The following is a 57,671-nucleotide window of genomic DNA, read 5'->3' on the forward strand; positions in this document are numbered from 1 at the left end:
TTCCCTCAGAACCGATCTTGCCATGAAAAGGGCAGACCGCCGAGGGTTTATGTGATCATCCGGGATGGAACACCTAGCCGGGGGAAATCACCGCGGACAGATGCTTTTGCACAGGTGACAGGCGGCTGGATTCGCGCTACCCCTGTTCCCCGGGGGAGACCCGCCAAAGGAGGATCACACATGGCAGAACATCAACACGGCAGCATGGATATCACCGTGCAGGAAAAGACCTTTGCCGGGTTCATCAATTTCGTGATCAAGACGGTCGGCGTGATCTTCGTGATCGTGGTTCTGCTGGCGCTCTGGGGCGCCTGACGGGCCATTACCGCTTGTCCTGATCTGCCCGATGTGGAACCCCTGATCGCAAGGATCCCCAGGACGGAGCAGTGACGGATGATCTTTCGAGCCGTGGGCCTTTCGGTCCTCGTGGCGCTTGCACTTGCCGGGTGTACGACCCCCGGCAACCAGCGCCCCAATGCCACGCCCGAGCAGATAGCGGCTGTCGCCTATCGCCATGATGGGCCGGCTGCGATCACGCTTTATACCATGATCAACAACAACACCGACGAGGGGGCGCATTCCTCGATCATGATCAACGCGCCCTCGCAGCGGGTCATCTTCGACCCGGCGGGCTCGGTGCGGGCCGACTACATCACCGAAGCCGACGATGTGCTGTACGGCATCACCCCCACCTTCGAGAGCTTCTATGAGCGTGCCCATGCCCGCGCCACTTATCGTGTGCGGATTCAACGCGTGGAGGTGCCCCCCGAGGTCGCCGAACAGGCGCTGCGGCTGGCGATATCCAACGGCTCGGTGATGCAGTCGTACTGCGCAAAATCGACCTCGTCGATCCTTGCGCAATTGCCGGGCTTCGAAAGCATCAGCACGACGTGGTTCCCCAAGAAACTGGCAAGGCAATTCGGGCAACTTCCGGGGGTGAGCACCCGTGAGCTGCACGAAGATGATGTCGATGACAAGTCGCTGGCCATCGCGCTGTTTCGCGAGCACCTGCAAAAGACCGGCCAGCCAGAGCCGGATGTCATCCAGTGATTACAGCCAGGCGCCGAGGATAAGAACCGCGGCGCCGGCCAGCATCGCCGCCAGCACGTTGCGCAGCAGCGTGGCGATGGCCAGCGTGACGGCAGCAGCGGCAAGGCGCAGCGGGTCGGTCTCGCCATCGGTGGCCACCGGCCAGACCACCAGCGGCATCACCAGCGCCGGCAGTACCGACACGGCGGTATAGCGCAGGTGGCGCATGACGGCGGGGGGCAGGGCACGGTCTCCGATCAGGCCAAGAAACACGAAGCGCAGGGCAAAGCTGCCGATGCCGAGCCCGGCGATGATGATCCAGATCTGTGCGTGGTCGATCATGCCCTTGCTCCCGCGCGGCGTTCCACTTCGGCCCCGGCGGCCATGCCGAGCCCGGCGGCGACCAGCAGCCCGAGGTTCCACGGCAGGAAGGCAAAGATCAGCGATCCTATCGTGGCCACCAGCGCCGCGGTGCGATGCGCGCCGGTGTTCAACGCCGGGCCGATCATCGCGATAAAGGCGATGGGCATGGCGAAATCCAGCCCGGTATTGGTGGGGATCGCGGTGCCCAGCAGCGCCCCAACCAGCGTGAACACATACCACAGCGGCGCAAGCGGCGTGATCGCCCCAAGGAAAAAGGCGAACTTCTCGGCGGTGGTCATCGCCTTGTTGCGCTCGTATTCGATGATCGAGATGGCGTAATTCTGGTCGATGGTCAGATAGGCGGCCACGGCGCGTTTCCACAGCGGCATCTTGCCCAGATGCGGCGTCAGCGAGGCCGAATACATCGCCATCCGCAGGTTGACCGCCAGCGCCGAGGCCAGCACCACCAGCGTTGGCGCGTCATCGCGCAGAAGCTGGATCGCGGTGAACTGCGCCGCGCCGGCGATCACCGCCACCGAAAAGCTGAGCGCCTCGATCACGCTCAGCCCCGCATCGACCGAGATCACCCCGAACAGCGTCGAAAACGGCACGATCACAAGGATAAAGGGCAGCCCGCCGCGCACGCCCTTCCAGTAGCTTGACTTGACGTCGCCGGGGGTCATCCTTGGTCTCCGAAACTCGTGCTCTGCGTGCAGCCCTAGCCAAGCGCGCGGCAAGATGCAAACCCTGCCTGCCTTGGACGCTGGCCGCGTCTTGATGGACGATTGGCTGGGCGGAACGACAGCGGCTCGCGGATTTCGGGCGGCTGTCTTCAGGCAACCGGATGTTGGCACAGGTCGTCTTGGACGCGGCGCTTCAGTCTAGAACATGTCGGCCGGAAGCACCGGCACAGAGCGGGCGAACTTGCGTCCGCTCGCCATTGGATAGGGCAGGGCAAAACCCTCGCGGTCCTGCGGGTCCTTGGCGGCATTGCTCAGCGCCGCCTGACGCCATGTGCGCGCCTGCGTGGTGCTGGCCCCGGCAATCGTCGGGCCAAGCCATTTTTCCGCCAGCCGCTCGCGGATCTCTTTGGCGGCATCCGGGCGGCGGAACATCACCGAAGCCTCGGTGTCCCAGCGCATCGAGCGCCCGTTGAGATTGGCCGAGCCGACCATCCCGACCCGGTCATCGACCACGCAGACCTTGGAGTGAATGTAGATCGGCCCCGATTTCAGCACATCCGCCTCGCCGTCCTTGGCGGGCACCGGCTGCGCGGGCGAGATCATTGCCAGCCGGTCGCCAAAGGCATGCGCCAGCCGGTTCGCCGCCTCGGTCTGAAGCGCGTGGGCGGCGCGGGCATCCCAGCCGACATCGCTGTCAAACAGCACCCGGTCCGCCGCAGGGGGCAGCACAATGATCAGCTGAAGCTCGGGCGCGCGTTTTGCGGCGCGCACCATGGCATCAACCAGCGGTCGATGACGCAGGAACTGCGTTTCGATATAGACGAAGTGCCGCGCCTCGCCCATCAGCTGGATCATCGCCCGTTCGTGTTCGGTGGCGATGGGCTTGGGGGCCAGTTGCACCGGGCCGCGGCGCGGCTCGGAGACGGTGCGCAGCAGGCGCAGATCGGCGGGAGGCTGGGGGCGCTGGCTGATGTCCATGCGGTCGGCCTCGCCCAGCATGGCGGGGGTGCCGCAGTCCAGCGCGCGGTTCCATGTTTCGCAAAAATGCAGCCGCAGGGCGGCGGCATAATCGGCATCGTCGACCTGCATCGACACGTCGTGCCATGTCTCGTCCGGGGGCTGATCGTGGCTGAAATCGTCCCAGCGCCGATCATTCACGTCGAGTCCGCCGATGATGCAGCGCGTGCCATCGGCGACGGCGAATTTCTGATGCAGCGTCACCGGGCGCAGCAGGACCGGCCCCTTGATCAGCGTGCGCTGGATCGGGGTCAGCTCGGCCGGGTCCTTGCTGTTCAGATCCTTTAGCTTTTCTCCGATCCGGGTGCGCATGATCCAGCGCCAGACCGGCCCGGCAAGCTGGCCATGCGGCGCACAGAGGATCTGCACATCGCCCTTGACCGACTGCGCAAACCCGGTGGCCGAGCGCCATGCCAGACGGTGCAGCGGTTCGGCAAAGACCGGGTCGAAATCTGCAAGGATCAGCCGAATCCTGACCCCCTTGCGCGCCACCTCGGTCAGCAGGTCGGCCCATGTGGTCATGCCCTGATCAAGGTGTGCAAGGCAATGCAGCTTGGTCCTTGGATCGAGAATGCGGAACGACATCACCAGCTCCCGCGTCGCGCTCATGGCGAGGCGTTCGAGCGCGGGAAAGCCTTCGGAGGCGGTGATGAGGGAGGTCAGGGTCATGCGGGCTCTCAGCTTCTTTTGCGGCGCAGGGCAGACCGGAAATCGGACAGCCTGAAGGCGCCGATCACATGACCGGCGAGGGCGTAGGCGGCCATGCCTGTGACAACAAGAAGGATCAGAGCAATGTAACGCCAGTAGTTCATGGATAGCATACTGCCGAGACCGAAATAGGTTCCCCAAAGAACGCCCGTCATGATCAGGGAGGCGATCAGGATACGCGGCCAGCGCTTGCGGAAACGGGCGTCAAAGCGGGCGGTGTCGCCAAGGCGGCGGCCACCGACGAACAGCATCACCAGCATGACCCATGCCGCCGCGGTGGTGGCGATGGCGGGCGACAGCCAGCCCGCCACCGGCACGAGACCCACGGCCAGAATCGCGTTCACCGCCATCGACCACAGCGCGTAATAGAACGGCGTGCGGGTGTTCTCACGGGCAAAGAACTGCGGTTGCAGCACCTTTTGCAAGACAAAGGCGGGCAGGCCCAACCCGTAGATCGCCACCGCCAGCGCGATGGCCTCGGCGTCGGCATGGGTGGTGCGACCGCGTTCGAACAGCACCGAAACGATGGGCAGCGGCACGATGACCAGCGCCGCTGCGGCAGGCAGGGTCAGCGCCAGAGCCATTTCCCCGGCGCGGGAAAACGCGTGCTGCGCGCCGTCGTTGTCCTGCGCCTTGAGCCGGCGCGACAGGTCCGGCAGCAGCACGATGCCCACGGCGATGCCCACCACGCCCAGCGGCAGCTGGTACAGCCGGTCGGCGGCGTAAAGCCAGCTGACAGCCTGCCCGAATTGCGAGGCAACCTGCTGCCCGACCAGTAGGTTGATCTGCATGACCCCCCCGGCCAGCGCGGCAGGAATGGCAACGCGCAGCAGCCGCTTCATGTCGGGGGTCCAGCGCGGCCGACCGGGGCGCACCTTGACCCCGGAACGCTCTGCCGCCACCCAGACCAGCGCCAGCTGCGCCACGCCCGCCAGCGGGATGGTCCAGATCAGCCACCAGATGACCTCGTCGCCCAGCAGGTAGCCCGCGAGCATCGCGGTGATCACCAGCACGTTCAGCAGCGTCGGCGCGGCGGCGGCGGCGGCGAAATGCCCGGTGGCGTTCAGCGCCCCGGAAAACAGCGCCGCGAGCGAGATGAACAGGATATACGGAAACACCACCCGCCCGAAACCAACCGTCAGATCGAACCGGGCATCCTGCGCAAAACCGCCCGCCGTGGCCCAGACCAGCGCCGGCATGAACACCAGCGCCAGCGCGGTGATCACCAAAAGCACCGTTGCCAGCCCGTTCAGCGCGTCGCGGGCAAAGACCAGCGGGTTTTCCTCGCCTTCGTATTTTTTGGAAAAGATCGGCACGAAAGCGGCGTTGAACGCGCCTTCGGCAAAGAAGCGGCGGAACATGTTGGGCAGGCGGAAGGCGGCGACAAAGGCGTCCATCACCGGCCCCGGCCCGATCAGCGCGAGGATCACCGTGTCGCGCACCAGCCCGAGCACGCGGCTGGCCAGCGTCCAGAACCCGACGGTCAGGACGCCCGAGATCAGGCGAATTGGTTTCATGGATGTGTTGCCCCTCTTGGCTGGTTTCGGCAGTGCTAGCCGAAGGCGGGGGCGGATGGGAAGCGGCATCCACAACGAATGCCGCCGCCGTGAGCGCCGCCGGGTCGTGCCCCGGCGGCAAACGCGTCACAGATCCAGCACGACCTTGCCGCGCGGGTTGGAACAGCAGGCGAGGATGTAGCCTTCCTCGATCTCGTCTTCGGTGATGCCGCCGTTGTGAACCATGTGCACCTCGCCCGACAGTTTCATCGTCTTGCAGGTGCCGCAGACGCCGAAGGTGCAGCCCGAGGGGATTGCGATTCCCGCGCTGCGGGCAGCGGCAAGAACGGTCTCGGTCTCGGGCACCGAGATCGTTTTCTCGGACATGTCGAAGACGATCTCGGCCTGCACGTTTTCCTCGGGCAGATCGTCTTCGGGAATCGGCGCTTCGACCAGTTCCGGCCCCGGTGTGCCCGGTGCCTGAAAGCTTTCCTGATGATAGCGGTCCATGTCGTAGCCAAGCCCGGCCAGCGCCTCGCGCACCGAGGTCATGAAGCCCTCAGGCCCGCAGCAGAACACTTCGCGTTCAAGGTAGTCAGGCGCCATCAGGCCCAGCATCAGCTGGTTGAACTGGCCCTGAAAGCCGGTCCACGGGCGGAACTTGTCCTTTTCCTGCACCACCCATTTCAGCTCGATCCCCTCGGAGCGCGAGGCGATATGTTCCAGCCGCTCGCGGAAGATGATCTCGGAGGGTTTGCGGGCACAGTTGACGAAGACGATGTCGCAGCTGCGGCCCTTGTCGTAGATCTCGGTGGTCATCGACATCATCGGGGTGATGCCGCTGCCCGCCGAGATAAACAGGTACTTTTCCGCCGGGTGCTCGTGGGCGGTGAAGCGGCCCGCCGGGCCAAGCGCCTTGAGCGTCATGCCCGGCTTGAGGTTGTCCATCACCCAGCGCGTGCCGATGCTGTCGGGCTGCGCCTTCATGGTCAGGGTCAGCGACAGCGGGCGCGAGGGCGACGAGCTGATTGTCCATGTCCGGTACAGCGGCCCGCCGGGCACGGGCAGTTCCAGCGTCAGGAACTGCCCGGCCTTGAAGTCAAATGGCCGACCTGAGGGCGCCTGAAAGCACACGGTGATGACGTTCGGCGTTTCGGGAAGGATCGAGACACATTCAAGTGGCTCGTCGTCGGTCCACGGATCGGTCTTGTTCAGCATGTCTTACTCCGCAGCCAGCGCGCCGGGCACGTGGGCTTTGCGCATCCGGTCAAGATACCAGCCAACGAATTGCAGCACGCCGTCTTCGTGGGTGGGCGAATAGGGGCCCGGCACGAAGGCGGGCGAGTTGATGCCCTGCTGGTTGTCCTCGACGACGCGGCGGTCTTCGTCGTTGGTGTGCTCCCACACCACCGTCAGGTCTTCGAGATTGTAATCTACGCCCTCGACCGCATCCTTGTGGACCAGCCATGTGGTCTGCACTTCGGTTTCCTGCGGGCCGATGGGGGTGACGCGGAAGGTGATCGAATGATCCGACAGGAAATGGTTCCACGTGGTCGGATAATGGAACATCAGCAGCGTGCCCGCATCCTTGAACGGGATCTTGCCAAGCGGCTTCTGTACGGCGATCTTGCCGGTCAGCGTGTAGCTTTCCGCGCCGTCGAGCAGCGGCATGCGCGCCACCCGGAACTGGCCGTCTTCATCCATCTTGAATCGCGACGGGGCGCCCGCGGCTTCGAGGCGGTTGAAGTGGGTCTCGACCTTTTCGGGGAAGGTACCATCGGCGGACACGCCGGTGATCGACGGGTCCTCGGGGTAGGTGCGGCACAGGTCGGGGTGGTTGCCGGCGCAGTGATAGCACTCGCGGTTGTTTTCCCAGACCAGCTTCCAGTTGCCCTTTTCGATGATGGTCGACTGGTGGGCGACCTTGGCATCGCTCAGGTCGTGCACGCCAAGATAGGGCGACACGGTGGCGGCAAAGGCGTCGAAATCCGGTGCGTCCTCGGCAAGGCAGATAAAGACAAGGCCCGAGGCGATCTCGCAATGCACCGGCTTCAGGCCGTGCTGCGTGGCGTCGAAATCCGGGCCCATGTCGCGCGCCCAGATCAGCTTGCCGTCAAGGTCATAGGTCCATTGGTGATACGGGCAGGTCAGTTTCGCCACACGCCCCTTGCTCGCCGAACAGATGATCGAGCCGCGATGGCGACAGCTGTTGTGAAAGGCGCTGATCTTGCCCTTGGCATCGCGCACGACGATCACGTCGTAAACGCCGATCTTCAGCCGCTGATAGGCGCCGGTCTTTTCCAGCATGCAGGCCGGAAAGGCATAAAGCCATTCGCGGTACCAGATGGTTTCCAGATCGGTCTCGTAGATCGCGGGGTCGGTGTAGAACGGCTGCTCAAGCGCATGGCCGGGCCGGTGAGCGAGCAGAAGCTCGGGAAGCGAAGCGGTGGGACGTGCCATGGCGGATGCTCCGGGCAGGGGGACGATATCTTTCGCTTTAGCCCATTGTACGCGCTGCTTGGCAATTGGCAAAATATTCATCTCGGGTTAGCCTGACTAATGTCTAAATAGCGGATGATCCGTTTTCGACATGGCCGAGACAAAAGCGACATTTCCATGCGTAAGCCCTATGATCTCCCGTCGCTTGGCGACCTCGCCTGCTTTGAATCGGCTGCCCGGAATTTAAGCTTCAAGCAGGCGGCGGGCGAACTTAACGTGACTCCGGCTGCGGTCAGTCACCGGATCAAGGCGCTGGAACACGACCTTGGGCAGGCGCTGTTCAATCGCCAGTATCGCGGAGTCGAACTGACCGAGGCGGGCGCCCTGCTGTTCGTCGCATTGCAACGCGGTTTCGAGACGATTTCCGACACGGTGGTGCGCATCCGCGGGCGGCACACGCGGGCCGGGGTGTCGATCGCTGCGACCACCGCGATGAGTGGGCTGTGGCTGACGCCGCGGCTTGCGACCTTCTGGAAGGCGCATCCGCAGGTCGCGATATCGCAGGTGATCCAGGACGAAGGCATGGCGCAGGGCGTCGATCTGTCGATCCATTACGGCGATCCTGCACGCGAAACCGACGAAACGCGCGTGCTGCTGCGCGACCGTATCATTGCGCTTGGCTCTCCGGAATTTGCCCACACGCAGGGAATCACCTCGCTTGATGATCTGCGGGCGGCACCGCTGATCCACACCCAGTCGGGCACGAATCCTTATACCGAATGGCCGGAATGGTTTGCCGCGATGGGCGCCGAGCCCCCGGTTGGGCCGGGCTTTTTCCTCAATAACTATCTGATTTCGTTGAATGCGGCCGAGGATCACATCGGCGCGGTGCTGGGCTGGGAAGGGCTGCTGGGCAGCTATCTGGACCGGGGGCGGCTGGTGCAGCTGCTGCCCGAAGCGATGGAGTCGCCGCTGCCGTTTTACCTGCGCATCCATGGCGGCGCGTCGGCCAATGCGCGGCTGTTTGCGGACTGGCTTGCAGAATCTGAATGAGTGTCCCCGCAGGCTGTCAGGTTTTGTCACCCATGGCGGTTAAAACAGGCTTGCGTCCTGTCGAATCGTCTTTGTGAATGTATTTTAGAACGAGTGCCGCGGCTCGGCAGGGCGCACTTTTGAAGGCATGAAAAAACCGGCGAGGGGGTGTCGCCGGTTTTTTGTCTGTTGGTGGTGGCCTCAGCTGCGCGGCTTGAGGTTCTCGGGGTCATAGAGCGGCGCATAGCCGATGCCCGCGACTTCGACGGGGAAGGGCTCGTCGAAATAGGTCACCTGAAGCTTGCGCCCGATTTCGCAATATTCCTGCGGCAGATAGGCCAGCATGATGTTCTTGCCGACGCTCGGCCCGTAGGCCTGGCTTGAGGTGAAAGACCGGCGGCCTTCGCTATCGACCAGCACCTTACCTGTATCGGGGTCCATCACCGGCATGGTGTTGACCGGATAACGCGCAACGCCGTTGGAATCGACATTGTCGGTCATCACCAGCGTGCACAGCATCGCGGGCTGCTTGTCGCGGGCGCGATATTCGAGGTGCTTTGCCTTGCCGCGGAAGTCAGCTTCCTTGACCTTGGGGCGGGCCAGATCGGCTTCGTAGAGGTTGTACTGGGTATGCAGGTCAGCGTTCTGAAGCCGCAGCGATTTTTCCAGTCGGCGCGAGTTGGCATAGGTTTCCACGCCCATCGCCATGACGCCGGTTTCGCGCAGCGCATCCCAGACGGCGAGGCCGTCGTCGTAGGGCATGTGCAGCTCCCAGCCCTGCTCGCCGACATAGGAAATCCGAAAGGCGGTGACGGTCTTGCCGGCGATCTCGATCGGCTTGATGGCGGCAAAGGGGAAGTTCTCAATATCCAGCCCGGCGGGATCGGCCACCACTTTTTTCAGCATGTCGCGGGCGTTGGGCCCCCAGATGCCGATGGTGGTGAACTTTTCGGTCACATCGGTGATGGTCACGTCAAGGCCGCGATCCTGCGCGGTGCGCTTCATGTACATCAGATCGCGCGGGCCGGCATCGGCGCCGTTCACCATGCGGATGCGATCCCCCATGCGGAACACGGTGAAATCCGCCCGCACCATGCCGTCATCGTCGAGCATGTGGGTATAGATGCCCTTGCCGATCATGTTGTCGCCGCCGATTTTCGCGGCGCAGAGCCATTCCATCAGGGCGACGTGATCGGGGCCTTCGATGTCGGTCATGTGGAAATGCGACAGGTTGATGATGGCGCAGTCGTTGCTCATCTCAAGCTGTTCGGCGTTGGAGACGCGCCAGAAATGGCGGTTGTCCCATTCGTTTTCGCGCACCGGCACCTGATCGGCGTATTTTTCCAGCAGGTGATCGTTGGCCGCATAGCCATGCGCCCGCTCCCAGCCGCCCAGCTCCATGAAATGGCCGCCAAGTTCGACTTCGCGCTCGTAGAAGGGCGAGCGGCGGATGCCACGGGCATTGCCGAAGGGCTCGCGCGGGTGGACCGGCGGGTTGTAGATTTTCTTTGCGGTCTCTTCGCAGCGGCCCCAGATGAATTCTTCGGTCAGCTGGAAATCCTGAAAGCGGGCGTAATCGATGCCGTGGTGGTCGATATGGGTGCGCCCGTCGGTCATCCAGTCGACCAGCAGCTTGGCCATGCCCGGCGCGTCCTTGACCCAGATCGCCACGGCGTACCACAGGCCGCGCAGCTTGCGGCTTTCGCCCATCGACGGGCCGCCATCGGTGGTGGTCTGCAGCAGGCCGTTGAACGAATGGCTTTCGTTGAAGCCAAGCTCGGCAAGGATCGGGGTAAGTTCCATCGCCTTTTCAAGCGGTTCGATCACGTCTTCCAGAACGAGATCGCGCATCGACGGCCCAAGCCGCGCCTGACCCTTTTCGAGAATGTCGCGCGGGTGCACCAGACGCGGCTCTTTCTCGTAGTAATAGCCCCATTCCATCTGGCCACCCTCGGTGGTGGCAGGATCGCCGGTGTCGCGCATATAGGCCGAATTGCCCTGATCGCGCAGCAGCGGGCGACCGATTTCCAGACCGGTTCCGGCAAATTCATCATAGGGGCCGAAGAAGGTCAGCGGGTGATCGACGGGCATCACCGGAAGATCTTCGCCTACCATGTCGGCTATCAGGCGGCCCCAGAGACCGGCGCAGACGATGACATGATCGGCCATGATGCTGCCGCGATGGGTCTTTACGCCGACCACGCGGCCGTTTTCCTGCAGCAGCTCCAGCGCCGGGGTGTTGGCAAAGGCGCGCAGCTTGCCGGCCTTTTCGCCGGCATCCACCAGTTTGCCCGCAACGGTCTGCGAGCGCGGCACCACGAGGCCGGCGTCCGGGTCCCACATGGCGCCCTGGATCTGGTCTTCTTCCAGCAGCGGGAATTTCTCTTTGGCCTCGGCGGCAGAGATCATCTTGACGCGGGTGCCGAAGGCGCGCCCGGAATCGCAGCGGCGGCGCAGTTCCTGCATGCGCTCGTCATCGCCGGTGCGGGCGACTTCTAGCCCGCCGATGCGGCTGTAATGGCCCAGCTTCTCGTAGAAATCGACGGAATACATCGATGTCCACGTGCTCAGCTGATCATGGGCGGTGACGTAGCAGAAATCCGACGCGTGGCCGGTCGAGCCGATGTCGGTCGGGATGGCCGACTTGTCGATGCCGACGATGTCGTCCCAGCCGCGTTCGATGAGATGATGCGCAACCGAGGCGCCGACGATGCCGCCAAGGCCGACAATAACGACGCGGGCGCGGTCCGGGAATGCTGACATGGGCGTGGTCCGTTCAAGCAAAAGATCTGGGAGTCCACCGTGTTCCCCGCCGCATCGCGCCCTGCAATGCCTGCTCTGGCATCGGTTGCATCGAAAACGACAGGCACCCGGCTGTTCTGGTCTTGATGTTTGCCCCAAACCCTGTGCTGAAAAGAGGACAATTGCGGCAGGGCTGCAATAGGGTTACGACAGGCCCTCAGGTTTCTCCGACAAAGGCTACAGGCATGGAGACGCGGCACGCTTCGCCCCGCACCGGAAGGATGAATGCGCCCGATATGGCACGGCTTCGGGTGGGCTTCATTCTGGCGCGCCGCTTCACGCTTTGCGCCTTTGCCAATTTCGTCGATGTGCTGCGGCTGGCGGCGGATGAGGGCGACCGCTCGCGCCCGATCCTGTGCAACTGGTCGGTGCTGTCCGATACCATGGACCCGGTGACATCGTCCTGCGGCGTGCCGGTGCAGCCCAAGGAGAGGCTCGGCGATCCGTCGCGCTTCGATTACATCGTGGTGGTCGGCGGGCTGATGGACGAGATGCCCAGCCTCGGCCCGGTGATGACGAAATTCCTGCATGATGCCGATGCTCGGGGCGTGGCGCTGATCGGGGTCTGTTCGGGGGCATTCCTGCTGCAACAGGCCGGGCTGATGGAGGGCTACCGCTGCTGCGTCAGCTGGTTCCACAATGCTGATTTTCTTGCGCAATTTGATGGGCTAGAGCCGGTGACCGACCAGATATTCGTGGTCGATCGCGACCGGCTGACCTGTTCGGGCGGGGCGTCTTCGGCGCATCTGGCGGCGTGGCTGGTCGACAAGCATGTCGGCCGGGCGGCAGCATCCAAAAGCCTGCGCATCATGATCATCGACGATGCCTATGCCGCCGAAAAACCCCAGCCGGGCGTGACGCTGGATTTCCGCACCCGCGATCCCATCGTGTTGCGCGCGCTGCTGGTGATGCAGCAACATCTCGACACGCCGCCCACGGTGGCCGAGATCGCCCGCCGCGCCGGTCTGTCCAAGCGCCGGCTCGAACGGCATTTCCGCGCCGAGCTGGATCTGTCGCCGCAGGCCGCCTTTCTGGAAATCCGGCTCAGTCAGGCGCATCACCTCGTGACCCATACCGACAAGTCGGTGCTTCAGGTGGCGATGGATTGCGGATTTTGCGATTCGTCGCACCTGTCCCGCGCCTTCCGCAAACGCTTTGGCCTGACGCCGCTTGCGCTGCGCCGCGGCGAGGCTTTGGACGCCTGACGCAATTATCCCATAGAACTGACGCGGATCTTCACGCCGCGGCGGGGGCCTGTCGTTACGCAACTGACATCTTCTCCCAGCCGGGGTGCTGTCATGACGCGCTTTTCCGCCTTCTCCCTTTTCAAGAACGCCCTGTCGGGCCACAAGCACTGGCCCGCGCAATGGCCTGAAAGCCAGCCGAAGGCCGAATACGATGTGATCATCGTCGGCGCCGGTGGGCATGGGCTTGGCGCGGCCTATTACCTTGCAACCCAGCATGGCATCACCAATATCGCGGTGATCGACAAGGGCTGGCTGGGCGGCGGCAACACCGGGCGCAACACCACGATCATCCGCTCGAACTACCTCTATGATGAAAGCGCGCGGCTGTTCGACCATTCGGTCGATCTTTGGCAGGGGCTCAGCCAAGAGCTGAACTACAACGTCATGTATTCCAACCGGGGCTGTCTGATGCTGGCCCACACGGTGCATGACGTGCAAAGCTTCAAGCGGCACATCCATGCCAACCGGCTGAACGGCGTCGACAACCGCTGGCTCAGCCCCGAGGAATGCAAGGAATACTGCCCGCCGATCAACATCGCCAAGGATGCGCGCTATCCGGTGATGGGCGGCGCGCTGCAGGAACGCGCGGGCACGGCGCGCCACGATGCGGTGGCCTGGGGCTATGCGCGGGGCGCGGCGGCGCGGGGCGTCGACATCATCCAGAACTGCGCGGTGCAGGCGATCCGGCGCGGGCCAGACGGCGCGGTGATCGGGGTCGACACCGACAAGGGCTTCATCAAGGCCAAGAAGATCGGCGTTTCGGCATCGGGGCATAACAGCATGGTCATGGCGACGGCGGGCGTGCGCCTGCCGCTGGAATCCATGCCGCTACAGGCGCTGGTATCCGAGCCGGTCAAGCCGATCTTTCCCTGCGTGGTGATGTCGAACGCGGTTCATGCCTATTGCAGCCAGTCCGACAAGGGCGAGCTGGTGATCGGCTCTGGCACCGACCAGTATGTCAGCTATTCGCAGCGCGGCGGCCTGCCGCTGATCGAGCACACCATCGCGGCAATTTCCGAGGTGTTCCCGATCTTCAACCGGATGCGGATGTTGCGCAAATGGGGCGGGATCACCGACAACACACCGGACCGCTCGCCGATCATCGGCAAGACTCCGGTGCCCAACCTCTATGTCAACTGCGGCTGGGGCACCGGCGGGTTCAAGGCTACGCCCGGCTCGGCGCATGTCTTTGCGCACACCATCGCCAAGGACGAGCCGCACCCGATCAACGCCCCCTTCACGCTCGACCGGTTCCGCACCGGGCGTCTCATCGACGAAGCCGCCGCGGCAGCGGTCGCGCACTGAGGTCTCAAACATGCTTCTGATCCATTGCCCCTACTGCAACGAAACCCTGCCCGAACTGGAATTCGCCTACGCTGGCGAGGCGCATATTGCCCGCCCGCAAACCCCATCCGAAGTCAGCGACGAAGATTGGGCGGAATTCCTGTTCATGCGCGCCAACGTCAAGGGCCTGCATTATGAACGCTGGCGGCACCTGCACGGCTGCGGGCGGTTCTTCAACGCGGTGCGCGACACCGTGTCCGACAAGTTCGTGACAACCTATCCGGCAGGCGCCCCGCGCCCGGCGCTGGACAGCCTTCTTGAAACCTCGGCGGAGGGCGGCAAATGAGCCACTATCGCGTTCCCGGCAAGGGCCGGGTCGATCTTTCGCGCCCGGTCAGCTTCACCTTCGAAGGCAAGACCTACAGCGGCGGGCGTGGCGATACCGTCGCCTCGGCGCTGCTGGCGCATGGCGTGCACCTGATGGGGCGCAGCTTCAAATATCACCGCCCGCGCGGCGCCGTGGCCGCTGGCAGCGAAGAGCCCAACGCCCTGATCGGCACCCGCCGCGGGCCGGGCCGGTTCGAGCCGAACACCCGTGCCACGGTGCAGGAGATCTATGAAGGCCTTCAAACCAACGCGCAGAACAAGTACCCGAGCCTGAAATTCGACATCGGCGCGGTGAACGATGCCGCCTACATGCTGTTTTCGGCGGGCTTCTATTACAAGACCTTCATGTGGCCGCGCAGCTTCTGGGACAAGGTCTATGAGCCGTTCATCCGCGCCGCCGCTGGCCTTGGCGTCAGCCCGACCGAGGAAGACCCCGATCTTTATGCCTCGCGCAACCTGCATGTCGATGTGCTGGTGGTGGGGGCGGGCCCGTCTGGCATCGCAGCAGCCAAGGCCGCCTGCGCCGAGGGGCTCAGCGTTGTGCTGGTCGATGAGAACGCCGAAATCGGCGGCACGCTGCTGTCCGAACCGCAGGCGGTGATCGACGGCGCGCCCGCATGGGACTGGATCGCCACCGAACTGGCGGCGCTGAAGGCGGCTGGCGTCAAGGTCATGACTCGCACCACGGCGATTGCCTATTACCATCAGAACATGATCGGCCTGTGCGAAAAGCTGACCGACCATCTGGCGCAACTGCCCGATGACACCCCGCGCGAGCGGCTTTGGCGGGTGCGCGCCGGGCAGGTGGTTCTGGCGCAGGGCGCGCTGGAAAAGCCGCTGGTGTTCCATGGCAACGACCGTCCCGGCGTGATGCTGGCTGGCGCGGCGCAGACCTATCTCAACCGCTACGGTGTGCTTGTTGGCAAGCGCCCCGTGGTGATCACCAGCCATGACAGCGCGTGGTTTGCGGCCTTCGATCTGGCCGATGCCGGGGCCAAGGTGCAAGCCATCGTCGATCTGCGCGAAGGCGTCCCGGAAACCCTGCTGGCGCAGGCGCGGGCGCGCGGCATCCCGGTCAAGCTGTCGCATACCGCGACGGCAACCAAGGGCCGCCTGCGGGTAAAATCGCTGCGGGTGAACCCGGTTGTCGGCGGCAGTGTCGAAGCCGGAGAGGAGATCTCCTGCGATGCGGTGCTGATGTCGGGTGGCTGGACGCCGTCGCTGCACCTGTTCTCGCACACCAAGGGCAAGCTGGCGTGGGACGAAGACCGTACCACCTTCCTGCCCGACGAAACGCCCGAAGATTGCGTCATCGCGGGCGCAAGCCGCGGGCTTTGGGGCATCGAGGCGGCGCTGAACGACGGCGCTGAAAAGGGCCGCGCTGCGGCGGCAGCGCTGGGCAAGGCCGGGGTGGCAAACGTCTATGGCGTTGCGCAGGACCGCACCGGCACCGGCATCTCGATGAAGGAACTGCCGACCGATCTGTCCGCCGGCAAGGCCAAGGCCTTTGTCGATTTCCAGAACGACGTCACCGCCAAGGATCTGCGGCTTGCGGTGCGCGAAGGCATGCGGTCGATCGAGCACGTCAAGCGCTACACCACCAACGGCATGGCGACCGATCAGGGCAAGATGTCCAACATCAACGGTCTCAACATTGCGTCCGACGCGCTGGGCCGCAAGCAGCCGCAGGTTGGCCTGACCACCTTCCGCCCGCCCTACACGCCAACCACCTTCGGCGCATTTGCGGGCTATCATCGCGGCCATCATTTCGAGGTCACCCGCAAGACCCAGATCGATGCTTGGGCGCAAGAGCACGGCGCGGTGTTCGAACCGGTCGCGCAGTGGCGCCGGGCGTGGTATTTCCCGCAACCCGGCGAAAGCATGGATGATGCGGTGCGCCGTGAATGCGCCGCCACCCGCGCCTCGGTCGGCATCTTCGATGCCTCGACGCTGGGCAAGATCGAGGTTGTCGGCCCCGATGCGGTGGAATTCATGAATCGCATGTACACCAACCCATGGACCAAGCTGGGCGTCGGGCGCTGCCGCTATGGCCTGCTGTGCGGCGACGATGGCTTCATCCGCGACGATGGTGTCATCGGGCGTATGGGGCAGGACAAGTTCCACGTCACCACCACCACCGGCGGTGCGGCGCGGGTGCTGAACATGATGGAGGATTACCTTCAGACCGAATGGCCCGACCTCAATGTCTGGCTGACCTCGACCACCGAGGAATGGTCGACCATCGCGCTCAACGGTCCGATGGCGGCAAAGCTGCTGCAGCCGCTGACCGATGTGACCCTGACCGAAGAAGCGTTCCCGCATATGTCCTGCGTGGAATGCACTGTTGCGGGGATGCCGGCGCGGCTGTTCCGCGTCAGCTTTACCGGCGAGATCGGGTTCGAGGTCAACGTGCCCGCACCGATGGGCCGCAAGCTGTGGGAAACGCTGTGGCAGGCCGGGCAGCCCTATGGCATCACCCCCTATGGCACGGAAACCATGCACGTTCTGCGGGCAGAAAAGGGCTATATCATCGTCGGTCAGGACACCGACGGCACGGTCACGCCCTATGATGCGGGCATGGGCTGGGCCGTGGGCAAATCCAAGCCCGATTTTGTCGGCAAGCGCGGCCTTGCGCGGCCCGATCTGGTGGCAGAGGGACGCAAGCAACTGGTCGGCCTGCTGACCGAGGATGGCTCCAAGCTGGAAGAGGGCGCGCAGATCGTCTTTGACGCGGCCCAGCCGGTTCCGATGACCATGGTGGGGCATGTGACCTCGTCTTACGACGTGGGCACCACCGGCCAGCCGATCGCGCTGGCGCTGGTGGCGGGCGGGCACGGGCGCATGGGGCAAACCGTCTATATCCCGATGCCGGACCGCACCATCGCCGCCAAGATCACCTCGACCGTCTTTGCCGACCCGGAAAACAGCCGCCTGAAGATCCCCGCCGATCAAGGAGTTGCCGCATGAATGCCCTGACATCCCAATCCGACTTTCTGGCCGAGACCGCCGCTGTGCGGATCGCGATGGCCGCGCCGCGCAGCCGCTTTTCGCTGCGCCTGCGGGACAATCTTGCGCCGTTCGAGGCGGCGCTGGGCCTGTCGCTGGGCGGCGCGCTGGGCAGTCGCGCCAGCGCCGGGGAGCGCGAGACGCTGCGCCTTGGCCCTGATGAGTGGATGCTGCACACGTCGTTGGCGGATGCGGGGGCGGTCGAGGCCGCGCTGTCTGCGCTATATGCCGCGCAGCCGCACAGTCTGGTGAATGTCTCGGCGCGCGAGGTCAGCTTCGTGATCGACGGGCCGCGCGCCGCCGAGTTGCTGACCCTTGGCTGCCCGCGCGATATTGCCAAGATCGCGCCCGGATCGGGCCGACGCACGGTGTTCGACGGGGTGACGGTGATCCTGTGGCGCGATGCACCGGACGCGTTCCGCATCGATTGCTGGAACAGCTTCGCACCGCATATCCTCGACCTGCTCAAGACCGGCGCGCGAGAGCTCGCCGCCGAAGCGCCCTGAAAGGCACGCATATGTCCCGTATCCTTCTGACCGTCTCCTGCCCGGTGCGACCGGGCATCGTGGCCGCGATCTCGGCATTCCTCACCGAGCAGGGCTGCAACATTCACGACAGCTCGCAGTTCTCGGATATCGAGAACGACCGTTTCTTCATGCGGCTCAGCTTTGCCTCTGAGCAGGGCGCAACACGCGAGGGGCTTGCGACCAGTTTTGCGCCACTGGCCGAGCGGCTGGAGGCAGAGTTTGCTTTCCACGATCCGTCGCAAAAGATGAAGGTGGTGATCATGGTGTCGCGGTTCGGGCATTGCCTGAACGATCTGCTGTACCGCTGGCGCATCGGGGCGCTGCCCATCGACATCGTGGCGGTGGTGAGCAATCACATGGATTATCAGAAGGTCGTGGTGAACCATGACATTCCGTTCCATTGCATCAAGGTGACGCCACAGAACAAGCCCGAGGCCGAGGCCGAGATCATGCGGGTCGTGCGCGATGCCGGGGCCGAGCTGATCGTGCTGGCGCGCTATATGCAGATCCTGTCGGATGAGATGTGCCGCGAGATGTCGGGGCGGATCATCAACATTCACCACTCGTTCCTGCCGTCTTTCAAAGGGGCCAACCCTTACAAGCAGGCGTTCGAGCGGGGGGTAAAGCTGATCGGGGCGACGTCGCATTATGTGACCGCGGATCTGGATGAAGGGCCGATCATCGAGCAGGACACGGTGCGGGTGACCCACGCGCAATCGCCGGGGGATTATGTCTCGCTTGGGCGCGATGTGGAATCGGCGGTGCTGAGCCGGGCGATCCATGCGCATATCCATCGGCGGGTGTTTCTGAACGGTGACAAAACGGTGGTGTTCCCGGCGTCTCCGGGAGAATACGCATCGGAACGGATGGGCTGACGCTGCGCCTCGGGGGAGAGGGCAGAGGGGGGCCAGCCCCCCGCGCGACGCGCTCCCCCCGGAGTTTATCGGGCAAGATGAAGATGGGGCGCGGCACCTTGCGGGCAGGTGTCGGGATTCCAGGCCCGCAGATCTGCCTATGTCCGGGCGAGCCGAGGTCTTTGGTGCGCGCGCTGAGGCTGCGACGCAGAGAGTTGGTATTGAAGGCGCTGGTCGGACAGTTGTCTTGCGGCGAGCATAGCCGGGCAGCGTAACCGTGGTGCTGCGCGCGGGGGGCCGTGATTGGGCGATAGGCGTGGGTTCCTCCGCATCGGCAGCTTCGGGCAGGGCGATGGTCTTGGTGCCGGTTATCCGGGAGGACGACTTGCGCAGGTCGGTCGCCGTCAGCTGGCGGCGTTACATGGTAAATCCCGCCATCGCTGTTCGGCCTTGCCGAGTTATGCGTATTCGCCTTTGGCAGCGCATTCATCGGCGGCGCCAGCGAGTTGATTGCTGCGATCGGCGGCACCGGCAATGACATCTTCCTTGTTAGCCTCGATGTGGTGTCGGCTGTCACGCTGTCCGACGAAAACGCGCGGCCCCCGCCGGGCATTTCCTTCCGCGATCTGCTCGAAGGCCAGCAGGTGCTTGATTTCACCGACAGGCTTGAAGGCAGAGACACGCCAGAATGCCATGATGCGGCTGGCGCGGTGGTAGAACTGCGCATCTTTGAGACTGCGGCGTGCGGTCTGGGCTTTTCCCCCGGCCGCAGGGGGACCGAGAGCGGCCTCGCTTCAGCCCTCGATGCCGGGATGTTCGAACTGACCTCCGACGACGGGCTGCTGCTGGCCTATGAGGTGACTCTGTCTGCACGCGTAACCATGCCCGATCTGGCCGAAGATCGGCAGGCGCTGATCGACGCCAGCGGCTGTCGCAATGCGACACGCCCGAGGAGCTCGAGCGGACAGCCAGTCCGGTGAGCTTGCCCAGATCCGCAGCATCAGCGCCGATGTTGCGCGCTTGATACGGATCCGCACGCTGGCGCTGTCGATCGGCATGGGGCGGGTGGTCTACGGCGTTGAAACGCAAGACGAGGCAGGCAGTATCCGCGACCATTTTCTGGCCTTGGCGGGCGCAGCAGTTGATGGCGGTATTCTCTGTCTGACCTCGGGCGTAGACCTGCTGAATCACGGTGAGGTAGCATTGCCGGGCGGGCCGGATGCGTTTTGCGGGTGCTGGCGATTAGCGTTTTCGTCACCGGGCAGGGTGATCTTTGCGCGCTGGCCGCGCTCGAGAACGCGGCCAGTCTCAACAGCACGAAGTCGACGACCGACGTCCTGTACGGCCACAGTGTGTCGATGATCTGGGCCGGATAGGCGCAGGGAGGGACCGGCAAGCTGGAGGTGGTGCTTCAGGGTCGCAACGGCGACAAACTGGCCGAGCATCTGGCTGCGGCGGACGGACAGATGGGCGATGCATTTGCTATCGCCGACCACCAGAGCGCCCATAGCTCGGCCAGCAAGCTCGATGATGGCCGCGGCGCGATCAGCTTAATCGCGCAAGGTGGCGAAGTGCTGACCCCAGCCCGGGAACTCGACCTTGGTTTCGCCGGAACCGACGCGGCTCGACAGGGTGCGTCTGGAAATACTGTGCGGCGGTGCGGGCGACGATCTGCTGGAGGCCCACAGGCTGGAGGGCAGCAATGCCGGGGTCAGCGTCAACGGCAGCAAGATGCCTTTGCAGGGCATGCCGGCCAATGCGCTGGGCGCAGACGTATTCGCCAATCCGGGTAACCCTCTCGGCGAACGCGGCGCCCTGTCGGTGCCCATCGATCCGGTAACGGTTGCTCCGCTGCGAGGGTACCGCAATCCGGTGCTGCTCGCCCTCGTCAAGCCGATGAACGGTGCGGTATGGAGGTCTGCTGGGTACCGAGTGTGAGCAACAGGCGAGCATCCACGGCGATCTGCGAGGCGGCAACACGCGGGTCTGTGCGATGCTCAACATACAGAACGGCAGGTATTTCGTGACCGCGCACTTGCGACAGTGTAAGTGAAGCGGGATTTAATATCTCGCTGGCAACATCAGAGGCGGATACCGGCGTGCAAAAGCTCGGGGCCGTCGGAGTCATCGCGTTCAAGAATGGCGACTTCGGCGATGACGCTATTGACTCAAAGACGATTGAAGGCGTTTGGGTCGACACCGTCGATGAATTCGATTTTGCGCAGATCAACGACATAAACTGCGACGTCCCTGCCGTGATCCGACAGGGGCTAGCTGCGGCTGAGGTGTTCGCGCAGGAGGGCAAGTCTACGACGGGGACACCATTCACTATCCGAAAGAGCCTGCCTTCGTCCGTTCCTTCAAGGATGACGCCCACTTCATGGTGTGACCGTCACCATAAAGCTGCGCAAGGCTGCGCTTGAGCAATGATCCGGCGTGGGTCCAGATAGAAAGGGCAGAGGGGGCGCTGCCCCCCGCCTCCTTTCGGAGCCTCCCCCCGGGATATTTCCTGCCAGAAGAAGACAAGGCGCTGCGCCCCGGTTTCTTCTGGCCCTAAATATCCCCGCCGGAGGCATCCGGCGATCAGGCCGGGCGCGGCGCCCGGATCAAGGCGCCGCTCCGGTGTCAGTGCAGGTCTTTGTAGCTGATTTCCTTGACGTCCGAGCCGGTCTTGCTGCGGCGGACATGCAGGCGGTTCAGCGCGTTCACGTAGGCGCGGGCGGAAGCGACCACCGTGTCGGTATCGGCGGACTGGCCGGTCGCGATCTTGCCGTCCTCTTCGAGACGCACGGATACCGTCGCCTGCGCATCGGTGCCTTCGGTGACGGCATTCACTTGGTAGAGCTGAAGCCGCGCCTTGTTCGGGTAGAGCTTGCGCACCGCCTTGAAGGTCGCATCCACCGGACCGTCGCCGAATTCATCCGCGCTCGTCTCTTGCCCGCCGACTTCCATCTCGAGCACCGCTTCGGCCTGTCCCGCCGTGCCGCAGATCACCTTCAGCGACACGATCTCAAGGTGGTTGCCCTGATCCTCGGCGAGATGGGCGGTGACAAGCGCGAGGATGTCATCGTCGTAGACCTCTTTCTTGCGGTCGGCGAGATCCTTGAACCGAACGAAGATGTCCTTGAGCTGGTTGTCGCCTACCTCGACGCCAAGATCCTTGAGCTTGGCACGCAGCGCGGCGCGGCCCGAATGCTTGCCGAGCGGCAGTGAGGTGCCTGCAAGGCCGACATCCTCGGGGCGCATGATCTCGAAGGTTTCCTTGTTCTTGAGCATGCCGTCCTGATGGATGCCGGATTCATGCGCAAAGGCGTTCTTGCCGACGATGGCCTTGTTGAACTGCACCGGAAAGCCCGAGACCGCCGAGACGCGGCGCGAGATGTGCATGATCTTCTTCGTTTCCACATTGGTGTAGAACGGCATGATGTCGCCGCGGGTGCGCAGCGCCATGACCACTTCTTCAAGCGCAGTGTTGCCAGCCCGCTCGCCCAGCCCGTTGATGGTGCATTCAATCTGCCGTGCGCCGCCCTCGACCGCGGCGAGCGCGTTGGCAGTCGCAAGGCCAAGGTCGTTGTGGCAATGGGTGGCAAAGATGATCTCATCGGCGCCGGGCACGGTGGCGATCAGCTTGCGGATCAGCTCGGCGCTTTCATTGGGGGCGGTGTATCCCACGGTATCGGGGATGTTGATGGTGGTGGCGCCCGCCTTGATGGCGATCTCGACCACGCGGCAGAGGTAATCCCATTCGGTGCGGGTTGCGTCCATCGGCGACCATTGCACGTTGTCGCACAGGTTGCGCGCGTGGGTGACCGTCTGGTGGATGCGGTCGGCCATCTCGTCCATCGTGAGGTTCGGAATGGCGCGATGCAGCGGCGATGTGCCGATGAAGGTGTGGATGCGCGGGCGGGGGGCGTTGCGCACCGCCTCCCAGCAGCGGTCGATGTCGCCGGTCTGGGCACGGGCGAGGCCGCAGATCACCGAGTCTTTCGAGCGTTTCGAAATCTCGGAGACGGCGGCGAAATCGCCTTCGGAGGCGATGGGAAAGCCCGCTTCGATTATGTCGACGCCCATGTCTTCGAGCAGCTCGGCGATTTCGAGCTTTTCGTCATGGGTCATGGTCGCGCCGGGCGACTGTTCGCCATCGCGAAGCGTGGTGTCGAAAATATAGACGCGGTCCTTGCCCGCTGCCTGAGCCTGGTCAGTCATGTCTGGATTCCTTGAGGTGTCTTCGTCCGCTAGTTGTTTCGCCGGCGCGAAACGGGTCTCCTCTGAGCGTCCGCGCCGGGAATTGCGCGCTCAGAGGCGAATTAGCAGAAGACGCAGGCCAAGCGCCATGCCTGCGCGGGGCGCAGTGGCGGGCAGAGAGATATGGCCATTCTTCGTCATATCGCGGACTATACGCGCGGCGCCGCAAATGAAAACCCGCAAAATGACCAGCTTTGCGCGGAATGTCGCGCCGCGCCGCAGCATCACTCGCATGGGGGTTGAGCGGAACGTGTCGTGCCTCCTATGCTTCGAGTGGGCCGTGGAAAGGGTATCTCGTGCTGAACAATGTCTGCCGTGCCGCCGTGATGGCAGTTCTTCCGGTTTGTGCGGGGGCCGAGGGGCGCACCGAGGCCGATGTCTATATTTTCGGCAATTCTCTGGTGCATTACCTTGGTGAACAGGACCATACCAACGTGCCCTATTGGTTGGCGCAGATGGCGGCGGTTGATGATCGGCGGCTGACGCTTAGCGGGCAATGGGGGTTCCTGCGCAATTTCGCCGAGTCGTTGCCGCCGCGGCCGGGCTGGAGCATTGCCGGGGTGCGCGGGGCGTGGGATCCGGGGCGCGGGGCGTTCGGTGATGCCGGGCTTGAGGCCGTGCTGATCACGCCGGCGAATTTCATCCAGTATCAGGCCCCCGATGCGCCCTATGATGGTGACAATCCTCGCGACGAGTCGCCCTTGGGCGCGACGTTGAAAGTACTGGACTGGACGGTCGGGCATGCGCCGGGAACGCCGGTCTGGATCTACGAGGGCTGGGCCGAGATGTCCTCGGTCACGGGCCGCTTTCCGCCGTCGGATCGTGCGCATTTGCGGTATCAGGCCTTCAATGCAGCCGATTATCACGACTGGTACCTTCGGCTTGTTGCAGATCTGCGGGCGGCGCGGCCCGAGGCGGATGTGCGGCTGATGCCGATTGCCTCGGTTCTGGCAGGGCTGCTGGGCGAGGGCGGGGCGCTGGCGGATCTGCCTCTTGAGGCGCTGTATGTCGATGCCGATCCGCATGGCACACCGACGCTGTATTTCCTTGCCGCGATGATCGCCTATGCCGCGCTTTACGAGGCTCCGCCCCCGGCAGGTTTCATCCCGACTGGCGTCGCGCCCGAGGTGATCGCGGCCTATCCGGCGCTGGCCGAGTCTGTCTGGCAGGCGGTGCACGCCGCCGATCCGTTCTCCGAGGCGAGCTTGGCGCCCGCTTCGCCCTCTGTGCGCGCGGCCGCCGAGGAGGGCGCAATCGACGCCGACATTCCCCTGCCGCAGCGCGGGCAGGTGGCGTTGCCTGCGCCGGGGGCGCGGCCCGAGGGGCTTCCGGCGCTGGGCATGGGGCTGAACGGCCTTGCCGACTGGTCGACGCAGGCGCCCTTTGTCGATCTAATGAAATCCGCCCGCGAATGGGTGGGGCATCTTCCCGGCCAGTGGGGCGGGGTGACCATCGACGAGCTGCGCGCGATGGGCGCGCTGGATGACAACGGCTGGCCGCTGCGCATCCCCGACGGGGTCGAGCGGCTTGAGGCGCTGCTGCTAACCGACATGCCCGAGGATGCCGACTACCTGCGCGGCAGCTACGTGGTGATGTGGGATGGCAAGGGCGATCTGGAACTGACCGGCCGGGCGCGGCGGGTCGGCTACGAACAGGGCGTAGCGCGGTTTCACTACACGCCGGGCGAGGGGTCGGTGGGGATCTCGATTTCGGCCACCGATCCGGATGATCCGATCCGCAACATCCATGTGGTGCGCGAAGACCAGTTGCTGCTGTTCGAGGCGGGGGTGATCTTTGACCCGCTGTGGATCGCGCGGATCAAAGACCTGCGGCTGGTGCGGTTCATGGACTGGATGATGACCAACGGCTCTGTGGTGCAGAGCTGGTCTGACCGCCCGCGCCTGTCGGATTACACTTGGACCTCGTGGGGCGTGCCGCTGGAAGCGATGATCGCGCTGGCCAACCAGATCGGCGCCGACCCGTGGTTCAACATGCCGCATATGGCCAATGACGACTATGTGCGGCGCTTTGCTGAAACGGTGAAGGCCGGGCTGGACCCGCGGCTGAAGGCGCATGTGGAATATTCCAACGAGGTCTGGAACCATATTTTTCCGCAAGCGGGCTGGGCGGAAATGCAGGCGGATGCGTTGTGGGGGCGCTCCGAGACAGGCTGGGTTCAGTATTACGGGCTGCGCGCGGCGCAGATGATGCGGCTGTGGTCGAAGGTCTACGGCGAGGAGGCCGAGGCACGGCTCGAACGGGTTGTGGCAACGCACACCGGCTGGCCGGGGCTGGAGGAAAACATCCTTGTCGCGCCGCTGGCCTACCTGCAACTGGGCCATTCCCCGCAAGAGGATTTCGATGCCTATGCCGTGGCGGGCTATTTCGGCTACGAGATGGGCGGCGAAGAGATGGCGCCGCGCATCGACGCATGGCTCGAACGGTCCGAAGCCGAGGCGGTGACGGCGGGCGAAGCCGAGGGGCTGCGCCGCGTGGCTCTGCGCGAATACGTCAGTGCGCACCGTTTCGAGGCCGCCGTTGCGCCGGTGGCGCTGGCCTTGCAGGAAGGCTCGCTCAAGGAACTGGTCGAAGAGATCCTGCCCTATCACGCGGCGGTGGCCGACACCGCCGGGCTGCGGCTGGTGATGTACGAGGGCGGCACCCATGTCGCGGCGCAGGCCGGGCGGGTCGAGGATGAGCGGCTGACAGGGTTCTTTGAATACCTCAACTATGCGCCGGAAATGGCCAAGCTCTACGAAGGGCTGCTGAGCGGCTGGATCTCGGCGGGTGGCACGCTGTTCAACGCCTTTGTCGACGTTGCGCCGCCGTCGAAATGGGGCAGCTGGGGGGCGCTGCGGCATCTGGATGATGAAAATCCGCGCTGGGACATGCTGATGAGCTACAACGCCACCGGCCCGTCGGGGTGGGAGGAACGCGATGCGCTGGCCTTTGCCGATGGCGTGGTCCGGGCAGCCCCGGCGGGCGGCGCGCGGCTGGAGGGCACGGTGGAAGAAGACGTGCTGATCGGCGGCGGCGGCAATGATACGCTGGTCTCTGGCGGTGGCGACGACAGCCTGCATGGGGGCGCGGGTGAGGACGTGGTGCTGCTGCCCGGTGCGCAGGGGGAATATGACTTCACCCGCGACGGGGCGCGGCTTGTCACGACAGGGCCTGCGGGGCGGGTGGTGCTGGTGTCGATCGAAGGGCTCGGATTTGCCGACGCGCCGGGAGCCGTCGTGCCGACCTCTGGCCTGTGAGCCAGAGTTTTAGCGGACAGTCTCTGGTGCTGGCCACCGGCTCCGCCGAAGGATCCGCACGTGCAGGGCGCGCGCAAAAACCGTGTCTTCGCAACCCAATCCCGGCTTTGGATCATGGCCACCGAACCAGCCGACCCGAGGCAGAAGGCCATAGGCGGACCGCGCCATGGCACCGATGCCGACCCGAAGCCGCGCTGCTGATGCAGACCGCCTAGTTGCGGATCTCGTCCGGCCCGACGCCCCAGATCGCGGTTTTCGGGGCCCAGCCCTCATAGCCACCCGCCGACAGCTCACACCAGCTTTCGGTGCAATCGCCTAGCTCCGCGATAACGCCAAGCGCCAGCTTGGCGGTGACCGGCGTGTCTTCGGCGGCGCGGCTGTGCAGTTCCAGCATGTCTTTCTGAACCAGCGCGGTGCGCACCCCCGAGAGCAGCGAATAATGGATCCAGCCGCCCGCGCCATCGACATCGCGCACCTGTCGCCAGTGACCGTATTCGGCAGTGATTTCCAGCGGCATGTCTCGGCGCAGGAACACCCAGTCGATGCGATGGGTCAGCGAAGGGCCGCGCCGGGCATTTGCCTCGGACGCCTTGAGCGAGACGAACCGCGGCAGCGGAAGATTGGTGACCGCGCCACGTTCTTCGGTGGCCCCGGCTGTCGCACCGGACACCAGAAGCAGGAAAGCCCCCGCAACCATGGCGAATTGTCTCATTCCAGTCGTCCCGCTCGATTTTTGCAGGCGGGGTTCTTGTGCCCCGCAGCAGACCGGGGCAGTGTGCCAGCAAGCCTGCGTGATGGATAGGGAGGGGAGCCGGACCATGCCGACAAAACGCCTGAGTGTTGTCGTGACGCGACGCTTGCCCGAAGCGGTCGAGACACGTCTGAGCGAGCTGTTCAACGTCACCCTGCGCGAAGACGATGCGCCGATGACTCGCGCCCAGCTTGCCGCCGCGATGGCCGATTGCGACGTGCTGGTGCCGACCATCACCGACAATATCGATGCGGGGCTGATCGCTCAGGCGGGCGAAGGGCTCAAGCTGATCGCCAATTACGGCGCGGGGGTCGATCACATCGACGTCGAAACTGCCCGGCGTCGCGGCATTCTGGTGTCCAACACCCCCGGTGTGATGACCGACGACACCGCCGACATGGTCATGGGGTTGATGCTGGCGGTGATGCGCCGGATGCAGGAAGGCCTGCGGGTCATGCAGGCCGGCGAATGGGACGGCTGGGCCCCGACGGCGTTTCTGGGCACCCGTCTGGGCGGCAAACGGCTGGGCATCCTTGGCATGGGCCGCATTGGTCAGGCGGTGGCGAAACGCGCCAACGCCTTTGGTATGCAGATCCATTACCACAATCGTCGCCGCCTGCGCCCGGAAACCGAAGACTCGCTGGAAGCCACCTATTGGGAAAGCATCGACCAGATGGTCGCGCGGATGGATGTGATCTCGGTGAACTGCCCGCACACGCCATCGACCTTCCATCTGCTGAACGCGCGGCGACTGAAGCTGATGAAACCCTCGGCGGTCATCGTCAACACCTCGCGCGGCGAGGTCATCGACGAAAGCGCCCTGACGCGGATGATCAAGGCCAAGGAGCTGGCCGGAGCGGGCCTTGACGTTTATCAGCATGGCATCCGGGGCAACCCCGAGCTGGTGAACCTGCCGAATGTGGCGATGACCCCGCATATGGGATCGAGCACGCTCGAAGGGCGGCTGGAGATGGGCGAAAAGGTCCTGCTGAATATCAAGACCTTTGCCGACGGCCACCGCCCGCCCGATCAGGTGCTGCCAAGCATGCTGTAGCCATTCGCCCCGGATTGTAGCTAAATCCGGGGCAATCACCGCGGTTTTGCCCGGTTTGGGCACAACTTGCGCCAACCGCGACTCCGATCCTTGGGGCATCACGTCCCTTGGGCTGGAGTATCGGTGTCATGCTGTCCTCATTGTTTTCCGCGTCCCGCAACGACGCAACCGTCGCGGATCAAACCGTCTGGTCGCCCGAGCGCGACGCGCCCGCTGACGCGCCGTTCGGCTCGTTCTGGGCCGAGGCGACATCGGAAGAGGCGGCGATTTTCTGGCAGACCGAAGCGGCATGGGCCGAATTTCACGAAGAGCGCGAATCCTTTGGCTGGTCCTCGCTGGAAAACCAGCGGCTGGCCGAAACACAGGCGTTCGCCAGCCACGAAGATCTGGTCTTCAACGGGCGCAGCGCCGGCGGTATCTCCGTGCTGCGCTGGGATGTCGGCGGCGCGATGCACAACATCGCCAATCTCGGCGAAGATCTGGGGCGGATGCTGACGCTGGACATCGTGCAGACCGGCGGTGTGGCCTACCTGCTGGGCGTCAGCCGCGAGAAGGACATGCTGGTCGCATGGCGCATTCTCGACGATGACAGGCTGATCGAAACCAGCCGGGTCGATTTTGGCGAGAGGCTGGGCCTGCACGCCCCGCGCGAGATGACGGTGCGCCAGCTGGGCGATGTGCCGTATATGCTGATCGTCGGCGAGAACGAGCGAGCGCCGGGGGTTCTGGCGATGGACCCGGACGGCAGGCTGCACCTTGCCGAAGCGCTGCTGGATCTCGGGGTGCTGCCTAGCGGCCCGGCGCGCGGCGCCGACACCCCGCAGGCCAGCCCTGCGGAGAACAGCGATTTTGGGCTGAGCTATTGCGTCGCGACAGAGCCGACCGCGCTGGTGCCGTCATCGGGGCCGCCGATGCAGGTTCTGGGGCTGGGCGCACCGGGCTACGCCCCGCCGTTCTGATCGCCCGACAGGATGCCTTCGATCAGGGTTTGCGCCCCGAGATCGGATCGGAAATGCGCCTCGACATGGGCGCGGCCCGCGGCCGAAAAACGCGCGGCGCTTTCGGGGTTCTGCGCCAGTTCCTTGATGGCGCGGGCCAGTTGCGTCGGCTCCTTGGGGGCGACCAGCTTGCCGTTGCGCCCGTCGTCGATCAGCTCGCGCACGCCGCCCGCGTCGGTGCCGATGGTCGGCACGCCGCAGGCCATCGCCTCCATATAGGCCACGCCCAGCGGTTCGTGCCACGAGGCCAGCACAAAGACATGCGCTTCGAGCAGCTTGGCCTTGACCGCTCCGGCGTCGATCGCGCCCAGCAGCTTGACGTGATCCTGTAGCCGCAGCTTGCGCAGATGGGCTTCTAGCTCCTTGCGGAAGCCATCGCCGCCCGCGTCGTCTTCGCCAGCGATTTCCAGCCGGACGTCGACCCCCTGATCGAGAAGCTGGCGCACCGCGGACATCAGATCCTGATGCCCTTTGACCACGTTCAGCCGCCCGCAGGAAAACAGCCGCACCGGGCGGCCCTTTACCGGGGGCTGGTAGGGGGCCTCGCGCTTCAGGATCTCGGTGTCGACCCCCATCGGGCGCACATAGAGCCGCGCCGGAAGCGCCTGAGGCATCGCTTCGCGCATCTCGTTCAGCAGCTTGTGGGTGATGATGGTGGCGAATTTCGCCCCCGACCATTTGAACCGCTGCCCCGGCCCGTAATCCGACAGTGGCCCGTGCAGGGTCAGCGAATAGCCGGGGCCGCCGAGCTTGTGCGCCAGCGCCGCGATCAGCGCGGCGCGCCCGCAGGACTGCACGTGAACGTGGTCAAGCTGCTGGTTGTCGGCCAATGTCCGAAGCGCCTGCGCGGCGGAGAGGGTCATCGCCACATCTCGCGCGAACCCCGGACCCTCGCGCAGGGTCCAGCCAAGCAGCCCCTGTGGCAGCAGCGCCGCTGCGGCCTTTGCCGCAAGATGCGGTTTCATCTGGCCAAGATAGATGGTTCGCGCGATGGCCTCTTGCGACCAGTCATGCGCGATCAGCCCCGGCGGGGGCATACGAGTCGACAACAGCTGGACCCTGTGGCCCATCTGTTCCAGCGCACGCAGCTCGCGCCAGAAAAAGATATGCGTCTGCCCCGGAAATTGGGGCACGAGATACCCGATTCGCAATCGCTGCGACACCGATCCCCCTGCTTACAGGCCGTTCCTCCGCGTGGCATCGCGGATGTTTGGCCAAGCTTTCCCGGTTATTCTTTCTTTGGCCACAGTTTGATGGCACCTCTTGATCCAGAGGGCGATGAAAACGCCCGAGTGTGGCGGGTTTAATACGCATATGAGCGATCCGAGCGTGAATCCCGGAAGCCCGGCGATTTCGGTGATCCTTCCGGCCAGCAACGAGGCGGCGCTGATCGGCGCCTGCCTTCGGTCGCTGTGCGCGTCGACATTTGAGGGCACGGTGCAGGTGATCGTGGTCGCCAATGGCTGCCGCGACGACACTGCCGCGTGTGCCCGCGCCTGCGCGCCAGAGTTCGCCGCGCGGCGCTGGACGCTTGAGGTGATCGAGCGGGCGACGGGCGGCAAGCTCGGCGCGCTTGGTGCCGGAGACGCGGCGGCGCGCGGGGCGGTGCGGGTTTATCTTGATGCCGATGTGACGGTGAGCCACGATCTGCTGGCCCAGCTTGGCGCGGCGCTGAAGGAGCCCGGCCCGCGCTATGCCAGCGGGCGGGTCAGGATCACCGCGCGCGGCGCGGTGTCGCGCGCCTATGCGCGGTTCTGGGCGCGGGTGCCGTTCATGACGCAGGGCGTGCCCGGTTGCGGGGTGTTCGCGGTGAATGCCGAGGGGCGCGCCCGTTGGGGCGACTGGCCTGCGATCATCTCGGACGACACGTTTGTGCGGCTGTGTTTTGCTCCGCGCGAACGCATCGGCGTCAGCGCGCCTTACGACTGGCCAATTGCCGAAGGGTTTGCCAATCTGGTCAGGGTGCGGCGTCGTCAGGATGCGGGGGTCGCCGAGATCGAACAGAGGTATCCCGACCTGCTTTGCAACGATGACAAGCCGGGCTTTGCGGTGGCGGACAAGCTGCGGCTGGCACTGCGCGATCCACTGGGTTTTGCCGTCTATACGAGCGTGGCGCTGGCCGTGCGGCTGCGTCCCGCCTCTGGCGAGTGGAGCCGCGGGAGATGATCGCGGTGATGCGCCAGCGCTTTCAGGGCAGTTCCATTGCCGCGCGGGCGGTGCGCTCGTCGCTGCTGACGGTGGGGGGCTTTGGCTTCAATCAAGGCATGCGGCTGCTGTCGAACCTCGTGCTGACGCGGCTGCTGTTTCCCGAAGCCTTTGGCCTGATGGCGCTGGTGTCAGTGTTCATGATGGGGCTTCAGCAGTTTTCCGATGTGGGCACCACCACGGCGATCCTGCAAAGCAAGCGCGGCGATGATGAGGATTTCCTCAACACCGCGTGGTCGATACAGGTGTTGCGCGGGGCGGGGCTGGCGCTGGCCGGGGCGGTGCTTGCCTGGCCGATGGCGCAATTCTATGACGAGCCGCAGCTGTTGCACATGCTGCCCGTGGCGGCGCTGTCGATGCTGATCATGGGGTTTCGACCGACCCGGATGGATACGGCGAACCGGCATCTGCTGCTCGGGCGGGTGACGCTGCTGGACATGGTCACGCAGGTGTCGGGGCTGGTGGTGGCCATTGGGCTGGCATGGCTGACCGGATCGGTCTGGGCGCTGGTGATCAGCGGCCTTGTCTCCTGCGTCGTCGAGGTTGCGATCAACTGGGCCTTCCTTCCGGGCGCGCCCAACCGCTTTCGCTGGGAACGCGAGGCCCGCCTTGAACTGGTGCATTTCGGCAAGTGGATCTTTCTGTCGACGGTCTGCGGGTTCTTCTTCAGCCAGTCCGACAAGATCCTGATGGGCAAATGGCTGACGCTGGATCTGCTGGGCCTTTACAACATCGGCTATTTCCTTGCGGCCTTTCCGATGCTGCTGGGCGGCATGGTGACGCGCCGCATTCTCATACCGATCTATCGCGAGACCCCGCCGCGTGAGAGCCAGCAGAATTTCCTGCGCCTGCGCCGGATGCGTGTGATCGTCACCGCGCTGCTGATGGCCATGGTCGGCGTTTTGGCCTGCGCTGGCAACTGGCTGGTCGATGCGATGTACGATGAACGCTACCTTGCGGCGGGGGCGGTCACCGTGATCATCGCGTGCATGCAGATGCCGCAGATCATCGTGCAGACCTATGATCAGGCGGCGCTGGCGGCGGGCGACAGCAAGACCTTCTTCGTGCTGGCCTTTGCGCGGGCACTGCTGATGATCGGCTGCGTGTTGACGGGGCTGGAAACCGCCGGGCTGCTGGGGGCGCTGCTGGGCATCGGCGCGGCCTACGTGCTGGCCTATCCGGTGGTGGTCTGGCTGGCGCGGCGCATGGGTGCGTGGGATCCGCTGCATGATGCAATCTTTGCCGGGGTGGGGCTGGGGCTTGGCGCGCTGGCGGGCTGGCTCAACTGGTCGGTGATCGTGGCACTGGCAGGGCTTGGGGGCTGAACCCTGTCGATCAAATGGAAACGATTCCATGACTGCGCCGGATTGGCTTTCGTGCCATAACGGTCCCCGTCCGATGGCATTGTGAATTATGGCGCGGGTGGGTCGAATAACTAGAAGGCGCCGCAATTCGCCCCTATTCCTCTGTTAGCAGGGCCCAGAATTTTTAGCAGCCCATGTGGCGGGGTTATCGGATGAACGCATTGCAGGATCAGCATGCCGGCGAAAACGACATCGCCATCGTCGGCATGGCGGCGCATCTTCCCGGCGCAGGCGATATCCTGCGTTACTGGGACAATCTGCGCGCCGGGCGATCCTCGATCCGCAAGCTGACCGAGGAAGAGCTGCGCGCGGCGGGCGAAGATCCCGGCCTGATGCGCCACAAGGATTACGTGCCCTTCGCCGCGCCGCTGGATGATTTCGAGATGTTCGACGCGGAGTTCTTCGGTTTTTCCCCGAAGGAAGCCGCGATTATGGACCCCCAGCACCGGCAGTTCCTTGAATGCGCCTGGGAGGCGCTGGAAAACGCCGGCCATGTGCCCGACAGTTTCGATGGGCAGGTCGGTGTCTTTTCCGGCTGCGGCATGGGGTCGTATTTCTATTTCAACATCTGCTCGAACCCGGATCTGGTCGAGAACACCGGCATGTTCCTGCTGCGCCATACCGGCAATGACAAGGATTTTCTGACCACGCGGGCCAGCCATGTGCTGGATCTGCACGGCCCGTCGATCAACCTGCAAACCGCGTGCAGCACCTCGCTTGTGGCGACGCATTACGCGGTGCAGGCGCTTTTGAACGGCGAATGCGACATGGCGCTGGCGGGCGGCGTGACCATCGAGCTGCCGCAGGGGCGCGGTTATCTCTACAAGGAAAACGAGATCCTGTCGCCCGATGGCGCCTGCCATGCCTTCGATCACCGCGCGCAGGGCACGGTGTTCGGCTCTGGCGCGGGGGTGGTGGTGCTGCGGCGGCTGGCGGATGCGCTGGCCGATGGCGATCACGTCTGGGCGGTGATCAAGGGCTCGGCGGTCAACAACGACGGCGCCCAAAAGGCGGGCTATCTTGCGCCCTCGGTCGATGGGCAGGCGGCGGCGATTGCCGAGGCGCAGGCGGTGGCTGGGGTCAGCTCGGACACGGTGGATTACGTCGAATGCCACGGCACTGGCACCTATCTGGGCGATCCGATCGAGGTTGCCGCGCTGACGCAGGCGTTTCGCGAAACATCGGGCGCGCAGGCGCATTGCCGCATCGGGTCGGTCAAGACCAACATCGGCCATCTGGATACGGCGGCGGGCGTGGCGAGCCTGATCAAGGTGTCACTGGCGTTGCACCACGCGGAAATCCCGCCCTCGCTGGGCTATGAGGCGCCGAACCCGGCCATCGGTTTTGATGGCTCGCCCTTCCTCGTCAACGATACGCTGACGCCGTGGCTGCGCGGGGCGCATCCACGCCGGGCTGGGGTCAATTCGCTGGGCGTGGGCGGCACCAACGCCCATGTGGTGCTGCAAGAGGCTCCGGCGCAGGCCCCGTCCGATGTCAGCGACTGGCCGTTCCAGATTCTGACCCTGTCGGCCCGAAGCAACGGCGCGCTGGACGCTGGTGCCAAGCGTCTGGCGGCGCATCTGCGCGCGCATCCCGAACAGCCGCTGGCCGATGTCGCATGGACGTTGAAGCAAGGCCGCCGCGCCTTTGACAAGCGCCGCATCGTGGTCGCACAGACCCACGAAGAGGCCGCCAACCTGCTGGATCAGGGCGATGCGCGCCGCGTGCATTCGCACAGCGCGCTGGATCGCCCCGAGGTGGTCTTCACCTTCCCCGGCGGCGGCGCGCAATATGCCGGCATGGCGCGCGATCTTTACGAGACAGAGCCGGTGTTTGCCGACTGGATGGATCGCGGGCTAAAGACGCTGGCCGAGATGTCGGATGCGGATATCAAGGCGCTCTGGCTCGATACCGATCCGGCGCAGGCGGACGCGGCGCTCAAGCGCCCGTCGCTGCAACTGCCGCTGATCATGATCTGCGAATACGCGCTGGCGCAGCTGTGGATCAGCTGGGGCATCACCCCCGTCGCGCTGGCCGGGCATTCCATGGGCGAGAACACCGCCGCCTGCCTTGCCGGGGTCATGAGCTTCGAGGATTGCATCGGCCTTGTGCATCTGCGCGGGCGGCTGTTCGATTCCGTGCCCGCCGGGGGGATGCTGTCGGTGAACCTGCCCGCCGATCAGCTGCGGCCTCTGCTGGGCGATGACCTCGATCTTGGCGTGGTGAATGGGCCCGAGTTGTCGGTGGCCTCGGGGCCGGTTGCGGCGGTTGAAGCGTTGCAGGCGCGGCTGACGGCGGAGGACATCGACTGCCAGCGCATCGCCATCGACATCGCCGCGCACAGCCGGATGCTGGACCCGATCCTGAAACAGTTCCGCAGCTATCTTTTGTCGATCGACCTGCACGCGCCGCAGATCCCGTTGACCTCGAACCGCACCGGCAAGCTGATGACGCCCGAGCAGGCGACATCGCCCGATTACTGGGTCGACCACCTGCGCGGCACGGTGCTGTTCGCCGATTGCATCGGCGCGGTGGCGGCGAAACACCGCATCCTGCTTGAGGTCGGTCCGGGCAAGGCGCTGTCGGCGCTGGCCCGCCAGCACCCCGATGTCAGCGCCAATCAGGTGCTGTCCTCGCTGCGCCACCGCGACGACAGGATCGCCGACGACAAGCACATGTTCGAGGTGCTTGGCCGTCTCTGGGCGCTGGGGGCGGAAATCGACTGGGCGCAGGTCTGGGGCGATGCCCGCCGCGCCCGTGTGGTTCTGCCGGGCTATGCCTTCCAGCGCGCGCCCTATTTCATCGCGCCGGGCAAGGCGCAGGCCAGCGCGCCGCAATACCTCATGCGCAAAGGCGAGGTGGCCGATTGGGGCTACAAGCCGGTCTGGCGGCCCCGCGCCGCGCAGCCGCCTGTCGATGTCGATCACGGGCTGGGCGATGCCGACCCGCAGGTCTGGCTGATGTTCATGGACGAGGCCGGGCTCGCGGCCCGCGTGGCAAGCCGCCTTGTCGCCGCCGGGCATACGGTGGTCGAGGTGCGCCCCGGCGACAGGTTCACGCGGCTGGCGGATACATCCTATCTGCTGGCCCCGGAACGCGGCCGCGAAGGTTATGATCTTCTGATCCGCGATCTCGCGCAGCGCGGCCATGTGCCAACGCGCATCGCCCATCTGTGGATGGTGACGGAGGGTGAAAGCCACCGCCCCGGTTCAAGCTTCCTGCACCGTCTGCAAGAACAGGGGTTCTATTCGCTGCTCTTCCTCGCGCAGGCCATGGCCGAGGAAAATCTGCCCCGCCCGCTGCACCTGTCGGTGCTGACCAGCGGCGCGGCGCGGGTGCGCGACGAGGCGCTGCCCTATCCTGTCAAGGCGACCATCGCCGGGCCCGCCCGCGTCCTGCCGCGCGAATTGCCGGGGGTGAGCGTGTCGACCTGCGATCTGACGCTGCCGGTTGCGGCGCAGGCGGGGATTTTTGGCCATCGCAAGGCGCAGGCGGAACGGGATGCGGCACTGGAGACGCTCACCTCGCAACTGCTCGAGGAGCTGCTGTCGGAACCTTCGGGCGCCATCGCCGCGCTGCGCGGCGCGAAACGCTATGAATGTGCGATGCTGCCAGTGGCCTTGCCCGCGCCCGAAGTGCCGCAAGGCGGCACCGTGCTGATCACCGGCGGCTTTGGCGGCATTGGCCAGACGCTGGCGCAATCGCTCGCGGCGCAGGGGGCAAACATCGCGCTGGTGGCGCGCGGTGCGCTGCCGGACCGCTTGCATTGGTCGGACTACCTGTCGCGCCACGCGCCGCAGGACGCCACGGCGCGGCGCATCCGCGCGGTGCGCAGCCTCGAAGCGGCGGGTGCGACGGTGGCCAGTTTTGCCGCCGATGTCTGCAACGAAGGCCAGATGCGCGCCGTGCGTGACAAGATCGAGGCGCAGCTGGGCAAGATCACTGGCGTCATCCATGGCGCGGGCGTGATTGATGACGGCCCGCTGCTGGCCAAATCCCCGGCCAGCGTCGAAGACGTGTTCACCCCCAAGATCCACGGCACGCAGGTGCTTGCCACCCTGTTCCCCGATGGTGCGCTGGACTGGATGGCGCTGTTCGCCTCGTCCTCGACGGTGACCGCGCCGGCGGGGCAGGTCGATTACGTTGCCGCGAATGAATACCTCAACGCCTTTGCGGCATCGCGGGCGGGCGGCAAGACGCGGGTTGTCGCGATCAACTGGGGCATCTGGAACGAGGTCGGCATGGCCGCCGAAGCCGTCGCCGCCCGGCGCGGCGAGGCCCCGCAAGCACCTGTCGAGCCGGCAAACGTGCCGCTGCTGCAGGGCAAGACCTTTGACGCCCGTGGCAACCGGCTGTTCACCGCGCAATATTCCGCCAGCGACTGGATCATCGACGAGCATCGCACCAAGGCAGGCGATGCGCTGCTGCCCGGCACCGGTTATCTGGCGCTTGCCGCCGAAGCGCTGCGCGCACATGGCGAACCGGCGGGGTTCGAAATCCGCGATCTGGCATTTCTGCGCCCGCTGCGCGTCGCCGACACCGGCAGCCGCGACATCCGCGTCCGCCTGACCCGGCGGGGCGAAGGCTACGGGTTCGATGTGCTTGCCGATGCGACGATTGGCGGCAAACGCGGCCATGCGATCTGTGCGCAGGGGCGGCTGGCGCTGATGCCGATGGCACGGCCCGAGCCGCTGGATCTTGCCGCGATCCGCGACCGCTGCGGCGCACCGGCACGCGGCGGCAAGCTGACCACCGCGCAAGAGGTGCATCTTGCCTTTGGCCCGCGCTGGAAGGTGCTCGACAGCCGTGCGCTAGGCGCTGGCGAGGGCATCGCCGATCTGTCGCTGGCCGAGGCGGCAAAGGGCGATGGCTGCCTGCTGCACCCGGCGCTGATGGATATCGCCACCGGCTGGGCGATGGCGCTGATCGAGGGCTATCAGCCGACCCACCTTTGGGTGCCGGTCAGCTATGCCCGCGTGCGTGTCCATGCGCCGCTGACAGATCGTATCGTCAGCTGGGTGCGCAACGCCGCCGACAATCGCGCTGCGTCTGAAACCGCCAGTTTCGACATCACGCTTTGCACCCCCGAGGGCGCGGTGCTGGTGGAAATTAGCGGCTTTACCATCCACAAGCTGGCGCAGGCCGACGTGTTGCACAGCGCCCCGCGCCTGTCCGCCGCGGAGCTGGAAACCGACGAGACCGAGGCGCAGCCGCTGTCTGCCGCCGAAGAACGCCTTGCCCATAATCTCAGCCAAGGCATCCTGCCGCAGGAAGGCGCCGAGGCCTTCGGTCGCGCGTTGGCACTGGGCGCGCCGCAGGTGGTGATTTCCTCGATGGATCTGGGGCAGTTGGTGGCGCAGAGTGCCGCCAGCACCGCCGAACGGGCCGAGGCGCAAAGCTTTGAGCGCCCGCAGCTCGACGGCGATTTCGTCGCCCCCGAAAACGATGTGGAACGCACGCTTGCGGGGTTCTGGCAGGATCTGCTGGGGGTGCGGCAGGTCGGCATCGACGACAGCTTCTTCGACCTTGGCGGGCATAGCCTGATCGCGGTGCGGCTGTTCAGCATGGTGCGCAAGACCTTCCGGGTGGAGTTCCCGATCTCGGTGCTGTTCGAGGCCCCGACCATCCGCAAATGCGCCGCGCTGATCATCGCTCAGACTGGCCCTGTCGACAGCGATGATGCGCCAACCGCCCCCGAACGCCGGTTCACCCATCTGGTGCCGATGCATGACGGCGAGGGCGGGCCGCGCCGTCCGTTCTTTCTTGTGGCGGGGATGTTCGGCAATGTGCTGAACCTGCGCCACCTTGCGCATCTGCTGGGGGCCGACAGGCCGTTCTATGGCTTGCAGGCCAAGGGCTTGTATGGCGGCGAAGCCCCGCATGACGATATCGAGGCAATGGCCCGCGATTACATCGCCGAAATGCGGCAGGTGCAGCCCGAAGGCCCCTATATGATCGGCGGCTTCTCGGGGGGCGGCATCACCGCCTATGAGATCGCGCGCCAGCTTGAAATCGCGGGCGAAGAAGTGGCGCTGTGCGTGCTGCTCGATACGCCGCTGCCGGTGCGCCGTCCGCTAGAGCTGCGCGACCGGCTGATCATTCAGCTGGCCGAGGCGCGGGCAAAGGGCGTGTTCTATCCGCTGATCTGGGCGCGCAACCGCATCCGCTGGGAAATCGCCAAGCGCCGCGCCAGCGTGGAAACTCACGACCACGGTTTTCACAATGCCGAGATCGAGGCGGCCTTCCTTGCCGCCGTCGGGCGCTACAGGCTGCGCCCATGGGACGGGCGGCTGGTGCTGTACCGCCCGCCGCTTAGCGGCAAGTGGCGGGTGTCGGGCGGGCGCATGGTCAATTCCGAACGGGCCTATGTGTTGGAGGACAACGACTGGGGCAGCGTGGTGCCCGGTGTGGAGGTTCATGAGGTGCCGGGCACCCATGATTCCATGGTGCTGGAACCCAATGTCCGGGTGCTTGCGGCGCTGATGCGCGAGGCGATCACCGGGGCCGAGGCCAAGGGCGGCGAGGTGGTCGATTTCCCCGGCCACCGCGCGGCGGAGTAACGCAGCATGCCGAGGCTTCTGGTGATTTCGCTGAACTACCGAACGCCGGAGATGACGCTGCGCTCGGCCCGTGCCGCGCTGCACGAGATGGCCGGGCTGGAGGCCGAGCTGATCATCGTCGACAATGACAGCGCTGACGGCTCCTTCGAGACGATGCAGGCCGGTCTGGCCGAGCCATGGGCGCAAGGCGCGCCGATCCGGCTGATCCGGTCGGACCGCAACGGCGGGTTTGGCGCGGGCAACAATGTCGGCATTCGCGCGGGCTGGTCCGACGGCTCGCGCCCCGATTACATCTTCCTGCTTAATTCCGACGCCTTTCCGGGGCCGGGCAGCCTCAGGCGGCTTCTGGATCATCTGGAGACCCACCCGAAGGCGGGCTTTGCCGGCAGTCATATCCACGGCGAGGATGGCACGCCGCATATCAGTGCCTTTCGCTTCCCGTCGATCCTGTCGGAATTCGAAGGCGCGGCGCGGTTCGGGCCGATCAGCCGCGCGCTTCGCGCGTATAAGGTGCCGCTGGATCAGCCGGAAACGATGCGCCGGGTCGATTGGCTGGCGGGGGCCTCGCTGATGATGCGGCAAGATGTTCTCGACCGGATCGGCCTGTTCGACGAGACGTTCTTTTTGTACTTCGAGGAAACCGAACTGTGCCTGCGCGCTGCCCGCGCCGGGTATCAGACGCATTATGTCAAGGACAGCGCGGTGGCGCATATCGGGTCGGTCTCGACCGGGATGAAGCGGTGGCAGCGCATTCCGGGCTTCTGGCTAGACAGCCGATGGCATTATTTCAGCAAATCGCACGGGCGGGGTTATGCGGCGATGGCAACGCTGGCGCATGTGGCGGGCGGGCTGCTGTGGCGGGCGCGCCGGGTGATCCAGCGCAAGCCCGCGGCGGACCCGGCGCATTTCCTGCGCGACATGGTTATTCACGATCTTCGGGCGCTGATGCCGGGGGCCGCGCGCCCCACGGCCAGCCGCAGCGAGATCAAGGCGGAGTAGGATGAGATGAGCCAGTTTTCCAGCGTCCTCATGGGCAATGAAAGCCTGCTGGTGCAATGCGGCGAACGGCTGCTTGGCGCCGGACATACGATCCGCGCCGTGGTCACCCGCAACGCCGATGTCGCCCGCTGGGCCGAGGGGCGCGGCCTTGCGGTCGTTGCGCCGGAGGAGGGGCTGGCGGATCGGCTTGGCGGCACGCAATTCGACTGGCTGCTGTCGATCGCCAATCTCGACATGATCCCGGCGGCGGTGCTGGCTATGCCACGCAAGGGGGCGGTGAATTTCCACGACGGCCCGCTGCCGCGCCACGCCGGGCTGAACGCGCCGGTCTGGGCCTTGCTGCAAGGCGAAAGCCGCCACGGCATCAGCTGGCACATGATCGAAGGCGGCGTGGACGAGGGCGATATCCTTGTCACCCGCGCGTTCGACATCGCGGACAGCGACACCGCGCTGACGCTGAACACCAAGGCTTACGAAGCCGCCATCAACAGCTTTCCCGAGCTGATTGCGCAGTTGGAACAGGGGCTGCGGCGGGTGCCTCAGGATCTGGGCCAGCGCAGCTACCACGCGCTGGCGGATCGCCCGTCGGCGCATGGTCTGCTGGATTTCGCCCAGCCCGCCGAGGCACTGGAACGGCTGGTGCGGGCGCTCGATCATGGCGGCTATGCCAACCCGCTGAGCGCGCCAAAGCTGTTGGCCCATGACGCGCTGTGGCTTGTTCACAAGGCGCAGCTGGTGCCGGGGCAGGGCGTACCGGGCGAAATCCTCGAGGCAACCGACGATCACCTGACCGTCGCCTGTGGCAGCGGGGCGCTGCGGCTGGCGCATTTTACCCATGTCTGCGGCGCGCTGGCGCTGGTGGCGCAGGTCGGCAAGCCGGGCGAGCGGCTGACGGTGCTCTCGGCCGCCGAGCGGGCGCAGATCGACGCCCGCATTGCGCAGGTGGCCAAGCATGACCAGCACTGGCGGCGCCGGTTCACCAGCTTTGCCCCGGCGGAATTGCAGGGGTTGGGCAAGCGCGCCGGTGACATCTACCTGCGCGGGCTGGCCCTTGGCGCGCAGCCCGAAGCGCAAGTGGCGGCATGGGCCGCGCGCCTTGCGGGGCTTGAAAGCTGCGACATCGCCTTTGCCGATGCCCGGCTCAAGGATCTGGCGCAGGGCGGGTTCATCGCGCCATGGGTGCCGCTGCGGGTCGATGGCTCGGGCAATGTCGACGTGGCGGCGGCGCAAGCGCGCGTCGGTTTCCTGACCGATCTTCCGGCCCGCGCCCCCGAGATCGAGGCTGCGCCGCAGGTGCCGCATGTCGGGCTCAGCCTTGGCGCGGGGCATATCCCCGGCACCGCCGTCACGGTCGAACTGACCGGCGACACTGCCACGCTGCTGACCGACAGTGGCCGGATGGCGCTGGCGCAATCGGATCTGCTTGCCGCGCGGCTGGAACTGGGCGGTCTGCCCGCTGCCGAGCGCGATCTGGTGCTGAACGCATGGAACGCCACCGAAACGGTGCAGGATGACAGCCTGACCATGCAGGCGGCGTTCGAAGCGCAGGTGGCCCGGACACCGGATGCCATTGCGCTGGTGTTCGAGGGCCAGAACCTTAGCTACGCGCAGCTGGATCAGCGCGCCAATCAGGCGGCGCAGGTGCTGCGCGCCATGGGGGTGGGGGCGGATACGGTTGTCGGGCTTTACACGCGGCGCTCGGTCGATCTGATGGTTGGGGCGCTGGGCATCCTCAAGGCGGGCGGGGCCTATCTTCCGCTTGATCCGGCCTACCCGGCGGACCGGCTGCAGCATTACCTCACCGACAGCGGCGCGCCGGTGATCGTTACGCAAAGCGACCTGCAAAGCAGCTTGCCGCGGCACAACGCACAGCTGCTGGTGATCGACGCCGATCCGCGCCTGTCTCAGGCTCCCGCCGTGGCGCCCGCGCCGGTTTCCGGCCCCGAACATCTGGCCTATGTCATCTACACCTCTGGCTCGACCGGGGTTCCCAAGGGCGTGATGATCGAACATCGCAACGTGGTGAATTTCTACACCGGCATGGACGCGGTGATCCCGCACGATCCGGCGGGAACATGGCTGGCGGTGACCTCACTCAGCTTCGACATTTCCGTGCTGGAGCTGTTCTGGACCACCGCGCGCGGCTTCAAGGTGGTGCTGACCTCGGACGAGGATCGCGCGCTGATCTCGAACGGGGCGATGCCGCTGTCCGAGGCGGGGATGGAATTCTCGCTGTATTACTGGGGCAATGACGATGGCGTCGGGCGCGACAAATACGCCATGCTGCTCGAAGGCGCGACATTCGCCGATCAGAACGGCTTTTGCGCCGTCTGGACGCCCGAGCGGCATTTCCACGCCTTTGGCGGCCCCTATCCGAACCCGTCGGTGACCGGCGCCGCCGTTGCCGCCGTGACCCGCAATATCGCAGTGCGGGCCGGCTCGGTGGTGGCGCCGCTGCATCACCCGGCGCGCATCGCCGAGGAATGGGCGGTGATCGACAATTTGACCAACGGGCGCGCCGGGCTGGCGATTGCCAGCGGCTGGCAGCCCGATGATTTCGTGCTGCGCCCCGAGAACACGCCGCCCCAGAACAAGCCCGCGATGATCGAGACCATCGCCCAGCTGCGCGATCTGTGGCGCGGCACGCCGGTGCCCTTCCCGCGCAAGGATGGCACGATGTTCGATGTGGTGACGCAGCCGCGCCCTGTGTCCGATGACCTGCCGATCTGGATCACCACCGCCGGCAACCCCGAGACATGGCGCGAGGCCGGGCGGTTGGGGTGCAATGTGCTCACCCATCTGCTGGGGCAGAGCATCGACGAGGTGGCCGACAAGATCCGCCTCTATCATGGGGCGCTGCGCGAGGCGGGGCATGATCCTGCGGATTTCAAGGTCTCGCTCATGCTGCACAGCTACGTGGCCGAAACCCGCGAGCAGGCGCGCGAAACCGCCCGCGGCCCGATGCGCGACTACCTGCGCTCGGCAGCGGGGCTGATCAAGCAATACGCTTGGGCGTTTCCGGCGTTCAAGCGGCCTCAGGGGCTGAACAATGCCTTCGATCTGGATCTGGAGATCCTCGAGCCGGAAGACCTCGAAGCCATTCTCGATTTCGCCTTCGAGCGCTATTTCAACGAAAGCGGCCTGTTTGGCACGGTGCAGGATGCGCTGGAGCGGACAGAGCAGCTCAAGCGCATCGGTGTCACGGAAATCGCCTGCCTGATCGACTATGGCATCCCGCGCCAGCAGGTGCTGGAGGGGCTGGTGCCGCTGGCCCGCGTGGTTCGGGCCGCGAATGTTGCGCCGGAACTCGCGGCGGATGATTTCTCGATCGCCGCGCAGATCCTGCGCCATGGCGTCACGCATCTGCAATGCACCCCGTCGATGGCGCGGATGATCGCGATGAATGACGAGGCGCGGTTTGCCCTGTCGAAGGTGCAGCATCTGTTCCTTGGCGGAGAGCCGCTGCCCGGCGCGCTGGTGGAAGAGTTCGGCAAGATCACCACTGCCAGTGTCACCAATATGTATGGCCCGACGGAAACCACCATCTGGTCTTCGACCGAGGTGGCGCACGCATCCGATGGCGTGATCAATATCGGCCTGCCGCTGGCCAACCAGCAGCTTTATGTGCTGGGCGATGCGCAGCAGCCGGTGGGCATCGGGATGCCGGGCGAGCTGTGGATCGGCGGCAAAGGCGTCACACGCGGCTATTGGGGCCGGCCCGAGCTGACCGCAGAGCGTTTTGCGCCCAACCCGTTCCACGCCGGGCGGATGTATCGCACCGGCGATCTGGTGCGCCGCCGTATCGATGGGCGCATCGATTTCATCGGTCGCGTCGATCATCAGGTCAAGCTGCGCGGCTTCCGTATTGAGCTGGGCGAGATCGAGGCCGTGCTGGAAACCTTGCCCGATGTCACGCAGGCCGTGGTCGTCGCGCGCGAGGATACGCCGGGCGATCTGCGGCTGGTGGGCTATTACACCTCTGAAACGCCGCTGGCCGAGCCGGGCCTGCGCAGTCAGATGGCGCAGCACCTGCCGGGCTTCATGGTGCCTCAGCATTTCATGCGGCTGGACAGCTTCCCGCTGACCCCGAACAAGAAGGTGGATCGCAAGGCACTGCCGAAACCTGTGGTCAAGGCTGCGCGCCCCGCGCCAAGGCCCGAAACACCGGTGGTGCAATCGCAGGTGCAAGGCAGCGGCAAGCTGCAAGCGCAGATCGCCGGGATCTGGTCGACGGTGCTGGGCCTGTCGGAGATCTCGGAGCGTGACAGCTTTTTCGACCTTGGCGGTCATTCGCTGCTGGCGGTGCAGGCGCATCGCGCGATCCGCGACGAGCTTGGCGTGGCGGGGCTGTCGATCACCGACATCTTCCGCTTTCCGGTGCTGGCCGACCTGACGGCGCGGGTGGCCGCGCTGGCGGACCCGTCGGCACAGGCTGTCATCAAGGCGCCCGTGGTCAAAGCCCCCGTGATCACCGCCGCCGCGCCCGCGCCAGACCCGGAATCAGATCCGCAGCCCGCAGCGCCGGTCAACGACCGGGCGCAGGCCCGCAGCGATGCCATGTCGCGCCGCCGCGAAATGCGGGCAAAGCGCAGCGCCTGAGGTGACCCCGGAGGCGTTGAAACAGGCGCTCGACGCGTCCGGCCTGCCGGATGGGCTGGGCTGGGCGGTTGCAAGCGCCAGCGACATCCCCGGCGCGCTTTTTGCGCAAGAGCGCGCTGCCATGCGCCGGGCCGTGCCGTCGCGCATCGCGGAATTCACCGGGGGGCGCGTTGCCGCCCGCGCCGCCATGGCGCAGCTTGGCTTGCCGCCGCGCGCGATCCCGATGCAAGGCGATCGCGCCCCGCACTGGCCCTCCGGGGTTGTCGGCAGCATCAGCCATGGCGGCGGGCTTTGCCTTGCGGTGGTCGCGCGCGCCGGGCTCTGGCGCGGCATCGGAGTCGATATCGAGCCTGATGTCGATATGCACCCCGATCTGATCCCCGAAATCGCCAGGCCCAGCGAGCTGGAAACGCTGTCGCAGCCCCCAGAGCGCGCGGCGCTGCGGATTTTTTCCGCCAAGGAATCGGCCTTTAAGGCGCAGTATCCGATCACCGGCGCCACATTCGGATTCGATGCCTTGCGGGCAGATCTGCCCAACTCGCGCATGGTGATGCATCATGACATCGGACTCGGACAGGGGGCAGAGATCCCGGTTTGGCAACAACGGATCGACGGTCTTGTCGTCTCGCTGTCACTGCTGAGCTGACTCTTCGACACATGGTAAAGAGGTGATCGTCGGTAGCGGTTTCCTTAACGGATTGTTTCCGTTTTGCATGGTATTTTTCGTGGAAATGGCCGGACAATGGGGCTAAATCATGACGCGAAGACGGCGCCTTACCTATTGTTCTAATCGAATTGGGGCAATCGCTTGCAGGGTGAAACCCGAAGGGGCCGTTTCGCATTCGCAGGGTGGGGGCAACACGTTGCGGGAGTGATGAGTATGAACCAGTTTCAGTCGGTCGGTGAAGTGCTGGCAGCTCTGCGGCGCAGGGCTTTGCTGATTTTTGCCATCATCCTGCTGGGATCTGCCATTTCATTTTACATCGCGACCAAGCAAACCAAGATCTACGAAGCCACCGCTGTCGTCCAGATCGAGGAAAGCCAGGTTCCCGACACGCTGGCCGGGTCTGCCGCGCAATCGCAGGACGCCGCCCGCCGGGTGCAGCTGATCGAACAGCGCCTGATGTCGCGCGACAATCTGGTGCAGGTGATGAACGTGCACCAGCTGTTTGACGCCGATCCCGAAATGAGCCTGAACGAGCGCGTCTTCCTGATGCGCGAATCCATCCGCATCGACGAAATTCGCAACAATCCCAATGCTTATGCCGCGCAGCAAGAGGCGCCCTCGGGGCTGATGATCACCGTCACGCTGGACGATCCGGAAAAGGCTGCGGACCTTGCGAACGAACTGATGACAACGGTGATCGACCAGTCGCGCGATCGCAGCGTCACCAGTGCCCGCGACACGTTGAGCTTCTTCGCGGACGAGGAAGCGCGGGTCGAAGCTGAAATTTCCGCCAAGGAAACCGAGATCGCAACCTTCAAGGAACAGAATGGCGATGCGCTGCCCGCCGGCATGAACGCGCTGCGCGACCAGTTGACAACCTTGCAGGACAACGCGCTGACGCTCGAACGCGAGATCGTCGCGCTTCAGGCGAATTCCTCGCGGCAGCGGCAGGAAGTGCTCGACCGTCAGGTTGGCCTGTTGCGCGACCAGAAGGGGCTGGTCGAGGGTCGCATCGACGCGATCAACGCCGCGATCGCCCGCGCCCCCGAGGTGGAACGCGCCCTGTCGGGGATCGAGCGCGATCTGACCCGGCTTCAGGAACAGTACAGCGTGATCACCCGTCGCAAGGCCGAGGCCGAGATGGGGCAGATGCTGGAAGATCGCCAGCAGATGGCGCGGTTCGAGGTGCTGGAAACAGCGCTGGTGCCCGAGGTCTCGGCGTCGGGCAGCCGCAAGAAGCTGCTGGCGATGGGGGTGGTGGCAAGTGCTCTGGGCGGGTTCGCGATAGCGTTCATCGCCGAGCTGATGAACCCCGCGATCCGCAGCGCGGCGCAGATGGAACGGGCGCTGGGTATACAGCCAGTGGTGGCGATCCCCACGATCCGCACGCGGAGCGAACGCCGGTTGACCGGGCTGCGGATCTTTTCGCTGGTCGGGCTGCTGCTGGCGGCGATCTGGGCGGCGCTTGCCACGGTGAGCGATTGGTCGGCGCTGCTGGGGCGGCTGCTGCCGCGCGCCGCGCGGCCCTGATCGCGCTATGACAAAGGGCCCTTCGGGGCCCTTTCAGTAGGTGTACTTGTCGAGCCTGGTGCCTTCGGCCCGGTTCAGCACCGTGCCAAGCAGCGGGGTGTCTTCGCCAAGCCGCCGTTCGACCTCGCGGATTTCTTTGTCGGTGGTCAGGCCTCCGCCGACCACCAGCAGCACCCCATCAAACAGCGGCCGGAACGCGATGACATCATCGAAGTACAGGGCTGGCGGCAGGTCGAACAGCACGACATCGGGCGCAAAGGCGTTGTCGATCCGGGCCAAGGCCTCGGCGGTCTGCGGCGATTGCAGCAGTTCCGAAGCATAGGGTTCCGGGGTGCCGTTGAAGCCAAAGGCGATGTTATGCCCGGCGTCGAAGCTGTTTTCGCCCATGCGCAGGAAATGGTCTTCGGGGGCGATCTTGCCCCGCAACACATCGCCCATCGAGCCGGGGTCGCGCAGGCCCATGACCTTGTGCAGAGTCGGCCTGCGAAGATCGCAATCGATCAGCAGGGTGCGGCAGTTTTCCTGACGCGACAGTGAAATGGCAAGATTGGCGGCGGTGAAGGTCTTGCCGCAATCCTTGGTCGGCGAGGTGATGGCGACGCGCCGCCAACCATGATCCGCCAGCGCCTGAAGCAGCCGCGTGCGCAGCACGTCGAACGCGGCATGAGCGGGGTCGTCACGCCCGGCGGTGACGATGCGGTTGTTTTCAAGATGACGCGCATCGACAGCGACGCTGGCAAGCTGCGCCCATCGGTCTTTGGATCCGGCCGCTTCGACCCTGCGCGCTTGCTCGGCTTCCTGCGCCTCTTCGGCGGCATGGCGTTCCTTGGCCCCGCGCGCCTCTTCTGCCTCGCGCGCGGCCTCTGCCATGCGCGCCTCTTCAGCCATGCGCACCGCATCGGCCTTGCGGGCGTCTTCGGCTCGGCGCGCGTCTTCGGCCCTGACCGCCTCGAGCGCCAATTGCGCGTTTGCGGCCTGACGCTCTGCCTCTCTTGCCTGAAGGGCGGCGCGTTGGCGTTCTGCGTCGTGCGCGGCGGCAGCGGCCTCGCGGGCCTCGTCGGATGTTGCCCGTGCGTCCCCCTGCTCTGCGACGGCGGACTGCGCAGAGAGCGGATTACGGCGGCGGAACTTGCGGCGTTCGGTCATGCTCTTGCCCTCCAGGCGCGGCGCATCAAGGCCCTGTCGGCCCGCACCCACCGCGTCACATCGGAAAAATCACCCAGCGTCATGCCTGTCTGCCTGTTCGATACGGGCCGCATCCTGTGATGCGCCGAAGCCTCTTGTCCTGTTTCATCATGGGAATCTGTCAGGAATGAGGAGGTTTCGAGAGGATTGTTCACCGATCGCACTATAAACCCAGTGTCTCAGATCCCGATCAGGTTCGCCTGCGTGATCGCCTTGTCGACAAAGACCCTGCGGTCGGGTTCGGGCCGCCAGCCCAGCATCGACTTTGGCTTGTCGATCGCAAAGGGCGAGAAATGGGCGCGGCTTTGCCAATCGGCCAGCGACGGGCGCTCCAGCCCGGTCTTGCGCAGCGCGTATTTCTTCAGCCCGTATTTCACCGCGTCAGACAGGTAAAACGCCGTCAGATTGCCGCTGTCCACCCGGATGCGCGCGCCAAGCGCCTCGTGAATGGCGTTGAAATAGCCGCGTGCGGTCAGAATCGGCTCGCCCACCAGATTGAAGCTTTCCCCGACAGCCGAGGGCCGCGACGCCATGCGCACCAGCCCGTCGGCCACGTCGTCGATCAGCACGAAGGGCAGGATGTTGTCGCCCGGCCCCCAGATCCGCACCGCGCCCGCGCCATGCCAGCGCCCGATGCCCCAATGCTGCAACGGGCCTCCGGGGCCGACCACGATGCCGGGGCGGGCGATGGTCAGCGGCAGGCCGCGCTCTCGGTGCAGCTTCATCAGCTGGCGTTCGCATTCCGCCTTGGAACGAGCGTACATGTTGCGATCGCTCATGTCGGCGGCAAAGCCGGTGTCTTCGGTGATGGTCCTGTCGCGTTTCGACATGTCGTAAGAGGCAATCGTGCCGGTGTAGACAAGGCGTTTCACCCCGGCCTTTTCGCAGGCCATGCCGATCCGGGTGGCGACGCCGACATCGTTGATCAATGCCTCGCCCCATGTCTTGTCCATGGATTTCGCAAGGTTGAACACCACGTCGATGCCCTGCATCGACTCGGTCAGCGCCTCGAGATCATACAGCGAGACCCCCTTGGTTTCGACCTGATCGGGCAGGTCGGGAAAGGGCCCGTGGCGCCCGCGCGAGAGCACCCGCACGTCGTGACCATCGGCCACCAGCCGCCGCGTCAGGGCGCGCCCGATGAAGCCGGTGCCGCCGATCACCATGGCGGTGGGTTTGGGGGCGCGGGTCTGCACGGCAGGGGCCTTGATGGCCAGCACCTCGGGCGGCAACAGCGCCAGCGCGTCGTCGATGACCTGCATCACCGCCACCGCGCTGGCCCCGCTGAACCGGGCATCCTGCGGCAGGCTGCGATCCTGCCAGATCGCCGCGTCCATGCCCCGGAAGCTGAGCGCGTAAGGGCCGCCCTGATTGAGCGAGCTGCCCTGAACAAAGGCGTTGCGCGTGCCTTCGCGGAACCGTTGCCGCGCGAGATCGAGTTGCTTGCGCAGCGGGTTGAGCACCAGATCCGAGCTGTTCTCGCGTTCGACCACCAGCACATCCGAGGCATAATCCAGCCGGGCCCGCCCCGAGGAGCCGCGCAGCATCACCGCGCGGTCGTCCTGGGTTTCGACCATCGAGATGGTGAAGGTGATATCGACAGCGCCAGCCCGTGCCAGAATGCGGAAACCCTGCGGGCGCAGATCGCCGCCGGGCAGGGCAACCGGCTTGGTGGCTTCGGCAAAGACCACCTCGGGCGTGCCGAACAGATCGACGGCAAAGGCGACAAGGTGCGGCCCCAGCTCCAGCAGCAGGTTTTTGGGCTCGCGCAGCAGCCACAGGTTGTAGGGGCCGGCGCGCAGCGGCGACAGCGGCAGGGCCCATGTGATTTCGGCGCTGGAAATGCGGCCCAGCGTGCCGTCCTGCACCAGCGCCTTGAGCCGTTCATAAGACGGCAGGCCAAGGAAATTATGCCCGGCGTGAAAGCGTTTGCCCGCGGCCTCGGCGGCGGCGAGGATCTCTCGCGTCTCGGTGGCGCTTTGCGCGACGGGCTTTTCGACCAGCACATCAAGCCCGGCGGCAAGGCATTGCAGCGCCAGAGGCCGGTGCAGATCGGGCGGGGTCAGGATGTGCACCGCATCGCAGCAACGGCTTTCGATCAGCGCATCAAGCGAGGTAAAGGCCTGCGCGCCGCATTCCTCGGCCAGCGCCTGCGCGGCGGATTCGGACAGGTCGCAGACGGCGGCGATGGTCACGCCCGGCGTGGTCTTGAGCGCGTCCGCGTGCCAGCTGGCGATGTAGCCGGCGCCGATCAGGCCGATACGTGTCATGTCTTCCCTCATTTATATTCAATAATTTTCATCTGATCGTTGCGCAGGCGGCGCAGGTGATAGGTCGCCATGCCGATCAGGTTTGGAATCTTGGACAGGGTGATCAGGGCGCTGTGCCGCCGGGACTCGCGTGCCGAAAGCCCCATGCGTTCCAGACCGCGCGCCGTGCGGATATAGTTCAGGGCGTAAAGCAGCAGCGCCATCCCCGCGAGCGGCCACCACAAAAGCCCGGCGATCAGCAGCAGCGGCAGGCCCAGCCCATAGACAAGGATGCGGCGCTGCTCGGTGCGGAAATAGGGCGGGTGCATGTGGCCAACCTGCGCATAGCCGTGGCCGCCGCGCACCGCCCGCTTCCACCACGCGGCAAAGCGGTGCATGTCCATGTCGTGGCGGGTCATCTCGTTGGGGATGCGGTCCAGCCGCCAGCCCGCCTTGCGCAGGCGCACGCAGAATTCGTCGTCTTCGGCGGCGATCACCGTGGGATCGAAGCCGCCGACCTCGCGAAAGACGCTGGCGCGCACCATCATGTCGCCGCCGCAGGCCTGTATCTCGCCCGCCGGACGCCGCCATTCGAAATCCGCCAGCTGGTTGTACACCGATGCATCGCGGTGGATCTCGGATCGCCAGCCGGTGACCATGCCCAGATGGTCATGCGCCAGCAGATGCGCCCGGGCGGCATCGAGAAAGCCGTCGACCAACATGCAATCGCCGTCGATGAACTGCACCAGTTGCGGATCGTGAAGCGCGGCAAAGCCTTCGTTGCGGGCGCGGGCGGCGGTGAAGGGGATCGACATGTCAAGCTCGACCACCTTTGCGCCCGCCTTGCGCGCCTCGGCCACGCTGGCGTCGGTCGATCCTGAATCGACGTAGACCACCTGCCGTGCCTGCCCCATGACAGAGCCAAGCGCCGCAACCAGCCGCGCCCCTTCGTTGCGCCCGATCAGCACCACGTCGACAGGGATCATTCCAGCAGCTCCCGTTTGGGCGGTGTCTCGCCCGATGCATAGGCGGTGAACAGGGTCGAGAGCCGCTGCGCCTCGATGTGAATGTTGAACTCCGCCTCGACGGTGGCTTGCCCCACCGCGCCCATCACCCGGCGTTGATCGGCGCTGGACAGCAGCTGTTCGATCGCCTCGACCAGCGCGGCCACGTCGCCCGGCGGCACGAGGATGCCGCTTTCCCAATGCGAGACCAGCTCGGGGATGCCGGCGATCTGGGTGGCAACCACCGGAACGCCCGCCGCCATCGCTTCCATCAGCACCACGGGCACGCCTTCGGCAAAGCTGGGCAGCACGAAGACATCGGTCTGAGACAGCGCCTCGGCCACCGTTTCCTGGCTTTGATAGCCAAGAAACACCACCGTGTCGCCCAGCGGCTTGGCGCGCTCTTGCAGCGCGGCACGTTCCGGCCCGTCGCCGATCAGCGCAAGCCGCAGATCGGGGTGGCGCGGCGCCAGCTCGGCCACCGCATCCAGCAGGATCGGCACGCCCTTGACCCCGGCAAGCCTGCCGGTGAACAGCAGAACCTGACCCTTGTGCGGGGCGGTCTGGTAGCGTTCGGGGTCGATGCCGCAATGGATGATGTGCAGCTTGTGCCAGTGCTGCGCATCGGCAAAGCACATCAGCTGCGCGCGGCAATATTCCGAGATGCAGGCGACAAAGCGCGCCCGCGCGGTTTTCTCGTCGATGCGCCAATGCTTCGGTTCGAAAAAGATGTCGGGCCCGTGGATGGTAAAGCTGTAGGGGATGCCCGACAGTTCCGAGGCCAGCATCGCCACCGTGCAGGAAGCCTTGGCGATGTGGTTGTGCAGGTGATCGATCTTTTCGCGTTTCATCCTGTCGGCCAGCACCGCCGCCTCGAGGAAATAGGCCAGATTGTAGGCGCGGCCCCTGATGCCCTTGGGCGCGGTGCCCCACGCCAGCCGCAGCGCCCGCAGGTAGCGCACCGGGTTCAGGGCAAAGCGCAGATTGGCCCCGATCAGGCGCAGCGGGTTCCGGGCGGCGCGCAGGATCTTGAAGGTGCGCGCGTGTTCCTCGCGCTGCTCGGGGCCGACGAGATGTTCGGCGCCGGTGGTGCGGATCGAGCAGGTCAGCACCTCGTGACCGATCTCGCGCAGGGCGGCGACCTCGCGCTGGATGAAAGTGTCGGAGGCACGGGGATATTCTCCCGTCAGATAGGCGAGTCTGGGAAGGCTCATGGCGCGGCTTTCATGCTGGTGTCGAGCATGGTTTTTAACGGGGCCGTGTCGCCGCCGCCAAGGGTTTCACGCAAGGCGGTATTGGGCCAGCGCAGCGGCATGATCCGGGCGCGCAGGATCGGAACGCGCAGCAGGCCGGGCAGGTTCGGCGCCAGCGGCGTCAGCGCGCGGGCCAGCGCCAGCCATGCGCCCCACGGCAGGGGGAGCACCGCACGCGGCCAGCCAGCAACGCTTTGATGCGCGCGGGCAAAGCGCCAGCGCGTCGGGCGGTCATCATCGATGACATTCAGCGCGCGGATGCCCTGCGGATCGCTTTGCGCCGCCGACACCAGCGCGCGCGCAACGCTGGTGACATGCGCCAGCGGCAGCTCTCCGTCCGAGGTCAGCGCAAGGTGCAGCGGCCCGGCACTGATGCCATTGAGCGCGTGCCATGTGCGGCCCGGCCCCCAGACCGCGCCGGGCCGCATCAGCCAGAGCGGACCTTTGCGGGCACGGCACAGCGCTTCTTGCGCCAGCTTCGATCCGGCATAGGCGTCGGGGGCGGTGCCTTCGGTGAAAAGCGGGGTGGTTTCGCTGACCGTATCGCCCGGCGACAGGCGGCCCGTGTCATAAACGGCGATCGAGCTGACCAGCACCAGACGCAAACCGCCGGGCAGCGCATGCAGCAGATGGCTGGTGGCCTTCAGCGTGTCGAGCGCCACCGCCTCGGCGTTGTCGCCCAGATGCGCCGCCGCGTGGATCACCGCCGAGCAGCCGCGCAGCGCGCCAGACAGGGCGGGGATGCAAGCCGGGTCCGACAGGTCTGCCTGCACCACCTCGACGCCCTCGCCGAAATCCGGACCGCTGCGCCGGACCACTGCAACCACCCCGAGCCCGCGCGCCCGCGCCTCGGCCACCGTGGCGCGGCCGATGAAGCCGCCCGCGCCAGTGATCAGGATGCGGGTTATTTCGCCCACGGCATCGGTTCCAGCGGCGCGCAGCGGGTGGTCATGGCCTGCGCGCCCGATGTCTCTCCGGCGTTCTGGATCGCCAGCGACACCTCTGTCAGGTGCAGCGCGAAATCGTCGGTCAGGCGGCAGGGGCGACCCTGTTGCAGCGCGTCCAGCATCTCGGCCGGGCCGAGCATGAAATTCATCGCCGCCGCGCCCCAGCGTTTGACCTTGGGGTGGGTCGGCCCATCCAGCCGGTAGCGGCGGGGAAACGGGTGTTCGATCAGCCGCCGCCGGATGGTCAGGCGGCGCGCATATCGCACCTTGGCAGCGTTGTCCCATGCCGCCTTGCAGCTGAGCACGCCGTCATCACCGACGATGCGGATGGAATGATCGTGCGGCGCGACGATGGAACAGGTCAGCCGCGTCACCGGGCCGTTTTCAAAGAACAGCGTGGCGACGGACAGGTCGGGGGCCATTGGGCCCTTGCCCATCTTGTCCGGCACGGTTTCGGCGCTGGCGGCAACCACGGTGCGGACCGATCCGAACCAGCCGATCAGCCAGCCAAGGTAATAGCCGGCGTGCTCCAGCGTGCAGCCGACGCGGAATTCATCTTCGGCGGGCCAGAGGGCGCCGCTTTCGGTCTGCCACTTGTCATAGGCGGCACGGGGGATGAAGCCATCGTCCAGCTCGGCATAGATGGCGCGCGGCGTGCCGGCGATGCCGCGGCGCAGCGCGTGACCCATGGTCTGCGCCGCCTCGCCCAGAACCGAGCAGGGGGCAGACACCAGCATTAGCCCGCGCGCCCGCGCAAGCGCGTGCAGTTCCACCGCATCGGCCAGATCCATCGCCAGCGGCTTTTCGGAATAGACATGGTGCCCGGCCTCGAGACAGGCGCGGTTCAGGGCAAAATGCGCCTGCGGATTGGTGAGGTTGAGGATAATCCCGCCGTCTGGCGCGAGGTCGAGGAATTCGGCCAGCGATCCGGCGGCGCGCAGACCCCAATGGGCGCAGAACCGTTCCAGCCGCGGCGCGTCGTGATCATAGACCACCGCGACCTCGATGCCCGGCATTGCCCGCAGCGAGCGCATGTAAAGATCCGCGACGAAGCCGCATCCAAGCAGAGAGATCCGCCGCATAGTTTCCCCCATCGGAGATCGCCCCCGCCCCTGCGCACATGATGTTCGACGGCCGAATCAGCCCGAGATGAGCGTCTCATCGTGCCGCCCTTTCGATCTGACCAGAGGAGTGTGGCGAGAATTCGACAAGCATCCCGGACAATGTCAGATTGTCTGGGCTCTTGTCACTAGATCGGGAAACAATCAGATATTTGTGATGCGATAAATGGGCTTTGGTAACGCAATATTCTTTTCTTGCCGCAAATATGCGGTAGAAATGTGGCGGGGGCCCTTAAGGGGTAGACGGTTTATGTACTTCGGGATTGTCGGCGAAAAAATTGCAGTGAATATGCCTACAAAGGCAGCGCTTCTGACCTGTGTGGCAGAACGGCTGGCCCGAAAAGAAGGCTTTGCACTGGCGACTGTAAATCTGGACCATCTGGTCAAGCTGCGCACGTCACAGCAGTTTCGTTCAGCCTATTGCGCGCAGGATTTCGTGGTGGCTGACGGTCATCCGATTGTCTGGATCTCGCGCCTTGCCGGGCAGCCGGTCGAACTGATGCCGGGGTCTGACCTGATCCTGCCGCTGGCGCAGGTGGCCGCGACGCAAGGAGTCAGCATCGCGCTGATCGGCAGTCGGCCCGATGCGCTCGCCGGCGCCAAAAGCTATCTTGAAGGCGAGGTTCCGGGGCTTGACGTGGTGCTGACCATCGCGCCGCCGATGGGCTTCGTGCCGGACTCGCCCGAGGCAGACGCGCTGCTGGCCGAGGTCGCGGCGTCCGGGGCAGGGCTGTGTTTTGTCGCGATGGGCGCGCCCAAGCAGGAAATCCTCTCTGCCGCAGGCCGGCGCGTTGCGCCGCATGTGGGCTTTGCCAGCATCGGGGCCGGGCTGGATTTCTTTGCCGGAACGCAACATCGCGCCCCGGAATGGGTGCGTGATTTCGCGCTGGAATGGCTATGGCGGGCGGTCGGCAATCCGCGTCGGCTCGGGATGCGCTACCTGCGCTGTATCGGCATCCTGCCGGGGCAGTTGCTCAATGCCGTGCAACAACGTCTGCGGTCGGGCGATCATACGCGCCGCGTGCATCACTAGTCGGGGCGATCAAGACGCCGTGGCCGTCTGCGCCGCAGCAGCGCCGCGTCCTTGATGCGCCCCTTGAGGCCGCGCGGCGGAAGCACTTCGCTATCTATTTCAAAGACGGACCCGGTCAGCGCCGGGTCGAGGTCAAGCGCCAGTTGCACGCCCCACGCGGCGGCGGTGTCTGGCGGGGTTCCGTCTGGGATGCCCATGTCGGTGCGCAACATGCCCGGCAGCCAGTCGTTGATGACGATGTCGGGAAAGCGGTCGGCGAGGTCCGCCACCAGCGCCCGCGTCAGGATGCGCGCCGCGCCCTTGGAGACCGAATAGGCAGCAGAGGCGGGCAGCGGCGCGATATCCGCAAAGCTCGCCACGTTGAGAATGCGCCCGCGCCCGGTCAGGCACATCTGGTCCAGCGCCGCGCGCGAGCAGTTCATCACCCCGCCAAGGTTGATCGCCACGGTCTGCATGAAACTCTCGCCGCTTTCGTCGAGGATATCCCGACGCGGATAGACGGCCGCGTTGTTGATCAACAGCGCGACCGGCCCCAATGCCGCGAAGGCCTCGCGCACCGCTGCGGCGTCGGCGACATCCAGCGGCAGCGGCTGGAATAGCGGCCCGGCCAGTGCCTGCGTCTGGTCCAGCGTGCTGCGGCGCCGCCCGGTGCCCGCCACGCTGAAACCTTGCGCGCAAAGCCGCACTGCCAGTGCCCGGCCAAGACCGGAACCGGCGCCTGTCACCACGGCGATGCCGTCTTGCGGGGTCAATCTGGGCATGGCGTCCTCTGGATGGCGTCGGCCACGCGCAGGGCGTTGGCGGCGATGGTCAGCGACGGGTTCACCCCCATCGAGCTTGGCATGAACGAGGCATCCGCCACCCACAGGTTGGCTACCCCGTGCGCCCGGCAATCGGCATTCAGCACAGAGCTTGCCGGATCAAGGCCAAATCGCAAGGTGCCGCAGGGGTGGCCGTAGTTCAGCTCTGGCCCCATGCCAAGCAACGCCCGCCGCTGTCCGCGCAGCGCTTGCGATATGGCGCGGCGAAAGGTGCGGCGGCGGGTCAGCAGCTCGGGGTGCAGGCGATAGTCGACCGCCAGCGCCGGGCCGGGCAGGACGCGGTTTTCCGCATAGGGCAGGTCTTCGAGCAGGCCGACGAATATCTGCGCGTGGCCGAAAAGCCGCGCGGCAATCGCGGCGGGCAGGCGGGTCAGCTGCTTCAGCCCCGGCACCCCGCGCAGCGCCGAGCGCGCCAGCATCAGGTTCAGGAAATGCACGATTTCGCCATAAGAGGCGCGGATGCCCATGGCCTGAATCATCCCCAGCCGGTCGCCGTCGTGGTGATACAGGTCGCGCAGCGCGATGGCCTTGCTCGCCCTGCTGTCAGAGGTGCCGCGCGGTGGCCAGAGCGCGAACATCTCGTTGAGGTGAAACATCAGGTTGCGCCCGACAAGGCCGGAGCGATTGGCCATGCCGTCCGGCCACGCCTCGGAAGCCGAGCGCAGCAGCAGGCGCGGCGAATTCAGCGCGCCGCCGGCGAGCACCACGTTGCGGGCGCGGAACTGGCGGGTTTCGCCATTGATGCGCGCCTCGACGGTGTCGATGCGGGCGTGCCCGTGCAGCCGGGTAACCTCGGCCCGGTCGATCAGAACGGCATTGCCGGTGGCCAGCGCCGGTTCCACCCCGGCAGAGCGCCCATCCTGTTTGCAGTTGCGCGGGCATTTACTGCCAAGGCACTGGAGGCAACCTAGCGTATGCGCGATGGCGGTATGGGCGTGATAGGGATGCAGGCCGG

Annotated in this window: 41 protein-coding genes (1 of these 41 running past the window's edge); 23 read left to right on the forward strand and 18 right to left on the reverse strand. The window is 65.4% G+C overall.

Features of this window, described 5'->3' with window-relative positions; genetic code table 11:
• Positions 1-180: 180 nt before the first annotated feature.
• Positions 181-315, forward strand: coding sequence for an aa3-type cytochrome c oxidase subunit IV (locus Q4543_RS12135; RefSeq protein WP_216001985.1), 135 nt, complete (start codon positions 181-183; stop codon positions 313-315).
• Positions 316-393: 78 nt separating this feature from the next.
• Entirely contained in the window at positions 394-1,050 is a 657-nt protein-coding gene (locus Q4543_RS12140) for a hypothetical protein (protein ID WP_303438612.1), read from the forward strand.
• Here the strand turns inward: Q4543_RS12140 and Q4543_RS12145 are convergent, their stop codons facing one another.
• From Q4543_RS12145 to Q4543_RS12170, 6 genes are all read right to left on the reverse strand, one after another.
• Positions 1,051-1,371, reverse strand: a complete 321-nt coding sequence (locus Q4543_RS12145; RefSeq protein ID WP_216001987.1) for an AzlD domain-containing protein — start codon at positions 1,369-1,371, stop codon at positions 1,051-1,053.
• The gene (locus Q4543_RS12150; protein WP_303438614.1) at positions 1,368-2,075 is read right to left on the reverse strand and encodes an AzlC family ABC transporter permease; all 708 of its coding nucleotides are present in this window, start codon (positions 2,073-2,075) and stop codon (positions 1,368-1,370) included. Before Q4543_RS12150 ends, Q4543_RS12145 begins: the two co-directional genes overlap by 4 nt.
• A gap of 198 nt (positions 2,076-2,273) precedes the next feature.
• Positions 2,274-3,761: a phospholipase D family protein gene (locus Q4543_RS12155; protein ID WP_303438616.1), complete on the reverse strand. Its 1,488-nt coding sequence runs from the start codon at positions 3,759-3,761 to the stop codon at positions 2,274-2,276.
• A gap of 8 nt (positions 3,762-3,769) precedes the next feature.
• Entirely contained in the window at positions 3,770-5,317 is a 1,548-nt protein-coding gene (gene murJ, locus Q4543_RS12160) for a murein biosynthesis integral membrane protein MurJ (RefSeq protein WP_303438618.1), read from the reverse strand.
• 126 nt (positions 5,318-5,443) lie between these two features.
• Positions 5,444-6,514: a hybrid-cluster NAD(P)-dependent oxidoreductase gene (locus Q4543_RS12165; RefSeq protein ID WP_216001991.1), complete on the reverse strand. Its 1,071-nt coding sequence runs from the start codon at positions 6,512-6,514 to the stop codon at positions 5,444-5,446.
• Between the two features lie 3 nt (positions 6,515-6,517).
• Positions 6,518-7,756, reverse strand: a complete 1,239-nt coding sequence (locus tag Q4543_RS12170; RefSeq protein ID WP_303438620.1) for an aromatic ring-hydroxylating dioxygenase subunit alpha — start codon at positions 7,754-7,756, stop codon at positions 6,518-6,520.
• Positions 7,757-7,912: 156 nt separating this feature from the next.
• Here Q4543_RS12170 and Q4543_RS12175 point away from each other — a divergent pair, with 156 nt between their 5' ends.
• Positions 7,913-8,788: a LysR substrate-binding domain-containing protein gene (locus tag Q4543_RS12175; RefSeq protein WP_303438622.1), complete on the forward strand. Its 876-nt coding sequence runs from the start codon at positions 7,913-7,915 to the stop codon at positions 8,786-8,788.
• Between the two features lie 180 nt (positions 8,789-8,968).
• On the opposite strand, the gene Q4543_RS12180 is transcribed toward Q4543_RS12175, so the two are convergent.
• Positions 8,969-11,530: an FAD-dependent oxidoreductase gene (locus Q4543_RS12180; protein WP_303438624.1), complete on the reverse strand. Its 2,562-nt coding sequence runs from the start codon at positions 11,528-11,530 to the stop codon at positions 8,969-8,971.
• Positions 11,531-11,805: 275 nt separating this feature from the next.
• On the opposite strand from Q4543_RS12180, the gene Q4543_RS12185 reads away from it, so the two are divergent.
• From Q4543_RS12185 to Q4543_RS12225, 9 genes are all read left to right on the forward strand, one after another.
• Positions 11,806-12,774: a GlxA family transcriptional regulator gene (locus tag Q4543_RS12185; protein ID WP_252737338.1), complete on the forward strand. Its 969-nt coding sequence runs from the start codon at positions 11,806-11,808 to the stop codon at positions 12,772-12,774.
• A gap of 93 nt (positions 12,775-12,867) precedes the next feature.
• On the forward strand, positions 12,868-14,121 hold the full coding sequence (locus Q4543_RS12190) for a sarcosine oxidase subunit beta family protein (protein WP_216001996.1): 1,254 nt from the start codon (positions 12,868-12,870) through the stop codon (positions 14,119-14,121).
• Between the two features lie 10 nt (positions 14,122-14,131).
• Positions 14,132-14,446: a sarcosine oxidase subunit delta gene (locus Q4543_RS12195; protein WP_303438631.1), complete on the forward strand. Its 315-nt coding sequence runs from the start codon at positions 14,132-14,134 to the stop codon at positions 14,444-14,446.
• The gene (locus Q4543_RS12200) at positions 14,443-17,454 is read left to right on the forward strand and encodes a sarcosine oxidase subunit alpha (protein WP_303438633.1); all 3,012 of its coding nucleotides are present in this window, start codon (positions 14,443-14,445) and stop codon (positions 17,452-17,454) included. Before Q4543_RS12195 ends, Q4543_RS12200 begins: the two co-directional genes overlap by 4 nt.
• Positions 17,451-17,999, forward strand: a complete 549-nt coding sequence (locus Q4543_RS12205; RefSeq protein WP_303438635.1) for a sarcosine oxidase subunit gamma — start codon at positions 17,451-17,453, stop codon at positions 17,997-17,999. The genes Q4543_RS12200 and Q4543_RS12205 overlap by 4 nt, the downstream gene beginning before the upstream one ends.
• A gap of 11 nt (positions 18,000-18,010) precedes the next feature.
• Positions 18,011-18,895 (forward strand): formyltetrahydrofolate deformylase, encoded by an 885-nt coding sequence (gene purU, locus Q4543_RS12210; RefSeq protein ID WP_303438637.1) that lies wholly within the window; start codon positions 18,011-18,013, stop codon positions 18,893-18,895.
• A gap of 485 nt (positions 18,896-19,380) precedes the next feature.
• Positions 19,381-19,854 carry a hypothetical protein gene (locus Q4543_RS12215; protein ID WP_303438640.1) on the forward strand — a complete coding sequence of 158 codons (474 nt, stop codon included), beginning with the start codon at positions 19,381-19,383 and terminating at the stop codon, positions 19,852-19,854.
• A gap of 619 nt (positions 19,855-20,473) precedes the next feature.
• Complete coding sequence (locus Q4543_RS12220) at positions 20,474-20,812, forward strand: hypothetical protein (RefSeq protein ID WP_303438642.1); 339 nt, start codon at positions 20,474-20,476, stop codon at positions 20,810-20,812.
• A 161-nt stretch (positions 20,813-20,973) separates the two neighbouring features.
• Positions 20,974-21,297, forward strand: a complete 324-nt coding sequence (locus Q4543_RS12225; protein ID WP_303438644.1) for a hypothetical protein — start codon at positions 20,974-20,976, stop codon at positions 21,295-21,297.
• 202 nt (positions 21,298-21,499) lie between these two features.
• Here the strand turns inward: Q4543_RS12225 and Q4543_RS12230 are convergent, their stop codons facing one another.
• Positions 21,500-23,080 (reverse strand): 2-isopropylmalate synthase, encoded by a 1,581-nt coding sequence (locus Q4543_RS12230; RefSeq protein ID WP_216002003.1) that lies wholly within the window; start codon positions 23,078-23,080, stop codon positions 21,500-21,502.
• 335 nt (positions 23,081-23,415) lie between these two features.
• Here Q4543_RS12230 and Q4543_RS12235 point away from each other — a divergent pair, with 335 nt between their 5' ends.
• The gene (locus Q4543_RS12235) at positions 23,416-26,376 is read left to right on the forward strand and encodes a calcium-binding protein (protein WP_303438648.1); all 2,961 of its coding nucleotides are present in this window, start codon (positions 23,416-23,418) and stop codon (positions 26,374-26,376) included.
• A 211-nt stretch (positions 26,377-26,587) separates the two neighbouring features.
• Here the strand turns inward: Q4543_RS12235 and Q4543_RS12240 are convergent, their stop codons facing one another.
• The gene (locus tag Q4543_RS12240; RefSeq protein ID WP_303438650.1) at positions 26,588-27,088 is read right to left on the reverse strand and encodes an SH3 domain-containing protein; all 501 of its coding nucleotides are present in this window, start codon (positions 27,086-27,088) and stop codon (positions 26,588-26,590) included.
• A gap of 106 nt (positions 27,089-27,194) precedes the next feature.
• Here Q4543_RS12240 and Q4543_RS12245 point away from each other — a divergent pair, with 106 nt between their 5' ends.
• Together Q4543_RS12245 and Q4543_RS12250 are read left to right on the forward strand one after the other, a co-directional pair.
• On the forward strand, positions 27,195-28,181 hold the full coding sequence (locus Q4543_RS12245) for a D-glycerate dehydrogenase (protein ID WP_303438652.1): 987 nt from the start codon (positions 27,195-27,197) through the stop codon (positions 28,179-28,181).
• A gap of 128 nt (positions 28,182-28,309) precedes the next feature.
• On the forward strand, positions 28,310-29,140 hold the full coding sequence (locus Q4543_RS12250) for a hypothetical protein (RefSeq protein WP_303438654.1): 831 nt from the start codon (positions 28,310-28,312) through the stop codon (positions 29,138-29,140).
• Here Q4543_RS12250 and epsE read toward each other — a convergent pair.
• Complete coding sequence (epsE, locus tag Q4543_RS12255; RefSeq protein ID WP_303438691.1) at positions 29,122-30,330, reverse strand: exopolysaccharide biosynthesis GT4 family glycosyltransferase EpsE; 1,209 nt, start codon at positions 30,328-30,330, stop codon at positions 29,122-29,124. The genes Q4543_RS12250 and epsE overlap by 19 nt on opposite strands.
• Positions 30,331-30,493: 163 nt before the next feature.
• Here epsE and Q4543_RS12260 point away from each other — a divergent pair, with 163 nt between their 5' ends.
• The 7 genes from Q4543_RS12260 (at position 30,494) to Q4543_RS12290 (ending at position 47,103) form a co-directional block, all read left to right on the forward strand.
• Positions 30,494-31,345 (forward strand): glycosyltransferase, encoded by an 852-nt coding sequence (locus Q4543_RS12260; protein ID WP_303438656.1) that lies wholly within the window; start codon positions 30,494-30,496, stop codon positions 31,343-31,345.
• Complete coding sequence (locus tag Q4543_RS12265) at positions 31,342-32,709, forward strand: oligosaccharide flippase family protein (protein ID WP_303438658.1); 1,368 nt, start codon at positions 31,342-31,344, stop codon at positions 32,707-32,709. The genes Q4543_RS12260 and Q4543_RS12265 overlap by 4 nt, the downstream gene beginning before the upstream one ends.
• A gap of 191 nt (positions 32,710-32,900) precedes the next feature.
• On the forward strand, positions 32,901-39,308 hold the full coding sequence (locus Q4543_RS12270; protein WP_303438660.1) for a type I polyketide synthase: 6,408 nt from the start codon (positions 32,901-32,903) through the stop codon (positions 39,306-39,308).
• Positions 39,309-39,314: 6 nt separating this feature from the next.
• Positions 39,315-40,307 carry a glycosyltransferase family 2 protein gene (locus tag Q4543_RS12275; RefSeq protein ID WP_303438662.1) on the forward strand — a complete coding sequence of 331 codons (993 nt, stop codon included), beginning with the start codon at positions 39,315-39,317 and terminating at the stop codon, positions 40,305-40,307.
• 6 nt (positions 40,308-40,313) lie between these two features.
• The gene (locus Q4543_RS12280; RefSeq protein ID WP_303438664.1) at positions 40,314-44,906 is read left to right on the forward strand and encodes a MupA/Atu3671 family FMN-dependent luciferase-like monooxygenase; all 4,593 of its coding nucleotides are present in this window, start codon (positions 40,314-40,316) and stop codon (positions 44,904-44,906) included.
• A 1-nt stretch (position 44,907) separates the two neighbouring features.
• Positions 44,908-45,552, forward strand: a complete 645-nt coding sequence (locus Q4543_RS12285) for a 4'-phosphopantetheinyl transferase (RefSeq protein ID WP_303438666.1) — start codon at positions 44,908-44,910, stop codon at positions 45,550-45,552.
• A 234-nt stretch (positions 45,553-45,786) separates the two neighbouring features.
• Positions 45,787-47,103, forward strand: coding sequence for a Wzz/FepE/Etk N-terminal domain-containing protein (locus Q4543_RS12290; RefSeq protein ID WP_303438668.1), 1,317 nt, complete (start codon positions 45,787-45,789; stop codon positions 47,101-47,103).
• Positions 47,104-47,136: 33 nt separating this feature from the next.
• Here the strand turns inward: Q4543_RS12290 and Q4543_RS12295 are convergent, their stop codons facing one another.
• From Q4543_RS12295 to Q4543_RS12320, 6 genes are all read right to left on the reverse strand, one after another.
• A complete protein-coding gene (locus tag Q4543_RS12295; RefSeq protein ID WP_303438670.1) occupies positions 47,137-48,249 on the reverse strand; it encodes a CpsD/CapB family tyrosine-protein kinase in 1,113 nt (370 codons plus the stop codon).
• A gap of 218 nt (positions 48,250-48,467) precedes the next feature.
• Complete coding sequence (locus Q4543_RS12300; protein ID WP_303438672.1) at positions 48,468-50,558, reverse strand: NAD-dependent epimerase/dehydratase family protein; 2,091 nt, start codon at positions 50,556-50,558, stop codon at positions 48,468-48,470.
• Between the two features lie 8 nt (positions 50,559-50,566).
• Entirely contained in the window at positions 50,567-51,523 is a 957-nt protein-coding gene (locus tag Q4543_RS12305; protein ID WP_303438674.1) for a glycosyltransferase family 2 protein, read from the reverse strand.
• A complete protein-coding gene (locus tag Q4543_RS12310) occupies positions 51,520-52,755 on the reverse strand; it encodes a glycosyltransferase family 4 protein (protein ID WP_303438676.1) in 1,236 nt (411 codons plus the stop codon). Before Q4543_RS12310 ends, Q4543_RS12305 begins: the two co-directional genes overlap by 4 nt.
• Positions 52,752-53,711 (reverse strand): NAD(P)-dependent oxidoreductase, encoded by a 960-nt coding sequence (locus tag Q4543_RS12315; protein ID WP_303438678.1) that lies wholly within the window; start codon positions 53,709-53,711, stop codon positions 52,752-52,754. Before Q4543_RS12315 ends, Q4543_RS12310 begins: the two co-directional genes overlap by 4 nt.
• Positions 53,699-54,823: a Gfo/Idh/MocA family protein gene (locus tag Q4543_RS12320; RefSeq protein WP_303438679.1), complete on the reverse strand. Its 1,125-nt coding sequence runs from the start codon at positions 54,821-54,823 to the stop codon at positions 53,699-53,701. Before Q4543_RS12320 ends, Q4543_RS12315 begins: the two co-directional genes overlap by 13 nt.
• Positions 54,824-55,112: 289 nt before the next feature.
• Between Q4543_RS12320 and Q4543_RS12325 the strand changes: the two genes are divergently transcribed.
• Positions 55,113-55,895 (forward strand): WecB/TagA/CpsF family glycosyltransferase, encoded by a 783-nt coding sequence (locus tag Q4543_RS12325; protein WP_303438680.1) that lies wholly within the window; start codon positions 55,113-55,115, stop codon positions 55,893-55,895.
• On the opposite strand, the gene Q4543_RS12330 is transcribed toward Q4543_RS12325, so the two are convergent.
• Together Q4543_RS12330 and Q4543_RS12335 are read right to left on the reverse strand one after the other, a co-directional pair.
• Positions 55,892-56,656, reverse strand: a complete 765-nt coding sequence (locus Q4543_RS12330) for an SDR family oxidoreductase (protein ID WP_303438681.1) — start codon at positions 56,654-56,656, stop codon at positions 55,892-55,894. The genes Q4543_RS12325 and Q4543_RS12330 overlap by 4 nt on opposite strands.
• Positions 56,644-57,671 carry the 3' portion of a GMC oxidoreductase gene (locus Q4543_RS12335; protein ID WP_303438682.1) on the reverse strand. The gene runs 523 nt beyond the window's last position, so 1,028 of the gene's 1,551 nt are visible here — the last part of the coding sequence; its start codon lies off the right edge, out of view; the stop codon is at positions 56,644-56,646. Before Q4543_RS12335 ends, Q4543_RS12330 begins: the two co-directional genes overlap by 13 nt.

This window comes from Salipiger sp. 1_MG-2023 (assembly GCF_030547555.1).
In the GTDB taxonomy this organism is placed as follows: Bacteria; Pseudomonadota; Alphaproteobacteria; order Rhodobacterales; family Rhodobacteraceae; genus Salipiger.

Coding starts and splice junctions, on each gene's coding strand:
- Q4543_RS12140 (WP_303438612.1), top strand. CDS start 394: ATGATCTTTCGAGCCGTGGGCCTTTCGGTCCTCGTGGCGCTTGCACTT.
- Q4543_RS12320 (WP_303438679.1), bottom strand. CDS start 54,823: ATGCGGCGGATCTCTCTGCTTGGATGCGGCTTCGTCGCGGATCTTTAC.
- Q4543_RS12155 (WP_303438616.1), bottom strand. CDS start 3,761: ATGACCCTGACCTCCCTCATCACCGCCTCCGAAGGCTTTCCCGCGCTC.
- Q4543_RS12245 (WP_303438652.1), top strand. CDS start 27,195: ATGCCGACAAAACGCCTGAGTGTTGTCGTGACGCGACGCTTGCCCGAA.
- Q4543_RS12250 (WP_303438654.1), top strand. CDS start 28,310: ATGCTGTCCTCATTGTTTTCCGCGTCCCGCAACGACGCAACCGTCGCG.
- Q4543_RS12195 (WP_303438631.1), top strand. CDS start 14,132: ATGCTTCTGATCCATTGCCCCTACTGCAACGAAACCCTGCCCGAACTG.
- Q4543_RS12175 (WP_303438622.1), top strand. CDS start 7,913: ATGCGTAAGCCCTATGATCTCCCGTCGCTTGGCGACCTCGCCTGCTTT.
- Q4543_RS12230 (WP_216002003.1), bottom strand. CDS start 23,080: ATGACTGACCAGGCTCAGGCAGCGGGCAAGGACCGCGTCTATATTTTC.
- Q4543_RS12170 (WP_303438620.1), bottom strand. CDS start 7,756: ATGGCACGTCCCACCGCTTCGCTTCCCGAGCTTCTGCTCGCTCACCGG.
- Q4543_RS12260 (WP_303438656.1), top strand. CDS start 30,494: ATGAGCGATCCGAGCGTGAATCCCGGAAGCCCGGCGATTTCGGTGATC.
- Q4543_RS12240 (WP_303438650.1), bottom strand. CDS start 27,088: ATGAGACAATTCGCCATGGTTGCGGGGGCTTTCCTGCTTCTGGTGTCC.
- Q4543_RS12280 (WP_303438664.1), top strand. CDS start 40,314: ATGAGCCAGTTTTCCAGCGTCCTCATGGGCAATGAAAGCCTGCTGGTG.
- Q4543_RS12290 (WP_303438668.1), top strand. CDS start 45,787: ATGAACCAGTTTCAGTCGGTCGGTGAAGTGCTGGCAGCTCTGCGGCGC.
- Q4543_RS12190 (WP_216001996.1), top strand. CDS start 12,868: ATGACGCGCTTTTCCGCCTTCTCCCTTTTCAAGAACGCCCTGTCGGGC.
- Q4543_RS12150 (WP_303438614.1), bottom strand. CDS start 2,075: ATGACCCCCGGCGACGTCAAGTCAAGCTACTGGAAGGGCGTGCGCGGC.
- purU (WP_303438637.1), top strand. CDS start 18,011: ATGTCCCGTATCCTTCTGACCGTCTCCTGCCCGGTGCGACCGGGCATC.
- Q4543_RS12330 (WP_303438681.1), bottom strand. CDS start 56,656: ATGCCCAGATTGACCCCGCAAGACGGCATCGCCGTGGTGACAGGCGCC.
- Q4543_RS12305 (WP_303438674.1), bottom strand. CDS start 51,523: ATGATCCCTGTCGACGTGGTGCTGATCGGGCGCAACGAAGGGGCGCGG.
- Q4543_RS12310 (WP_303438676.1), bottom strand. CDS start 52,755: ATGAGCCTTCCCAGACTCGCCTATCTGACGGGAGAATATCCCCGTGCC.
- Q4543_RS12300 (WP_303438672.1), bottom strand. CDS start 50,558: ATGACACGTATCGGCCTGATCGGCGCCGGCTACATCGCCAGCTGGCAC.
- Q4543_RS12135 (WP_216001985.1), top strand. CDS start 181: ATGGCAGAACATCAACACGGCAGCATGGATATCACCGTGCAGGAAAAG.
- Q4543_RS12295 (WP_303438670.1), bottom strand. CDS start 48,249: ATGACCGAACGCCGCAAGTTCCGCCGCCGTAATCCGCTCTCTGCGCAG.
- Q4543_RS12270 (WP_303438660.1), top strand. CDS start 32,901: ATGAACGCATTGCAGGATCAGCATGCCGGCGAAAACGACATCGCCATC.
- Q4543_RS12145 (WP_216001987.1), bottom strand. CDS start 1,371: ATGATCGACCACGCACAGATCTGGATCATCATCGCCGGGCTCGGCATC.
- murJ (WP_303438618.1), bottom strand. CDS start 5,317: ATGAAACCAATTCGCCTGATCTCGGGCGTCCTGACCGTCGGGTTCTGG.
- Q4543_RS12180 (WP_303438624.1), bottom strand. CDS start 11,530: ATGTCAGCATTCCCGGACCGCGCCCGCGTCGTTATTGTCGGCCTTGGC.
- Q4543_RS12325 (WP_303438680.1), top strand. CDS start 55,113: ATGTACTTCGGGATTGTCGGCGAAAAAATTGCAGTGAATATGCCTACA.
- Q4543_RS12185 (WP_252737338.1), top strand. CDS start 11,806: ATGGCACGGCTTCGGGTGGGCTTCATTCTGGCGCGCCGCTTCACGCTT.
- Q4543_RS12200 (WP_303438633.1), top strand. CDS start 14,443: ATGAGCCACTATCGCGTTCCCGGCAAGGGCCGGGTCGATCTTTCGCGC.
- Q4543_RS12275 (WP_303438662.1), top strand. CDS start 39,315: ATGCCGAGGCTTCTGGTGATTTCGCTGAACTACCGAACGCCGGAGATG.
- Q4543_RS12265 (WP_303438658.1), top strand. CDS start 31,342: ATGATCGCGGTGATGCGCCAGCGCTTTCAGGGCAGTTCCATTGCCGCG.
- Q4543_RS12165 (WP_216001991.1), bottom strand. CDS start 6,514: ATGCTGAACAAGACCGATCCGTGGACCGACGACGAGCCACTTGAATGT.
- Q4543_RS12205 (WP_303438635.1), top strand. CDS start 17,451: ATGAATGCCCTGACATCCCAATCCGACTTTCTGGCCGAGACCGCCGCT.